The 57,671-nt window shown below is 72.1% G+C and carries 51 protein-coding genes (1 of these 51 running past the window's edge); 21 read left to right on the top strand and 30 right to left on the bottom strand.

The window, feature by feature from the left end; genetic code table 11:
- Positions 1-927: the beginning of a tetratricopeptide repeat protein gene (locus ABEA87_RS37445; RefSeq protein ID WP_345637983.1), read on the bottom strand. 951 nt of this gene lie to the left of the window's left edge; 927 of the gene's 1,878 nt are visible here — the first part of the coding sequence; the start codon lies at positions 925-927; the stop codon falls past the left edge of the window.
- Between the two features lie 282 nt (positions 928-1,209).
- Here ABEA87_RS37445 and ABEA87_RS37440 point away from each other — a divergent pair, with 282 nt between their 5' ends.
- Entirely contained in the window at positions 1,210-1,836 is a 627-nt protein-coding gene (locus ABEA87_RS37440) for a hypothetical protein (protein ID WP_345637982.1), read from the top strand.
- A gap of 136 nt (positions 1,837-1,972) precedes the next feature.
- Here the strand turns inward: ABEA87_RS37440 and ABEA87_RS37435 are convergent, their stop codons facing one another.
- The 6 genes from ABEA87_RS37435 to ABEA87_RS37410 all read right to left on the bottom strand — a co-directional run bounded on the left by ABEA87_RS37435 (position 1,973) and on the right by ABEA87_RS37410 (position 10,720).
- The gene (locus ABEA87_RS37435) at positions 1,973-4,186 is read right to left on the bottom strand and encodes an oxidoreductase (RefSeq protein ID WP_345637981.1); all 2,214 of its coding nucleotides are present in this window, start codon (positions 4,184-4,186) and stop codon (positions 1,973-1,975) included.
- A 3-nt stretch (positions 4,187-4,189) separates the two neighbouring features.
- A complete protein-coding gene (locus ABEA87_RS37430) occupies positions 4,190-4,999 on the bottom strand; it encodes an SDR family oxidoreductase (protein WP_345637979.1) in 810 nt (269 codons plus the stop codon).
- The gene (locus tag ABEA87_RS37425) at positions 4,996-6,141 is read right to left on the bottom strand and encodes an acyl-CoA dehydrogenase family protein (protein ID WP_345637978.1); all 1,146 of its coding nucleotides are present in this window, start codon (positions 6,139-6,141) and stop codon (positions 4,996-4,998) included. Before ABEA87_RS37425 ends, ABEA87_RS37430 begins: the two co-directional genes overlap by 4 nt.
- A complete protein-coding gene (aroA, locus tag ABEA87_RS37420; RefSeq protein WP_345637977.1) occupies positions 6,138-9,137 on the bottom strand; it encodes a 3-phosphoshikimate 1-carboxyvinyltransferase in 3,000 nt (999 codons plus the stop codon). The genes ABEA87_RS37425 and aroA overlap by 4 nt, the downstream gene beginning before the upstream one ends.
- A 293-nt stretch (positions 9,138-9,430) precedes the next feature.
- Positions 9,431-9,895 carry a MarR family winged helix-turn-helix transcriptional regulator gene (locus tag ABEA87_RS37415; protein WP_345637976.1) on the bottom strand — a complete coding sequence of 155 codons (465 nt, stop codon included), beginning with the start codon at positions 9,893-9,895 and terminating at the stop codon, positions 9,431-9,433.
- A 420-nt stretch (positions 9,896-10,315) separates the two neighbouring features.
- Entirely contained in the window at positions 10,316-10,720 is a 405-nt protein-coding gene (locus ABEA87_RS37410) for a cupin domain-containing protein (protein ID WP_345637974.1), read from the bottom strand.
- 187 nt (positions 10,721-10,907) lie between these two features.
- Here ABEA87_RS37410 and ABEA87_RS37405 point away from each other — a divergent pair, with 187 nt between their 5' ends.
- Together ABEA87_RS37405 and lipB are read left to right on the top strand one after the other, a co-directional pair.
- A complete protein-coding gene (locus ABEA87_RS37405) occupies positions 10,908-11,495 on the top strand; it encodes an RrF2 family transcriptional regulator (protein ID WP_345637973.1) in 588 nt (195 codons plus the stop codon).
- Complete coding sequence (gene lipB, locus ABEA87_RS37400; RefSeq protein WP_345637972.1) at positions 11,492-12,178, top strand: lipoyl(octanoyl) transferase LipB; 687 nt, start codon at positions 11,492-11,494, stop codon at positions 12,176-12,178. Before ABEA87_RS37405 ends, lipB begins: the two co-directional genes overlap by 4 nt.
- Positions 12,179-12,332: 154 nt before the next feature.
- Here lipB and ABEA87_RS37395 read toward each other — a convergent pair whose 3' ends face one another.
- Complete coding sequence (locus tag ABEA87_RS37395; protein WP_345637970.1) at positions 12,333-12,911, bottom strand: TMEM165/GDT1 family protein; 579 nt, start codon at positions 12,909-12,911, stop codon at positions 12,333-12,335.
- A gap of 659 nt (positions 12,912-13,570) precedes the next feature.
- On the opposite strand from ABEA87_RS37395, the gene ABEA87_RS37390 reads away from it, so the two are divergent.
- A complete protein-coding gene (locus ABEA87_RS37390) occupies positions 13,571-15,214 on the top strand; it encodes an MFS transporter (protein WP_345637968.1) in 1,644 nt (547 codons plus the stop codon).
- Between the two features lie 225 nt (positions 15,215-15,439).
- Here the strand turns inward: ABEA87_RS37390 and ABEA87_RS37385 are convergent, their stop codons facing one another.
- A complete protein-coding gene (locus ABEA87_RS37385; RefSeq protein ID WP_345637967.1) occupies positions 15,440-16,249 on the bottom strand; it encodes a methyltransferase domain-containing protein in 810 nt (269 codons plus the stop codon).
- Positions 16,250-16,540: 291 nt separating this feature from the next.
- Here ABEA87_RS37385 and ABEA87_RS37380 point away from each other — a divergent pair, with 291 nt between their 5' ends.
- From ABEA87_RS37380 to ABEA87_RS37370, 3 genes are all read left to right on the top strand, one after another.
- Complete coding sequence (locus ABEA87_RS37380; protein ID WP_345637966.1) at positions 16,541-16,840, top strand: hypothetical protein; 300 nt, start codon at positions 16,541-16,543, stop codon at positions 16,838-16,840.
- Between the two features lie 105 nt (positions 16,841-16,945).
- Positions 16,946-17,410 (top strand): hypothetical protein, encoded by a 465-nt coding sequence (locus tag ABEA87_RS37375; protein WP_345637964.1) that lies wholly within the window; start codon positions 16,946-16,948, stop codon positions 17,408-17,410.
- 91 nt (positions 17,411-17,501) lie between these two features.
- A complete protein-coding gene (locus ABEA87_RS37370; RefSeq protein ID WP_345637963.1) occupies positions 17,502-19,187 on the top strand; it encodes a non-homologous end-joining DNA ligase LigD in 1,686 nt (561 codons plus the stop codon).
- 9 nt (positions 19,188-19,196) lie between these two features.
- Here the strand turns inward: ABEA87_RS37370 and ABEA87_RS37365 are convergent, their stop codons facing one another.
- Positions 19,197-20,051 carry a phytanoyl-CoA dioxygenase family protein gene (locus ABEA87_RS37365; RefSeq protein WP_345637962.1) on the bottom strand — a complete coding sequence of 285 codons (855 nt, stop codon included), beginning with the start codon at positions 20,049-20,051 and terminating at the stop codon, positions 19,197-19,199.
- Positions 20,052-20,198: 147 nt separating this feature from the next.
- Between ABEA87_RS37365 and ABEA87_RS37360 the strand changes: the two genes are divergently transcribed.
- Complete coding sequence (locus ABEA87_RS37360) at positions 20,199-21,038, top strand: AraC family transcriptional regulator (protein WP_345637961.1); 840 nt, start codon at positions 20,199-20,201, stop codon at positions 21,036-21,038.
- A gap of 44 nt (positions 21,039-21,082) precedes the next feature.
- Here ABEA87_RS37360 and ABEA87_RS37355 read toward each other — a convergent pair whose 3' ends face one another.
- On the bottom strand, positions 21,083-21,205 hold the full coding sequence (locus tag ABEA87_RS37355) for a hypothetical protein (RefSeq protein WP_345637960.1): 123 nt from the start codon (positions 21,203-21,205) through the stop codon (positions 21,083-21,085).
- Positions 21,206-21,895: 690 nt separating this feature from the next.
- Between ABEA87_RS37355 and fusA the strand changes: the two genes are divergently transcribed.
- Positions 21,896-23,995, top strand: a complete 2,100-nt coding sequence (gene fusA / locus ABEA87_RS37350) for an elongation factor G (RefSeq protein ID WP_345637958.1) — start codon at positions 21,896-21,898, stop codon at positions 23,993-23,995.
- A 263-nt stretch (positions 23,996-24,258) separates the two neighbouring features.
- Entirely contained in the window at positions 24,259-25,731 is a 1,473-nt protein-coding gene (locus ABEA87_RS37345) for an FAD-dependent oxidoreductase (protein ID WP_345637957.1), read from the top strand.
- 4 nt (positions 25,732-25,735) lie between these two features.
- Here ABEA87_RS37345 and ABEA87_RS37340 read toward each other — a convergent pair whose 3' ends face one another.
- The 3 genes from ABEA87_RS37340 to ABEA87_RS37330 all read right to left on the bottom strand — a co-directional run bounded on the left by ABEA87_RS37340 (position 25,736) and on the right by ABEA87_RS37330 (position 29,168).
- On the bottom strand, positions 25,736-27,175 hold the full coding sequence (locus ABEA87_RS37340; RefSeq protein ID WP_345637956.1) for an MFS transporter: 1,440 nt from the start codon (positions 27,173-27,175) through the stop codon (positions 25,736-25,738).
- Positions 27,176-27,288: 113 nt separating this feature from the next.
- On the bottom strand, positions 27,289-28,599 hold the full coding sequence (locus ABEA87_RS37335; protein WP_345637955.1) for an alpha/beta hydrolase: 1,311 nt from the start codon (positions 28,597-28,599) through the stop codon (positions 27,289-27,291).
- Positions 28,599-29,168 carry a helix-turn-helix domain-containing protein gene (locus ABEA87_RS37330; protein WP_345637954.1) on the bottom strand — a complete coding sequence of 190 codons (570 nt, stop codon included), beginning with the start codon at positions 29,166-29,168 and terminating at the stop codon, positions 28,599-28,601. The genes ABEA87_RS37335 and ABEA87_RS37330 overlap by 1 nt, the downstream gene beginning before the upstream one ends.
- Before the next feature lie 100 nt (positions 29,169-29,268).
- Between ABEA87_RS37330 and ABEA87_RS37325 the strand changes: the two genes are divergently transcribed.
- Positions 29,269-29,913, top strand: a complete 645-nt coding sequence (locus ABEA87_RS37325; protein WP_345637952.1) for a class I SAM-dependent DNA methyltransferase — start codon at positions 29,269-29,271, stop codon at positions 29,911-29,913.
- Between the two features lie 280 nt (positions 29,914-30,193).
- A complete protein-coding gene (locus tag ABEA87_RS37320; protein ID WP_345637951.1) occupies positions 30,194-30,664 on the top strand; it encodes an ATP-binding protein in 471 nt (156 codons plus the stop codon).
- Positions 30,665-30,713: 49 nt separating this feature from the next.
- Here ABEA87_RS37320 and ctaD read toward each other — a convergent pair whose 3' ends face one another.
- From ctaD to ABEA87_RS37305, 3 genes are all read right to left on the bottom strand, one after another.
- Positions 30,714-32,525 (bottom strand): aa3-type cytochrome oxidase subunit I, encoded by a 1,812-nt coding sequence (gene ctaD, locus ABEA87_RS37315; RefSeq protein ID WP_345637950.1) that lies wholly within the window; start codon positions 32,523-32,525, stop codon positions 30,714-30,716.
- Between the two features lie 448 nt (positions 32,526-32,973).
- Positions 32,974-34,155: a low temperature requirement protein A gene (locus ABEA87_RS37310; RefSeq protein WP_345637949.1), complete on the bottom strand. Its 1,182-nt coding sequence runs from the start codon at positions 34,153-34,155 to the stop codon at positions 32,974-32,976.
- Positions 34,152-34,478, bottom strand: coding sequence for a hypothetical protein (locus tag ABEA87_RS37305; RefSeq protein WP_345637947.1), 327 nt, complete (start codon positions 34,476-34,478; stop codon positions 34,152-34,154). The genes ABEA87_RS37310 and ABEA87_RS37305 overlap by 4 nt, the downstream gene beginning before the upstream one ends.
- Positions 34,479-34,664: 186 nt before the next feature.
- Between ABEA87_RS37305 and ABEA87_RS37300 the strand changes: the two genes are divergently transcribed.
- On the top strand, positions 34,665-35,609 hold the full coding sequence (locus tag ABEA87_RS37300) for a ketopantoate reductase family protein (protein WP_345637946.1): 945 nt from the start codon (positions 34,665-34,667) through the stop codon (positions 35,607-35,609).
- 96 nt (positions 35,610-35,705) lie between these two features.
- The gene (locus ABEA87_RS37295; protein ID WP_345637945.1) at positions 35,706-36,161 is read left to right on the top strand and encodes a DUF5709 domain-containing protein; all 456 of its coding nucleotides are present in this window, start codon (positions 35,706-35,708) and stop codon (positions 36,159-36,161) included.
- Positions 36,162-36,231: 70 nt separating this feature from the next.
- Here ABEA87_RS37295 and ABEA87_RS37290 read toward each other — a convergent pair whose 3' ends face one another.
- Positions 36,232-37,065 (bottom strand): SDR family NAD(P)-dependent oxidoreductase, encoded by an 834-nt coding sequence (locus ABEA87_RS37290; RefSeq protein ID WP_345637943.1) that lies wholly within the window; start codon positions 37,063-37,065, stop codon positions 36,232-36,234.
- A 546-nt stretch (positions 37,066-37,611) separates the two neighbouring features.
- Between ABEA87_RS37290 and ABEA87_RS37285 the strand changes: the two genes are divergently transcribed.
- Positions 37,612-38,238: a winged helix-turn-helix domain-containing protein gene (locus ABEA87_RS37285; protein ID WP_345637942.1), complete on the top strand. Its 627-nt coding sequence runs from the start codon at positions 37,612-37,614 to the stop codon at positions 38,236-38,238.
- Between the two features lie 155 nt (positions 38,239-38,393).
- On the opposite strand, the gene ABEA87_RS37280 is transcribed toward ABEA87_RS37285, so the two are convergent.
- Positions 38,394-38,789 carry an FHA domain-containing protein gene (locus tag ABEA87_RS37280; RefSeq protein ID WP_345637941.1) on the bottom strand — a complete coding sequence of 132 codons (396 nt, stop codon included), beginning with the start codon at positions 38,787-38,789 and terminating at the stop codon, positions 38,394-38,396.
- A gap of 624 nt (positions 38,790-39,413) precedes the next feature.
- Here ABEA87_RS37280 and ABEA87_RS37270 point away from each other — a divergent pair.
- Both ABEA87_RS37270 and ABEA87_RS37265 read left to right on the top strand, forming a co-directional pair.
- Positions 39,414-41,549, top strand: coding sequence for a putative Ig domain-containing protein (locus ABEA87_RS37270; protein ID WP_425571025.1), 2,136 nt, complete (start codon positions 39,414-39,416; stop codon positions 41,547-41,549).
- 298 nt (positions 41,550-41,847) lie between these two features.
- Positions 41,848-42,732: an ABC transporter substrate-binding protein gene (locus ABEA87_RS37265; RefSeq protein ID WP_345637940.1), complete on the top strand. Its 885-nt coding sequence runs from the start codon at positions 41,848-41,850 to the stop codon at positions 42,730-42,732.
- 294 nt (positions 42,733-43,026) lie between these two features.
- Here the strand turns inward: ABEA87_RS37265 and ABEA87_RS37260 are convergent, their stop codons facing one another.
- Positions 43,027-44,613, bottom strand: coding sequence for a deoxyguanosinetriphosphate triphosphohydrolase family protein (locus ABEA87_RS37260; protein WP_345637938.1), 1,587 nt, complete (start codon positions 44,611-44,613; stop codon positions 43,027-43,029).
- A gap of 239 nt (positions 44,614-44,852) precedes the next feature.
- On the opposite strand from ABEA87_RS37260, the gene ABEA87_RS37255 reads away from it, so the two are divergent.
- Positions 44,853-45,749 (top strand): aminoglycoside phosphotransferase family protein, encoded by an 897-nt coding sequence (locus ABEA87_RS37255; protein ID WP_345638009.1) that lies wholly within the window; start codon positions 44,853-44,855, stop codon positions 45,747-45,749.
- A 171-nt stretch (positions 45,750-45,920) separates the two neighbouring features.
- A complete protein-coding gene (locus ABEA87_RS37250) occupies positions 45,921-49,538 on the top strand; it encodes a S8 family peptidase (RefSeq protein ID WP_345637937.1) in 3,618 nt (1,205 codons plus the stop codon).
- Positions 49,539-49,758: 220 nt separating this feature from the next.
- Here the strand turns inward: ABEA87_RS37250 and ABEA87_RS37245 are convergent, their stop codons facing one another.
- The 4 genes from ABEA87_RS37245 to ABEA87_RS37230 form a co-directional block, all read right to left on the bottom strand.
- Positions 49,759-50,445 (bottom strand): hypothetical protein, encoded by a 687-nt coding sequence (locus tag ABEA87_RS37245; RefSeq protein ID WP_345637936.1) that lies wholly within the window; start codon positions 50,443-50,445, stop codon positions 49,759-49,761.
- Positions 50,446-50,456: 11 nt separating this feature from the next.
- Positions 50,457-50,819 carry a winged helix-turn-helix domain-containing protein gene (locus tag ABEA87_RS37240; RefSeq protein ID WP_345637935.1) on the bottom strand — a complete coding sequence of 121 codons (363 nt, stop codon included), beginning with the start codon at positions 50,817-50,819 and terminating at the stop codon, positions 50,457-50,459.
- On the bottom strand, positions 50,816-51,469 hold the full coding sequence (locus ABEA87_RS37235; protein ID WP_345637933.1) for a hypothetical protein: 654 nt from the start codon (positions 51,467-51,469) through the stop codon (positions 50,816-50,818). The genes ABEA87_RS37240 and ABEA87_RS37235 overlap by 4 nt, the downstream gene beginning before the upstream one ends.
- Before the next feature lie 360 nt (positions 51,470-51,829).
- Entirely contained in the window at positions 51,830-52,204 is a 375-nt protein-coding gene (locus tag ABEA87_RS37230; RefSeq protein WP_345637932.1) for a hypothetical protein, read from the bottom strand.
- Between the two features lie 43 nt (positions 52,205-52,247).
- Between ABEA87_RS37230 and ABEA87_RS37225 the strand changes: the two genes are divergently transcribed.
- Complete coding sequence (locus ABEA87_RS37225) at positions 52,248-52,763, top strand: putative immunity protein (protein WP_345637930.1); 516 nt, start codon at positions 52,248-52,250, stop codon at positions 52,761-52,763.
- An 18-nt stretch (positions 52,764-52,781) separates the two neighbouring features.
- On the opposite strand, the gene ABEA87_RS37220 is transcribed toward ABEA87_RS37225, so the two are convergent.
- The 4 genes from ABEA87_RS37220 to ABEA87_RS37205 form a co-directional block, all read right to left on the bottom strand.
- A complete protein-coding gene (locus tag ABEA87_RS37220; RefSeq protein WP_345637929.1) occupies positions 52,782-53,243 on the bottom strand; it encodes an N-acetyltransferase in 462 nt (153 codons plus the stop codon).
- 140 nt (positions 53,244-53,383) lie between these two features.
- Entirely contained in the window at positions 53,384-54,013 is a 630-nt protein-coding gene (locus ABEA87_RS37215) for a hypothetical protein (protein ID WP_345637928.1), read from the bottom strand.
- 85 nt (positions 54,014-54,098) lie between these two features.
- On the bottom strand, positions 54,099-54,524 hold the full coding sequence (locus ABEA87_RS37210) for an SCO4848 family membrane protein (protein WP_345637927.1): 426 nt from the start codon (positions 54,522-54,524) through the stop codon (positions 54,099-54,101).
- Between the two features lie 203 nt (positions 54,525-54,727).
- Positions 54,728-55,546 carry a helix-turn-helix transcriptional regulator gene (locus ABEA87_RS37205; RefSeq protein WP_345637925.1) on the bottom strand — a complete coding sequence of 273 codons (819 nt, stop codon included), beginning with the start codon at positions 55,544-55,546 and terminating at the stop codon, positions 54,728-54,730.
- A 68-nt stretch (positions 55,547-55,614) separates the two neighbouring features.
- On the opposite strand from ABEA87_RS37205, the gene ABEA87_RS37200 reads away from it, so the two are divergent.
- Positions 55,615-56,337 carry an SDR family oxidoreductase gene (locus ABEA87_RS37200; RefSeq protein WP_345637924.1) on the top strand — a complete coding sequence of 241 codons (723 nt, stop codon included), beginning with the start codon at positions 55,615-55,617 and terminating at the stop codon, positions 56,335-56,337.
- Between the two features lie 125 nt (positions 56,338-56,462).
- Here ABEA87_RS37200 and ABEA87_RS37195 read toward each other — a convergent pair whose 3' ends face one another.
- Both ABEA87_RS37195 and ABEA87_RS37190 read right to left on the bottom strand, forming a co-directional pair.
- Positions 56,463-56,825: a nuclear transport factor 2 family protein gene (locus ABEA87_RS37195; protein WP_345637923.1), complete on the bottom strand. Its 363-nt coding sequence runs from the start codon at positions 56,823-56,825 to the stop codon at positions 56,463-56,465.
- 194 nt (positions 56,826-57,019) lie between these two features.
- Positions 57,020-57,671 (bottom strand): AbfB domain-containing protein (locus ABEA87_RS37190; RefSeq protein ID WP_345637922.1); only part of this gene is annotated, 652 nt, incomplete at its 5' end.

The following is a 57,671-nucleotide window of genomic DNA, read 5'->3' as shown; positions in this document are numbered from 1 at the left end:
CACCAGCCGCCTGGAGACGGGTGCCCGGTACAACAGGACAACCACCAGCGCCAGCAGCAGCGGCGCAAGGTACACGTACCACGGCAGGAACGCACCGGTCTTGGCCGGATAGGCGTAGGCGAAGGCGAGCGGGAACGGGACGACCAGCCGGATGACGTACCAGGCCAGCGCGGAGCAGACGAGAAAGAACCGGTCGAGGAGCGTGTAGTGATAGAGCGCGCCGGTGTCCACCCGGAAGTGCAGGGTGAGCAGACCGCCGGCCAGCGCCACTGCGCCGAACGGCAGCTTGTCCAGCACGGCCCGCAGGCTGAACCCGCGGCCCCGGCAGTAATCCAGCACCGGCAGGAACGCCGCCAGCGCGACGGCGGTGGACTTGGACAGCACCGCCAACCCGAACAGCGGCACGGCCAGCGCGAGGTAGCCCCAGCGGCCGCGGCGCAGGTACCGGATGTAGGCCAGCAGGGTGCCGAGGCTGAACGCCGTCGCCATCAGGGTGCTGCGGGTAGAGACCCACGACACGGTGTCCACATTGGACGGGTGGATGGCGAACGCGATGGTCACGAAGTGGGCGATGAACGCCTTGCGCGTCAGCGCCCGGCACAGCCGGTACACCAGCACGACGTTGACCAGGTGCAGGGCGAGGTTGGTCAGGTGGTACACCGCCGGGTGCAGCCCGCCGAGGTGGTAGTCCACGGCGTACGAGAGCGACACCAGCGGGGTGTACATGTACTGCAGCGGGGTGGTCCAGAAGTGTTCGAGGTTCGACCAGGTGAAGGCCCTGATCGAGTAGTTGTCCAGCACGTTGTCCGGGTCGTCGAACTCCAGGAAGCCGGCGGAGAACACGCCGGCATAGAGGACCACCGTGAGCGCGAGGGTACCGGCGACGATCAGCGCGTCGCGCCGCCGCTCGGTTTCCGAACCGGACACAAGCCCAAATCATAGCGAGTCATCGATATTTATGGGGCCGGTGCCGCCCACGAATAGGACCGCCTCCTCCGGGTATGGCACGGTCGCGGGGTCCGCCTCCGGGCCCGCCGGCGGGGCCGCCTTCGGGTCCGCCGCGGCACTGGGGCGGCGCTCGGCGGCACCCGGGCACCGGGGCGGAGGGGCCCTCCGCGACGGAGGATCGCCGGGAGGACGCGGCCGGGTGCCGGTGAAGGGGTGCCGGCGAAGCGGCACCGGCGACGGATGGCGAGACGGGAGCGGGACATGGGGCAACGCAACACGATGCTGCGCTCGATGCACGACGCCGGGCTGGCGGCGTGGTTCGGCGGTTCACTGATGGGCGCGGTCGGGCTCAACGGGGCCGCGTCGGGGGTGGGCAGGCGGGACGAACGGCTGAGGCTGTCGGCGGCGGGCTGGCGGCGGTGGGCCCCGGTCAACCTCGCGGCGATCGGCACCCATCTGCTGGGCGCGTCCGCCCTGCTGGCCACCGAACGGCACCGGGTGGCGGCCCAGCGGGGCGTGGCCGGAATGAGTGCCGCCAAGACCGGCCTGACCCTCGCGGCGCTGGGCGCCACCGCGTACGCCGGGGTGCTCGGCGCGAGGCTGGGCAAGGCCGGCAGGGTACCGGTGGACGGCCCGACCCGGGCGGCGGAGGACACCCCGGACGAGGTCCGCGCCGTTCAGCGCCAGCAGCGGGTGATGCAGTGGGGCGTGCCGGCGTTAACCGGGGCGCTCATCGCCATCAGCGCGCTGGCCGGCGAGCAGCAGAAGCCCGCTCCGGTGATGCGCGGGCTGGTGGGCCGGATGGGACAGTTGGGAAACGTGGGGAAGCTGGCAAGCCTGACCAAGCCCGCGGTCGCGACGACGGTCGGCCGGATGCTGGCGAAGTAGCCGTCCGCGCGCCTCCCCTACGCGTCGCCTGCCGGCGCATTCGGCACGGCAGGCGTGGGTCAGACCAACCGGGGTGGGATGGCCGCGACGTGTCCTTCGCCGAACGCGTCTCCTACCCGGGTGAACGCGAATGGTCCTAGTGGACGCTCTCGCGCTCCGGAACTGGTGGGGTGGCCACCCGCAGCCCATCGGCGAACGCCAGCACCGCGTCCAGTCCCGCCGACTGGCGGGCGCCGCCGATGACCTGGTGGTCGATGCCGGCGAGGCGTATCAGGTCGCTGACTGTCGTGTCGCGCTCCTGTCCGGCCGCGATGACGACGGTGTCGGCGGGCACCAGGTGCTCGGTGCCGTCGGCGTCCACGACGTGCACGCCCTCGGCCGTGATGCGCCGGTAGGTCAGCCGGGGAAGCACCCGCACGCCCTGGCGGCGCAGCGTGGCGAGCACGGCCCAGCGGGTGGACTTGCCGATCGTGACGCCGAGGCGCTCGCCGCGCTGCAGGATGGTGACGTCACGCCGGCCGGTCACCGGTACCGGGCCCGGCTCGACGCCGTGCTCGCGGAGGAACCGCACGGCCGGGGCCATCGCGGCGCTGCCGTGGCTGGCCAGGTGTGCGAGGTCCACGGCGATGCCACCGCCGCCGATGATGGCGACCCGCTGCCCGAGCGCGCCGTCGGCGAACGCAGCCGGGTACGGGACGACGTGCGGCAGGTCGGCGCCGGGGATGTCCACCCGCCGGGGCCGTACCCCGGTGGCCACGACCAGCCGGTCGTAGGAGCGCAGCAGGTCCAGGTCGTCGACGGTGATTGCCCGACCGAGCCGGATCTGGACGCCGAGCCGGGCCAGTTCGGTCGCGAAATAGTCCACTGTGGACGCGTAGTCGGCCTTGCCGGGGACCCGGCAGGCGAGGTTGAACTGGCCGCCCAGGGCGCCGGACGCCTCGTAGAGGTCCACCCGGTGGCCGTCGGCGGCCAGTTGCCGGGCCGCGGCCAGACCCGCCGGCCCGCCGCCGATCACGGCCACCCGCGACGCCCCGCCCCACCGGCCCGCCACCACAGAGCCAGCCACCGCAGACCCAGCCACCGCGGAGCCAGCCACCGCGGACCCCGCCACCGCAGACCCAGCTAGCACAGCTTCCGCCACCGCGGACTCCGCCGCCACCGACTCCGGATCGGCCGGGGTCGTGGTCGTGGTCGTGGGTGTCGCCGTGCGCTGGCGGGCCGGAAGCTCCGCCGCCGGGCGCACCCGCGGGAACTCCAGCTCGTGCGCGGCGCGCGGGTTGACCATGCAGGAGACGTGCTCGTCCGACAGCGAACGGTCGATGCACGCCTGGTTGCAGGCGATGCACAGGTTGATCCGCTCGCCGGCCCGGGCCTTGCTCATCAGCTCCGGGTCGGCCAGGAACGGCCGCGCCATGGAGACGTAGTCCGCCTGCCCGGAGGCGATGACCGGCTCGGCCGACTCCAGCCGGTTGATGCGGTTGCTGGCGATGACCGGCAGGTCGCCGACCGCCTGCTTGACCGCGGCGGCGACTGGGGCCCAGGTGCCCGGCGGGACCAGGGTCTGCACCGTCGGCACCGGGGACTCGTGCCAGCCGATGCCGATATTGAGTGCGTCGGCTCCGGCCTGCGCCAGCAACTTGGCGAAGCCGAGCACGTCCGGCTGGCTGGTGCCGCCGTCCATCAGGTCGGCGCCGGAGAAGCGCACGATCACCGGGAACGAGGAGCCGGCCGCGTCCCGGACCCGGCGCAGCGCCTCGACCCCGAACCGTGCCCGGCGCTGCGGGTCACCGCCCCAGTCGTCGTCCCGCCGATTGGTGAACGGCGAGAGGAACTGGTCGACGAGGTACCCCTCCGAGCCCATGATTTCCACGGCGTCGAAGCCGAGCTGGCTGGCGTACCCGCCGGCCCGCCCGAAGTCCTCCAGGGTCGCCTCGATGTCGGCGCCGCTCAGCTCGGCGGGCTCGGCCCCCGATACCCGGCTGAACACGGCGGACGGCGCGACGGGCTGGAGCCCGAACGCCTTGGGCGAGGCGTACCGGCCGGCGTGGAACAGCTGCAGCGCGATCAGGCCGCCAGCGGCGTGCACATCGCCGGTGACCCGCCGCAGCCGGTCCCGGAACGCGGGATCGTCGAGCACGCCGTAGTGCGCGCCGCCGGCTCCGACCCGGCTCACGGCGGCGCCCCCGGTGACGATGAGCCCGGCGCCGCCGCGTACCCGCTCGACGTAGAACGCCGACAGCGCGCGGCCGCCGTCGTCCAGGCTCTCCAGGCCAAGGTGCATGGCACCCATCACGATGCGGTGCGGCAGCGACAGCGGCCCTATCCGGCCGGGCCGGAACACCTCGCGCACGGCCTACTCGCCGAACGCGAGGGGCCTGGCCAGGGGCGGGGTGAGGTCCTCCCCGAACGGCGGCGCCACAATGGACAGACCGCCGTCGACCACGATGGTCTGACCGGTGATGTACTCCGAGCCCGGAGACAGCAGGAACGCGATGGTGTCGGCGACCTCCTGCAGCGTGCCCGGCCGGCCCTTGGGGATCTTTCTCAGCACCGTGTCCATGGGCGCCATGCCGGGCACGTTGTAGAAGTACTCCAGCGAATCGCTGTCGATCAGACCACCGTTGACGCCGTTGACGTTGATGCCCAGCGGGGCGAACTCGACCGCCATGTAACGGATCCAGGCCTCCACCGCGGCCTTGGCCGCGCCGAGGTTGGCGTACGTGGGATAGGCACGGATGCTGCCGTAGCTGGACAGCGCCACGATCCGGCCGCCGCCGGTCATCAGCTTGACCGCCCGCTGCGTGCCGAGCACGAAGGCGCGCACGTTCATCGCGTACGAGCGGTCGAGGTTGTGCACGCCGAGATCCATGATGTTCTTGAACGAGCTGGCCGCCGCGTTGCAGATGAAGTAGTCCAGCCGGCCGTACTCGTCCCGGGCCGCGTCGAACAGCCGGTCGATCTCCTCGGGCTGCTCGACGTCGGCGGCCACCGTGATGGCCTGCCCGCCGGCCTGCTCGACCTCCTTGCGCACCTCGTCGGCCAGGTCGGCGTTCTTCTTGTAGTTGATGACGATGGCCGCGCCGTCGGCGGCCAGGGTGACCGCCAGCCGCCGACCGATGCCCCGGGACGCGCCCGTGATGAGGGCAACCTTACGATCGGTCACCGCGCCCCTCCCAGGACCTCGCGCGCGATCACGGTCTTCTGGATCTCGTTGGTGCCCTCTTCGAAGCGCTGCGCCCGGGCGTCGCGGTATACCCGCTCGATCGGGCTGGACTCCCAGTACCCGATGCCGCCGTGCGCCTGCAGCGCCTTGTCGGTGACCCGGGTCAGCATGTCCACCGCGTTGAGCTTGGCCATCGACGACAGCGACGAGGCCGCGGGGTCGCCGGCCTCCCACTGGCGGGCCGCGTACAGCGTCAGCTGCCGGGCCGCCTCGATGTCGGTGGCGTTCTCGGCCAGGGCGAACGCGATGGCCTGCCGCGCGGCCAGGGGCTTGCCGAAGGTGACCCGCTTCTGCGCGTGCTCCACCGCCAGCTCCTGGGCCCGCCGGGCCAGCCCGACGCAGGTCATCGCGACCGAGATCCGGCTCGGCGTGAGGAACCCGCCCAGGGCCACGTCCAGGCCCCGGCCGACCTCGCCGAGCTGGTTGGCCACCGGCACCGGCGCCCGGTCGAAGAAGAGGTGGGCGTGGTCGGTGCCGCGCACGCCCATGGTCTCCGCCATGGATTCCACCCGCACCCCGGTGGTGTTCCGGTCGACCATCAGCGCGACGGTGCCGTCCTTGCCGGTGGTGCCGGCCATCCGGGCGAACAGCAGCCAGTAGTCGCAGTTCACCCCGAAGGTGATCAGGTGCTTCTCGCCGGACAGGTAGTAGGTGTCACCCTCCCGCTCGACGCTGCACCGCAGGTCGGCGCCGGTGCCGGCGGTCGGCTCGGTGAGGGTGAACGCCACGGTGATGTCGGCGGCGATCTGCGGCACCACGAAGGATTTGCGCTGCTCGTCGGTGGCGAACTGGTCCATCGCCCGCCACACGCCGTTGTGCACGTGCACGATCATGCGCAGCGAGGCGTGCGACATGGAGAACAGCTCCATGAGCTCCAGGTACCGCGAGAACGGAATGCCCTGGCCGCCGTACTCCTCCGGCGCGGCCAGCCGCAGGTAGCCCCGGTCGCGCAGCTCGGCCTTCAGCTCGGGCGGAACCTGGTGAGTCCGCTCGATCTCGGCGGCATACCGCTCCCCTGGACCCCGGACAAATGCCTCGATCTCGGTGGCTAGTGCCTTGAACGCCGTCTCGTCGATGCTCACTTGTGTCCCTCACCGTCAATCAACCGTTGAACCTGCTGCCGCAGCAGGAACTTCTGCACCTTACCGGTCGGGTTCCGGGGCAGCTCAGAGGCGATCTCCAACCGCTCGGGCCAGTACTGCTTGGCGACCTGGCGCTCGTCCAGGAACCGCTGCAGTTCGGCCATGTCGAACGAGGCGCCCTCCTCGATCACGGCGAAGGCGCAGGCCCGCTCGCCGAGCCGCGGGTCCGGCATGGCCACGATCGCCACGTCCCGTACCGCCGGGTGGTTGTAGAGAAGCTGCTCGATCTCGGCGACCGGCACCTTCTCGCCGCCCCGGTTGACGACGTCCTTGACCCGCCCGCTGATGTGCACGAACCCGGACTCGTCGATGATGGCCAGATCGCCACTGCGGTACCAGCCGTCCGGGGTCAGCGCCTCCGCCGTCCACTCCGGGTGATCCAGGTAACCCTCGAACAGACAGCGGCTGCTGACCTCGAAGTTGCCCTCCTGCCCCGGCGCCAGCACGTTGCCGTCGTCGTCGGTGATGCGCAGGCGCACGTCCACCAGGGCCCGCCCGTCGGTGCCCCACACCTTGGCCGGCTCGTCGCCGGGCGCCGACAGCGAGCCAAGGCAGGTCTCGGTGCTGCCCCAGGCGCCGCAGACCGCCGCGCCCAGGGTCCGGGTGGCCCGCTCGGCCAGCCCGCGCGGCACGGCCGTGCCGGTGGCCACGAAGATGCGCAGCGCCTCGGTGGTCTCGCCGGTCTGCTCCACGGCTTCCACCAGGTCGCCGAGGAACGGGGTGGCCGCCTGCACGAACGTGCCCCGGTGCCGGCGCAGCGCCGACAGCGCGGTGTGCCCGCTCCAGATGGGCTGCAGGATCTGCGGCACCCCGAGCACCACGGCCAGCCACATGCCGTACAAGAAGCCGGTCTGGTGGGCCAGCGGGGACGGGATGAAGATCCGGTCGTCGGACCCCAGCCCGAGATGGCGGACCTCCATGGCCGCGGCGCGGGTCAGCGCGTCCATCCGGTGCAGCACACCCTTGGGCTCGCCCGAGGTCCCCGAGGTGAACAGCAGCTGGGCCAGCGCGGTGGGCTCCGGCCGCCGCGCGTCCAGCGCCTCGTGGTCGGGCACCTGGCGGGCCACCGCCTCGGCGTAGTCGTGCCAGCTCGGGCCGGTGCCGGCCGGCACCGGGCCGTCGGCGTCCAGCACCAGGACGTGCGCGAGCGCCGGGGGCCGGTCGTCGGAGGCGAGCAGCGCGGCCACCTCGGCCGGATAGTCACGACCGCGGAATCCGGCCGGTACCACGAACACCCGGGCACGCGAGCGGCGCAGCATGAAGGCCATCTCGCGCTGCCGGAAGATCGGCATCAGCGGGCAGGACACCGCGCCGATGCGCGCGATCGCCATCGACAGCACCACGAACTCGACGCGGTTGGGCAGCTGGAACGCGACGGGCTCGCCGGGCGCCACGCCGAGCTCGAGCAGCATCGTGGCCACGGCGTCGACCCGCTCGTCGAGCTGCTTCCAGGTCAGCGTCTGGTCCTGGCCCTCGCCCGCGCCGACGTCGATGATCGCCTCGTCGGTCGGGCGCTGCCGGGCCCACCGCCGCACCAGGTCGCCGATCGGGGTGCTCGCCGCACGGCTGGGCGAGACGGAGCCGGGCGAGACGGAGGAGACCTGGGTGGTCCTCGACTCCCGGCCACCCGGGGCCGTCGACAGGTCCAGCCCGATGGCGTTCATCTCGTCGAGGAACCGCGGGTAGGAGATGCGATAGGCGTTCGGATAGGTGAGCCGGGTCTCGCCCTCGGCCCGCGTCCCGGCGATGGCCAGCGCCATCAGCACCCGATGATCGTTGAACGAGGACAGGTCGGCCCCGGCGAGCTTGTCGATGCCGACGCCGTGGACCAGCAGTTGGTCGTCGCGCGCCTCCAGCCGGCCGCCCATCCGGTTGAGCTGCAGCATGGCCGAGACCCGGTCGGACTCCTTGAGCCGCACGTGGGCCACGTTGTCCAGCACGGTCGTGCCGCGGGCCCCGAACGCGCTGAGTACCGACAGCACGGGCAGCATGTCCGGCACCGAACGGCAGTCGACCTCGATCGGGGACAGCTCGACGCCGTCGTGGCGCACCCGGACCAGGCCGGTCTCGGGGTCAGGGGTCATCGGCAGGCCCATCTCGGCGACCAGCCGCAGCAGGTCCGACTCCGGGTGGTCGACCTGCTCCCACGGCACCGCCGGCAGCCCGCGGAACAGCACGTCGCTGGGGTGCAGGGCGGTGGCCGCAAGGCCGAACGCGGCCGCGCCGATGTCCGGCGGCAGGGTCAGCGAGGCCGGGCGGGCCTCCTGGTTGCCGGCGATCTCATACCGCCGGCCGTCCTCTGAGACATCGACGTGCAGACCGAACTGGGCCATCATCCGGATGGTCAGGTCGATGTAGGAGCGCTCGTTGAACTCGCCCTCGACCGTGACCGTGCTCGGCCCGGTCGCGAACGGCGCCAGCAACAGCAGGCCGGAGATCCACTGCGACAGCGTGCCCGGGATCCGGACGTGGCCTCCGGTCGGTCGCTTCGGCTGGACCTCGATCGGCGGGCAGTTGGTCGGCGAGTCGAGCCGCACGCCCAGGGTGCTCAGCGCCTCCAACAGCGGACCGATGGGGCGGCGCTGGAAGTACTTCTGCCCGACGACCGTGACCGGCGCGTCGGCCAGCGACACCAGGCCGGTCATGAAGTACAGCGTGGTGCCGGAACTGCCGACCGACACCTGCTGCTGGCGCGGCGAGTACTGCCCGCCGTGAACCACGAACTCGTCGCCGCGGACCTCGATGCGGGTGCCCAGCTTCCGGAGGGCCCCGATTGTGTGACGCACGTGACCGGCGTCGGACAATCCCTTGATATAGCTGGTACCCGGTGCCAGCGAGGCCAGGATGAGCGCCCGGTGCGCGTGGTACTTAGAACAGGGAATGACCAACTGCCCCTCAAGAGGGCGGACCGCTTGCTTGACCAGCAGTCGCATCATGTCTTTCCCAACTCCTTTCTGGCGCACGTCACGGTCGAGATCCGAGCCGGGCGTGCGGGTGATGATCAGCTGCCGCCGGACCGCTCCCTCCCCCAGTGGGGAGCGGTCCTTCCGCAGCGGTGAGGCCGCGGTACGTCATTGAGGGACAGGTCGTGGCGGCCTTCAGGCGGCGGGAGCGGCCGAGAGCGCCAAGGGCCGTCACCGCCACCGGGCCCGCCATCGATGATGCCGGTTGGCAGCATCGTAGACCCCGCAACGGCGTCTCGCCTTACAGACGCGCATTGGCGAGCCGCTCAGCCCTGTCCGGCCGGGTGGGGCAGGAGGGCCTCGGTGGCGGCCAGCGGATCCGGCGGGTCGCTGCGGGCGGGGACGAGGCAGCGCTCGGCGACGGCCCGGTTGTACCGGGTGAACATCTCCCCCAGCGTGCGCAGGTCCGCCTCGCTCCAGCCGTCGAGCAGCTCGGCGGTGGCGACCCGCCGGCGCTCTCGTTCGCCGTTCATGCGGTCGAGACCCTGTCGCGTCGGCGAGATGATGCTGCGGCGCCGATCGGTGGCCGATGAGCACCGCTCCACCAGCCCCTTGCCGGCCATCACCGCCACCTGGCGCCCCGCCGTCGACGGGTCGAGGCCGAGGCCGGCCGCGAGGGTGCAGATGTCGGACGGGCCGATCGCGGCCAGCGTACGCAGCAGCAGGTACTCCGCCCGGTCGAGATTGTCCGCGTCGCCACTGCGACGACGGAGTAACTCAAGGTTACGCATCAGCACTGCGGAGGCGACCTCGATAACGTCGACCGGACCCCCGGATGACGGCCGCTCTTGGCCTTCGACCGGAGGCGACGCAGAATCAGTAGACAGCATCTACCCCCCAACGACGTCGGTATGTTACCTGCGAATGGCGGTATCGTACCTGGTCAACGGGTCGCCCGATAGATAGGGGCGCGAGCGGGAGCTTCGTCACAGCAACGCGATCCGCCGCGATCTCGGCGCCGTCGCCCGCCACTCCCATCGCCGCTGGCCGCGGCCTCGCACACCAATCTCCGGCGCCCCGCACACCGGCCGTCGGGGGCATCGGGTACCGCTTGCCGAAGATCGGTTGCCGGCGCCACCGCCCGGTCATCGGGCAGCCGCACAACGGTTACCGGCGCGCGTCGCACCGGTCACCGGCCCGCCGCACGTCGGCTACCGGGATGCCGCGCAACGGTTACCGCGCCGCCGTTTCGGTGCGGCCAGGCCCAGGGCTTCGTAGACCGGCTCGTCGCTGAACCCGAAGGCGTCGAGGTCGGTTCCGGCGTGGATGCTCACCCGGGCCCAGGACTCCACCGCGAACAGGTCGCCGATGCCGACCTCGTACCGCTGGTCGCCGACGCCGACCGTGCCGCTGCCGGAGAACACCTGCCACACCGAGGAGCCGACGTGCCGCACCCCGGCGGTACGCGTGCCCGCGGCGCAGCGGTGCATCTCGGTACGGATGGTGCTCAGCGCGTCGGCGCCGGTCAGCGGATTGGTGAAGCGCACGCCCGCGTGGCCGGGCTCCAGCGTGGCGTCGTACCCCTCGGCCGCGCAGGCCAGCTGCGCCGCGCCCACGATAGTGGCGAACGCCAGACTCGGTAGGTGAGCAGATTGGCCGCGGCGAAGGCGACCAGCGCACAGGTCAGCACCCGCCGGTGACCGATCCGGTCGGCCAGCGCGCCGAGGCTCGGGCCGCCCAGCGCTCTGGTAATCACGGACCCACGATATCCGTGATTCCGGCCACCGAGCTAGCATGGGCCACATGGAGCTACCGCAGACCGTCGAGTGGGCGCTGCACTGCTGCTGGCTGCTCGCCCTGCTGCCCGAGGACGCGGCGCTGCCCACCCGCCGGCTGGCGGAGTACCACGGCATTCCCGAGGCGTACCTGGCGAAGTTGCTCAAGACGCTGACCCGCGACGGCCTGCTGGCGGCGAGCCCCGGCCCGCGCGGCGGCTACCGGCTGGCCCGCCCGGCGGAGCAGATCACGGTGCTCGACGTCGTCCGAGCGGTCGAGGGCCAGCACCAGATGTTCCGCTGTGCGGAGATCCGCCAGCGCGGCCCGGTGCCGCTGCCGAGCGCGCAGTGCCGCCGCCCGTGCGGCATCGCGTCGGTGATGCACCAGGCCGAACGGGCGTGGCGCGACGCGCTCGCCGCGCGCACCGTCGCCGAACTGGTCACCGAGGCCGGCACCGGCTCGCACGCCCGCGCGGCCCGATGGCTGGGTGAGGTCACCGGCCGCCGGCCGGGCACGGCCAGACCCTCGGCGGGTCGCGGATCCCCCAGGACGGACGCGAAGACCGCGCCACCGAAGGTGTCCGGGTCGGACCGAGACCGGGTGCGTGCTCGGTGAACGCGCCGCTGGAGCGGGTCGACCTGGGCGAGGTCGACTACCAGCAGGCGCTGGAGGACATGCGCGGCTGGGTGGCGCAGCGCCGCGAGGGGCGCGCCGGTGACCGGCTGTTCCTGCTGAGCCATCCGCCGGTGGTCACCTACGGTCCGCGGACGTCGCTCGATGACCTGCCGGCGGCCACGGCCGCGCTGCCCACCGTCGAGGTGGACCGCGGCGGGTTCGCCACCTACCACGGCCCGGGCCAACTCGTCGGGTACCTGGTGGTCAACGTCCGCGAGCGGGGTCCGGTGGACATCGTGCGCTGGCTGGAGCACGGGCTGATCGAGGCGTTCGCGGCGCTCGGCTACGACACCGTGCGCCGCGACACTCCGGCGGGGGCCTCAAGCCTGGTCGGGGTGTGGACCCCGGACCACCGTAAGCTGGCTTCGATCGGCATGCGCATCGCGCACGGCATCACCAGCCACGGCTTCGCCGTCAACGTCGACCCGGACCTGAGCCCGTTCCATGACTTCACCGTGTGCGGCCTGCACGACGTCACGATGACCTCGCTCGGCGAGCTGGCGCGAAAGCGGCACGGGCAACCACCCACCGACGGGCAGGTTCGCGACGCGATAGCCACGGCCCTCGGCGCGCGCGTCGACCCGGCCGAGCCAGCGGATTACCGGGCCACCCGCTGGACGTAGAACCGGTTGGTCCCGGCCACGACATCGTCGAGGCTGTCCTCGGCGACGAAGTGCCCGGAGTCCAGGCGGATCAGCTCCGCGCGCCCCGGCGCCCCCCGCCAACGATTCGGGCGCTGGGGACGCCGGGGTGTGGATCGCGCGGATCGGGGCGCGGTCAGCCGCGGATCGCACCGACCAGGCTCACCACGGACAGCACCAGCATGACCGTGGCCGCGGCCCGGATGACCCACTTCATCGGCACCACTCGCAGCAGCCCCTGGCCGCCGAGAATCGCCAGGCCGGCCACCGCCCACAGGCCGATGACCGAGCCGAGTCCGACGGAAAACGGGTCACGGTACTTCGCCGCGAGGTTGGCGGTGAGGATCTGGGTCAGGTCGCCGAACTCGGCCACCAGGATGATCACGAAGGACATCGCGGAGACCCGCCAGAATCCCGCCGCGTCGCGCTGCTTGCCGTGCGACTCGTCGTCGTCGCGGCCGCGCAGCAGCAGCACCGCGCCAAACAGGAACAGCGCGCCGACGACGGCCTCCAGGGCCCGGTGTGGCAGCAGGCCCAGCAGGGCGCCGACCGCCACGGCCAGCACGACGTGCAGCGTGAAGGCCGCCGCCGCTCCACTGAACACATAGGACGCCCGGTATCGCGTGCCCAGTACGAGACTGGCCAGGGCGGTCTTGTCGGGCAGTTCGGCGAGGAAGATAAGTGGTGCGACGGTGGCGATGACGGCCAGGTTCACGTCCGGTCCTTCGGGGCGGGCGGCCGCGGCGACCGAACCGGCTTCCCGATCACAGGGGCCCCTTCGGTCCGCGACTCGGGTGCGGTCAGCGGATACCGAAGGTCTCGTCCGGCCCGAGCGGACTCGGACCCCGGCCGCCGGGCGCATGCACGCCAGTATGTCGACGGACCGACGAAGGACTACTCCCCTTCGTCAGCGATCTTAACGGACGCGGCCGAGTGGGTGCCCCGTGGGGCATGAGGGGTGGGTCACAGCCGCCGCGCCGGTGCCAGCGCGGCGGTGCCCGCACGGCGGTGCCGGCGCGGCGGTGCCGGCGCGGCGGTGCCCGCACGGCCTCGCGGCCCGCGCGCGGAGGGCTGCGATGCGGAGACCGTCGCCCCCTGCGGTAACCACATCGTCGCGGCTGGATCTCCGCCCGCGGCTGCCGTGTCGCGTGCGACGATGAAATCGGCGATGCGCGGTCCGCCCGTTCCCGTACGAGGTGCGCCCGCGTCCCGGGGTGGTCGCCCCGCCGACCGCCAGCCGGCCGCATCCCGCCTGCGACGGCACGGCCGTGGAGACCCCGCCACCCTCCGCCTCTCCGGCGCGTCACCGCCGCGTATCCCGACGGGCGGGTGGCCCTGGACAGGGTGTTCGGCCGGCGACAGGCAGGAGTGACCATGGCGACGGATCCCAGCCCGGCGGGCGGGGCTGGCGGCAGTGCCGGCGGCGGGGCGGACGGTGAGGCGCCGCTCGCGGCACCGGCCCCCGCGAACGGACCGGCGGCCTACCCCGGCAACAGGTGGTGGACGCTCGTCGCCGTGTGCCTGGGCACCTTCATGCTGCTGCTCGACATTACCGTCATCAATGTGGCGCTGCCCGACATCCAGACGGCGCTCGGATCCAGCTTCTCCGGCCTGCAATGGGTGGTGGACGCGTACGCGCTGACCCTCGCGGCCCTGCTGCTGCCCGCCGGCAGCCTCGCCGACCTGTACGGCCGGCGGCTGCTCTACGTCGTCGGGCTGTCGGTGTTCACCATCGCGTCGCTGCTGTGCGGCGTGGCCGTCTCGACGCTCATGCTGCAACTGTCCCGAGGCTTCCAGGGCATCGGCGGCGCGGTCATGTTCTCGGTCTCGCTGGCGCTGCTGGCGGACGCCTTTCGCGGGAAGGACCGCGGCATCGCGTTCAGCATCTGGGGCGCGATCACCGGTCTGGCGGTGGCGATCGGCCCGCTGCTCGGCGGCGCGCTCACCTCCGGGCTGTCGTGGCGCTGGATCTTCTTCATCAACCTGCCGATCGGCATCGTGGCGGTCGCTCTCACGTTCCTGCGCGTGTCCGAGTCCCGCGTCGCCCACGCCCGGCGGCCGGACCTACCCGGCTTCATCGTGTTCACCCTCGCGCTGAGCAGCCTCGTGTACGCGCTGATCCAGTCGAACGAAAGCTCCTTCACCGACGCCCGGGTCCTCGGCTGCCTGGCCGGCACCGCGGTGCTGCTGGTCGTCTTCATCGCGCTCGAATCCCGGGTGCGGCACCCGATGTTCGACCTGAAACTGTTCCGGCTGCCCACGTTCAGCGGTGGGGCGGTCGCCGCGCTGGGCATCAGCGCGTCCATCTTCTCCATCCTGCTGTACCTTGTGCTGTACCTGCAGGACGTGCTCGGCTACAACGCCTTCGGCACCGGCCTGCGGCTGCTCATCATCTCGGCCGGAATCATGGCCACCACGCCAATCTCCGGGCGGCTGAGCGCCCACATACCGGTGCGGTTACTCATCGGGCCGGGACTGCTGATCATCGGGATCGGCCTGCTGCTGATGCGCGGGCTCAACGCGGGCTCGTCCTGGACCCACCTGATCCCCGGGATGATCCTGACCGGGTGCGGTACCGGACTGGTCAACCCACCGCTGGCCTCGACCGCGGTCGGGGTCGTCACCCCCGAGCGCGCCGGCATGGCCTCGGGCATCAACTCGACCTTCCGCCAGGTCGGCATCGCGACCGGCATCGCGCTGCTCGGCACGCTGTTCACCGGCAAGGTGACGTCCGACGTGACCGCGCAGGTGCGCGGCGTCCCGTCGCTCGCCGGCCGGGGCCCGCAAATCGCCGCCTCGGTGCAGGCCGGCAACAGCCAGCGGGCCGTCGCGCAGGTTCCGCCCGCCGACCGGGGCACCGTCGAGCACATCATCCGCGGCTCCTTCACCGCCGGCCTGGACCGGATACTGCTCATCGCCGCGATCATCGCGCTCGGCGCGGCGGTCATCGCGTTCTTCACCATCCGCAGCAAGGACTTCGCCACGCAACGGCAGCAGCATCCCGGGGCCGGCCACTGAGCCGCGGCCGGATCGCCACGGGCGCGGCCGCCAGCGCGACCCGCAAGGGCTCACGCCGGCACGGCCGCAAGGGCTCACGCCGGCACGGCCGGAGGGCTCACGCCGGCACGGCCGGAGGGCTCACGCCAGCGCGGCCGCTCGTCGCCTCGGGATAGGCCGTGGCGGCCGGACCGGTCGGTCCGGCCGCCGGCCCGTCCCATGGACCCGACGCGGGGCGGTGCCGGATCAGGCCCGGCAGAGGATCTCGCTGTGCAGCACCGAGAACCAGCCCTCGTCGCTGGCGGCCCACGCGCGCCAGCCGCCGGCCAGCCGCTCCAGGTCCTCCGCCGTGGCCACGCCGGACGCGAGGGCCTGCCGGGCGGTGTCGGACCGCACCGTCCGCTCCGCCCAGGTCTGCCCCCACAGCTCTCGGTCCTCCGCCGTCGACATGCACCACGTCGAGGACGTGGCGGTGAGGTCGGTGAATCCGGCCGCGCGGGCCCAGGACAGCAGCCGGCGCCCGGCGTCCGGCTCGCCGCCGTTGTCCCGCGCCAGCCGCCGGTACAGCGCCAGCCATTCGTCGAGCTCGGGGATCAGCGGGAACCACACGAAGCCCGCGTAGTCGCCGTCGCGCGCGGCGACGAGGCCACCCGGCCGGCACACCCGGCGCATCTCGCGCAGTGCCGCGACCGGGTCGCCGACGTGCTGCAGGACCTGGTGGGCGTGCACCACATCGAACGTGTCGTCCGGGAAGTCGAGCGCGAACACGTCGCCGACCCGGAAGTCGATGTTCGCCTGTCCCCGCGAGGAAGCCTCGGCGCGGGCGGCGGTCAGCGCGTCGGCGCTGATCTCGATCGCGGTCACGGTGGCCGGTGCGACGAGGACGGCCAGGTCGGCGGTGATGGTGCCGGGTCCGCAGCCGACGTCCAGCACGGTGAGGCCGGGTCGCAGGTGCGGCAGCAGGTAGGCCGCGGAGTTCTGGGCGGTGCGCCACCGGTGCGAGCGCAGGACCGACTCGTGATGGCCGTGGGTGTAGACGGCGTCTCTTTCGGTCATGGGGGTTCCCCTCGTTGAGGTTTCCGATCATCACGACCGTACGTCGCATCCCGGATATCAGGAATTGATTCCCAAAATGTGGTCATCGGGATCACGGGCGAGGCCCGCGTACCAGTCCGATTCATCGATAGGTGCCGGCGTACTACCGGTCGTCGCGCGCCCGATTCGGCCGCGGCCACAAAGCCGCCGTAAGACTCCAAATCTGAATTATCGAAAATAGCCTCCTTTACCGCCGTAATATCGACCCCGCCTTGCTCTCACGAATCGATGACTCAACGGGGGTGAACTGTCGTGATCGGAGCCGGAGAGGCCGCCGCCCATGGGTCGGGCCGCCGCCCCGGTAGGCGCCTGCGCGCGGCGCGCCGCGGCGCGGCAGTCGCCGCCGTGGTGACCGCGATGGTGGCGGCCGCCGGCCTGCTGGCGGCGGGCGTGTCCGAACCGGCGCGGGCCGCCGTCACGATCGGCTCGGGCGTCCTCCCGATGACCGGGATCGATCTGACGGCGCAGCTGACCGTCGCCGGGCTGCTGGTGGCCGCCGGCGGGGTGCTGCTGCTCGCCGCGATCGCCGTCGCTCGCCGCCGCTCCGAGTGACGACCGGGTCCGAGTGACGACCCGGTCCGAGTGACGACCCGGTCCGAGTGGTGACCCGGTCCGAGTGGTGACCCGGTCCGAGTGATGACGGGGCGAGGAGGAGCCGTGCGCATACGATCGAGGAGCCGGGCGGTACCGCTCGCCGTGCTGGCCGTGGCCGTGCTCGCCGTGGCCGGGGGCCTGGCCGGCTGCGGCCACCCGGACCACCGGGCCGGCGCGTCACCCACGCCCGGGATCTCCCCGTCCGCGGCGCTGCCGCCGGGCGTCGTCAACGCCACCGCGGTGCCGACCTTCGTGCCGAACGCCGCCACGCTCCGCGAGAACGTGAGGCTCTCGTCGTGCGGATCCACCCACGGCGGCTGGCGGGCGGCGGGCAGCGCGAGCAACCCCGGCGCCAAGGACAGCAGGAACTACACCATCACCGTCTTCTTCACCACCTCGCGGGGCACCGTCATCGGCACGGGCCAGACCCAGGTGGCGGTGGAGCCGGACGCCGACCAGCAGTGGACCGTCACGGGCGCCTTCCACCCCGCACCGGACACCCGGTGCGTGCTGCGCGGCGTGGGCTGACCCGACGCGGGTCGCCCACTGCGGCGCTCCTTTCGAGTCGTCCCCGCCCGCAGCGGTTGCCGGTGCCGGCGGCCGGGGTTTGACTGGAGCCGTGCCCTCGTCGCGTGCCCGGTCCTCGTCAGGGGACCAGCTCGCACCCTACCGCCACAAGCGGGACTTCTCCCGGACCCCGGAGCCCGCGGGCCGGACGGCTGCGGGTTCCGGGACCGGCCCGGGCTCCCGCCGGTTCGTCGTGCAGCGGCACCGCGCCCGCAGGCTCCACTACGACCTGCGGTTGGAGATCGACGGCGTGCTCGTCAGTTGGGCCGTGCCCAAGGGGCCGACCCTGGACGCGGGTGTGCGCCGGGCCGCGTTCCACGTCGAGGATCATCCGCTGGAGTACTTCGACTTCGAGGGGGTGATTCCGTCCGGCGAGTACGGCGGCGGTGACGTCATCGTCTGGGACGCCGGGACGTGGCAGCCACACGACGCCGGAGACCCACCCGATCCCGGTGGGGCAGTGGCGCACGGCGAACTGCACGTCGACCTGTACGGCGAGAAGCTGCGCGGCCGCTTCGTCCTGGTGCGTACCCGCACCGGCACGTCCGGCAGGGACGAATGGCTGCTGCTGCACAAGCACGACGAGTTCGCGGTCGAGGGCTGGAATCCCGAGGACCATCCGCGCTCGGTGCGCTCCGGCCGCACCAACGAACAGGTACGGGCCGACCCGGATCGGTTGTGGCGTTCGGAGCTGCCCGCCGCCCGGGCCGCCCTGGCCCTCAAACCCACCGCGACGCCCGCCCCGGATCCGGAGGCGCTGAGCCAACTCGACGCCTTCGGCGCGACCGGATCGTGGCACATCTTCGGCCGCGAGCTACGGCTGACCAACCTGGACAGGGTGCTGTTCGCCCCGCGCCCGGGCGAAGCGCCGGTCACCAAGCGGGACCTGCTGCGCTACGCGGCGCGGATAGCGCCGGTCCTGCTGCCGTACCTCACCCGGCGCGCGCTGAACCTGCGCCGGTTTCCGAACGGTGCGCACGCCAAGGGTTTCTGGCAGAAGGAGCTGCCGGCGCACGCCCCGGACTGGCTGCCGCGCTGGGACAACCCCGACCCCGGGCCGGCCCGCGGCTACCTGGTCGTCGATGAGCCCGCCGCCCTGGTCTGGGCGGCCAACTTCGGCGCGCTGGAGTGGCATGCCTGGACCTCGCGGGTCGACCGGCCGGACCGGCCGACGTACGCGCTGATCGACCTCGATCCGGGCGGCGCGACCAGCTGGGCGGACCTGCTCACCCTGGCCCGGCTGCACCGGACCGCCTTCGAGCATCTCGGGCTCATGGCCCGGCCGAAGGTCACCGGTCGGCGCGGCATCCAGATCTGGGTACCGATCGCCCGCGGCCCCGACTTCGACAGCACCCGGGAGTGGGTGCGGCGGCTGTCCGAGACGGTCGGCGCGATAGCGCCCGAGCTGGTCAGCTGGGAGTGGCAGGAGGGCGAGCCCGGTGACCCCCGGGGGGACGAGGCCGGGGCCGGGTTGTCGCGGAGGCGAGCACCCGCGGCGTCACGGGCTCGGCTGGGCTACGCCCAGAACGCGGCCAACCGGGCCCTCGTCGCGCCGTACAGCCCGCGCCCGGCTCCGGGCGCACCGGTGTCGGCGCCGATCTCCTGGGAGGAGCTGGACGATCCCGCGCTGTCCCCGGACGGGTTCACCATCCGTACCGTGTTGCCGAGGCTGGCCGAGAGGGGCGACCTGTTCGGCGAGGTGCTACGCGGCGACCAGCACCTGCCGCCACTGACGTAGCGCGGCGGGTCAGTCCGACTCCCACAGCACCGGGTTGAGCGGCCCGTCGGCGGGCGCACCGGCCGGCCGGCCGCCCAGGAACGTCACCCGGTCGGACTCCTGGAAGTCGTTGCCCGGCTCGGTCACCCGGATGTCCGCGTCCATGTAGATGACGGTCATCACCCGGCGCGGAGTGTCCACGGTGTTGGCGGGCGCGCGGTGGATGGTCCAGCCGGCGTGGAAGCTGACATCGCCGAGGGCGTACGGGGTGGCGTCGACCGGGTACCCCCGCCGGGCGACGAACTCCTCGAGCCGCGCCTCGGACTCATCGCCGATGCCCAGCGCGTGCCCGTACCCGGACCGGTGGCTGCCGGCGGCGAAGGTGAGCGGTCCGGCCTGCGGACCGACGTCCTGCAGCGGTACCCACGCCGTCACCGTGCGGTCGGTGGACAACGGCCAGTAGTACTGGTCGACGTGCCACGGCGTGAACCCGCCGCCGGCCTCCTTGTACAGCGCCTGGTCGTGGTACAGCCGCACGGCCCGCACCCCGAGCAGGCGCGCGGCGATGCCGGCCAGCCGCCGGGAGAACACGAACTCGCGGACCGTGTCGCTGTGCCGCCACAGGTTCTCCACCTGAAGGAACGCGCGGTTGTAGGTGTCCCGTTCGGACAGCGGAAGGTGCTGGGTGTTCAGCGCTATCACCCGCTCGGTGATCTCCGGCTGGTAGCGGGCCACGGTCGGCGGGTCACACACCTGGCGTAGCTTGACGTAGCCGTCGCGCTCGTACCGGGCGACCTCCTCCGGCCCGATCGCGTAGGGCCGATCCAGCTCGCCGCGCTCGCTGATCCCGCCGTGCCCGCTGACTCGCCCGCGGTGCGCGCTCATCGCGACCCTCCTTCGATCCGGTGGACCTGCCCAGTCTCCGGCCGCCGGCACCGGATCCACCACGCCCGCGCCGGCCGGTACCGGTACTGTGCTACCCGTCCGCGACGGATCTCGCGGTGCCGGTGGCCGGATGGGTATCGTGGCGGCGTGCGACCGTCGCTCCAGCAGGTGCCGTCCTCGCCGCACGCGTCCTGGCGCCTGTCGGTGCGAGCGGAGCCACGCTTCGGCTTCGACTGGCACTACCACCCCGAGTACGAGCTGACGCTCATCGTCAGAGGTGGCGGTCGCCGGTATGTCGGCGACGCGGTGCACCCGTACGGGCCCGGCGATCTGGTGTTGGTGGGGGCCGACACCCCACACACCTGGGAGTCCGGCGGCCTCGACAACGAGGCGGTCATCCTCCAGTTCCGGCGCGAGGGTCTGGGCCCCGGCCTGTTCGAGCTACCGGAGTTGCACGGGGTGGACCGGCTGCTCGCCGGCTCCGCGCTCGGTCTGCGCTTCAGTGGCGGCGACGCGACCGGCGTCGCCGAGCTGATGACCGCCATGCCCGGCCTCGACCCGGCCCGCCGCACGGTGCGCCTGCTGGACATCCTGGTCGCGCTGTCCGAGCTGCCGCGGGAGCCGCTGGCCACCCGTACCCTCGTCACCGCGCTGGACACCACGGCCCGGCGGCGGGTCGAGCGGGTCATCGGGTACGTGAGCCGCGGGTACCCCGGCCAGGTGAGCGTGCGGGAGGCCGCGCGGCTGGCCGCCATGACCCCCAACGCGTTCAGCCGGTTCTTCCGCCGCAGCACCGGGCGCACCTTCTCGGACTACGTCAACGCGGTGAGGCTGGCGCACGCGTGCCGGCGGCTCATCTCCGACGACGCGGCGGTCAGCCGGATCGCGGCCGAATCGGGCTACGCCAACCTGTCCCACTTCAACCGGAGGTTCCGGGTCGCGACGGGGATGAGCCCGCGCGAGTACCGGCGCCAGTTCCGGTCCTGACCGCACGCCGGGTTCCGCTCCGGCGGCGACCGCCGCGCGAACGCTCAGCGCACCAGGAGGTTGAGCCCGATGGTGAGGATGGCGGAGAGCACGAGCGAGGCGAGAATCATCAGCAGGCAGCCGGGGAAACCTCCGAGCGGCCGGATCTCGACGTTCCCGATGCGCACCACCCACCACTACCCGCCAACGCACCGGTAAACACCGGAGCGGTCCTCCCCCGTGGCGTCGCCCCCCGTCCGGCCCCAACCGAAAATCCCTTGCCCCACGCACGCGCGGGCCGTACCGTCGTGGCGAACCGATCGCGCCTCGACGCGCATGCCGTGACAAACAGGGGGGGTGTGGCCGTGCTTTACCGCACCGCCGTCGTGATTCCCCAGTCACAGCACGAGGTGATTCTGGTGTCCTCGTTGGTGTCCGGCACCGGCCGTGCGGCCGTCGCCGGACGTCCGTGACGAATCCGTGAGGCAGCCCGCCTGTCCGTGAGGCAGCCCGTCTGTCCGTGAGGCAGCTCGCCCGGCTGTAACGCAGCCCGCTCGGCTGTGGGGCAGCCCGCCCGTCCGTGAGACCGGCCGCTGCCGCGCATCGCCGCGTCCATCCCCGCGCCGCACTCGCACATCGCCTCGTCGCGGTGGCATACCCGCGCCGCGGGACACGCCGCCGCGCCACGGGCATGCGGCTGCGCCGCGGGCATGCGGCTGCGCCGCGGGGCATGCGACTGCGCCGCGGAGGCGGGTTGCCGCGCGCCGGTGGGTTGTCTTGCCGGTGGGTTGCCGCGCCGGGCTTCCGCGCGTGCCGCCACGGGTCCTCGTCCGGGCACGTCCCTTCGAATCCAGACCATCGCGAGAGGCCGAAAGACCATGCACGCTCAGACCCGGCACCAGTTCACCGACACGCTGGCCCTCACCCGCAACCTGGGCATCCTGGCGCACGTGGACGCCGGCAAGACCACCACCACCGAACGGATCCTGTACGCCACCGGCGCCACCTACAAGCGCGGCGAGGTGCACGACGGGACCACCGTGACTGACTTCGATCCCCAGGAGCGCGACCGCGGCATCACCATCTTCTCCGCGGCCGTCAGCTGCACCTGGGACGGCCACCGCATCAACCTGATCGACACCCCGGGCCACGTCGACTTCTCCGACGAGGTGGAGCGTTCGCTGCGGGTACTCGACGGCGCGATAGCGGTCTTCGACGGGGTCGCCGGGGTGGAGCCGCAGAGCGAATCGGTGTGGCGGCAGGCCGACCGGTACGGGGTGCCTCGCATCGCGTTCGTCAACAAGCTGGACCGTGCCGGCGCCGACCTCGACGCGGCGGTCGCGTCCATCCGCGACCGGCTGGGCGTCACACCGCTGGTGGTCCAGCTGCCCATCGGGCGCGAGAGCGGCTTCACCGGCGTGGTGGACCTGCTGCGGATGCGATCGCTGACCTGGGTCGAGGGGCGGGACGGCTATACCGATGGCCCGGTCCCTGACGAGCTGCGGGAGGAGGCCGAGCGGCGCCGAAGGGCGCTGGACGAGGCGGTGGCCGAGCTGCATCCGGGCGCGCTGGACGAGTTCTGCCTGCGGGCGTCGGTCGACGAGGCCACCCTCGCCGCCGCGCTACGCGACCTGACCCGTACCGGGGCGGGGCTGGTGGTGCTATGCGGATCGGCGTATCACAACCGAGGGATCGAACCGCTGCTGGACGCCGCCGTCGCGTACCTGCCCTCACCGCTGGACGTACCGGCGGTCGAGGGCATCCGGGACGGCGAGCCGGAAAGCCGGCCGGCCGATCCGGCCGCACCGCTGGCCGCGTTGGTGTTCAAGGTGAACGTCACCGCGACCGGACGGCTGACCTTCCTGCGGGTGTACTCGGGGACCATCGAGAAGTCAGGCATCGTGCTGGACTCGGGCACCGGGCGCACCGAACGGATCGCCCGGATCCTTCGGGTACAGGCGGACCGGCACACCGAGGTGGCGCGGGCCGTCGCCGGCGACATCGTCGCGGTGGTCGGGCCGAAGGCCGCGCGTACCGGGGCCACCCTGTGCGCGCCGGACGCCGCGCTGGTGCTGGAGCCGCCGAACGCGACGGAACCGGTGGTGTCCGTGGCGGTCGAGGCCGCCCGGTGCACCGACACCGAGCGGCTGGCCACGGCCCTGGCCCGGCTGGTCGAGGAGGACCCGTCGCTGGCCGTGCGGACCAATCCCGAGACCGGTCAGACGGTGCTGTCGGGCATGGGAGAGCTACATCTGGAGGTGGCGGTGGAGAAGCTGCGCAGTGGCCACGGCCTGGAGCTGCGGGCCGGACGGCCACGGGTGTCGTACCGGGAGACGCTGGTGCGCGGGGTCTCCGGGCTGCTGTACCGGCATGTCAAGCAGGACGGCGGCGCGGGCCAGTTCGCCCACGTCGTGCTCGACGTGCGACCGCTGGCCGACGACCCGGCCGCGTTCGCCGGCGCCGGGCTCAGCCTTCCGGCCGAGTTCGCGTTCGACTCGACGGTCGTCGGCGGGCGCGTGCCGAGGGAGTACCTCCGCGCGGTGGAGGCCGGTTGCCGGGACGCCCTGTCCGACGGCCCGCTCGGCGGCAACCCGGTGATCGGGGTGCACGTCACGCTGACCGACGGCGCCACCCACTCGAAGGACTCCTCGGAGCTCGCCTTCCGCACGGCCGGCCGGCTGGCCCTACGGGAGGCGCTGCGCGCCAGCGAGATGCTCCTGCTGGAGCCGGTGGTCGAGGTGACCGTGACGGTGCCCGAGGACGCGGTCGGCACGGTGCTCGGCGACCTCGCCGCGCGCCGTGGTCGGGTGTCGGGCTCGACCGCCCGTGCCGGCGCGGTCGTCATCACGGCAACCGTGCCGCTGGCCGAGCTGTTCGGATACGCGACCCGGCTGCGCAGCCGCACCCAGGGCCGGGGCACGTTCAGCACCCGCCCCACCGGCTACGCCCCGGCTCCCGACTCGACGGCCCGGCGGTAGCCTCCGGCGGCGGCCGGCCGGCCCTTCGGTCGGCGGCCGGCCGGCCCTTTGGTCGGCCGCCGCCGGAAACGGCGGCGGATCGGGAACTGCCACGGATCGGGAACTGCCACGGATCGGGAACTGCCACGGCCGGCCGGCCGGCTGTTTCGGCCGGCCGCCGCCGGACACGAGAGCTGTCGCAAACGCGCCCGGCCGGTCCCGCCGGGTAGCGGCCCGGCCCGGTAAGGTGGGCACCGGGGTCGATTCGACGGGAGCAGATGCCGATGCCCGCTGTCCAGCCTCGTCACGCCGTCGTGGTCGGTGGGAGCCTCGCCGGGATGTGCGTCGCGCGCGCCCTGGCCGACCATGTCGAGCGGGTCACCGTGGTCGACCGCGACCGGTTCCCGGACGGTCCCGAGGTGCGCGGCGGGGTGCCGCAGGCCCATCATCTGCATGTGCTCGTCACCGCCGGGCAGCGCGCGCTCGATCGGCTGTTCCCCGGCATCCTCGATGAGTTGCACAAGGCCGGCGCGGTCCCGGTCGAGGTGCCGACCGACGTGCTGTACCTGACCGCTACCGGGTGGCGGCAACGGTTCCCGGCCACGCACCGGCTGATCGGCGCCAGCCGCGAGCTGATCGACTGGACGGTGTACCAGCGCCTGAGCACGGACGAGCGGATCCGGTTCCTGCCGGCACACGAGGTCGTCGGGCTACTCCCGGCCGCGCCCCGCGCCGCCGATGCCGCCCGGATCGACGACTCCACCCCGAACGACGACTCAGGAGGCAGTGGCTCAGGAGGCAGTGGCTCAGGAGGCGGTGGGCCGGCGGTCGGCGGGGTCCGGCTCCGGCCGCGCGGCGACGCCGCCGGCGCCGAGACCGAACTGGTCGCGGACCTCGTGGTGGACGCGAGTGGACGCGGCTCCCGCGCCGGGGAGTGGCTGACGACTCTCGGGTACCCGGCACCGGAGGAGACGCGCATCGACTCCCGGTTGGGGTACGCCAGCCGCCGCTACGTGCTGCCCGACTCCGCCGTCGGGGACTGGAAGAACATTCTGATCATGCCGGACCCGCCGCGCTCGGGCCGGGGCGCGGTGCTGTACCCGATCGAGAACGACCGGTGGATGCTCACCCTGGGCGGGTTGGGCGAGGACCGGCCGCCGACCGACGCGGAGGAGTTCCTCGACTACACCCGGGGACTGCGCAGCACGATCATCTACGACGTGATCAGTCAGGGCCGGCCGGATTCGGCGATCCACGGGTACCTGCGCACCAGCAATCACCGGCGGCACTTCGAGACGATGCGGTCGTGGCCGCTCGGGTTCCTCGTCGTCGGGGACGCCGCGTGCTGCTTCAATCCCGTGTACGGGCAGGGCATGAGTGTGGCCGCGCAGACCGCGGTGGCACTGGACGAGCACCTGCGCGCCCGCCCGGCCGGCGCGCCGCCGCTGGACCACACCGCACAGGTGGTGGCGGCCCGGTGCGCCTCGGTCGCCTGGCTGATCGCGACCGGTGCCGACTCGCGGCTGCCGACCGCCACTACCAGTACCCGGCCCGGACTGCGCGACCGGTTGTCGCACCAGTATCTGAGCCGGGCCTCCGACGTCGCGAACCGTGACCCGTACGTCTGCGAGGTGCTCACCGACGTGATGCATCTGGTCGCGCCGCCGACCGTGCTGACGCGGCCGAAGGTGATGGCACGCGTGCTGCGCGGGCGGCCCGGGCCGCGGCTGTGGACGCCTCCGGAGCGGCCCGCCTGATCGATCAGCTCACGCCCGCGCGACGGCTCTGGTCGGACAGGGCGAACACCATCGCGCCGAGCGCGAACACCACGGCGATGCCGATGCTGCTCGCGTACGCGTGGCCGAACACCACCCGGTGCGCCGCCCCGGCGGCCGGCGCGTGCGAGGTGAGCGCGTAGAACACCGTGCTGACCCCGGCCACTCCCAGCGCGGAGCCCAGCCGCTGCGAGGTCTGCAACATGCCGCCGGCGGTCGAGCCGCGGCCGACGTTGACCTCGGCCAGCGTCATGGCCTGGTTGGGGTTGGACACGCAGCCGCCGCCGAGGCCGGCGAGCACCAGCGGACCGATCAGCAGCAGCCCGATGGTGTGTGGGGCGGTGGCGCGCGTGGCCACCGCGACCGTGGTGGCCAACAGCAGCATGCCCAGCCCGAACAGGCACAGGCCGAACACGCTCAGCCGGCGGCCGTGACGCTGGACCAGCCGCCCGGCCAGCGGCGCGGACAGCACGGAGCCGGCGGCGTACCCGGCCGCGACCAGACCGGAGCGGCCTGCGGTGAACCCCAGTCCGTCCTGCAGGTACAGCGCGAGGACCAAGGGCGCCGCGCCGAAGGCGCCGAAGAAGAACAGCGCCACGCCCAGCCCGGAGACGAATGAGCGCACCCGGAACAGTTGCAGGTCGATCAGTGGGCGACGGGCGGAGTTGGCCATGCGCCGTTCCCACCGCGCGAACGACACGCCCAGCACCGCCGCCGGAATCAGCAGGGCCAGCAGCAGCGGGTCGTGGTCGTTGTCGTACTGCACCGCCGGGAACAGGGTGCAGAACAGGGCTCCGGCAAGCAGGAGGACCCCGACGATGTCCAGCGGTCGCCGTGCCGGCGGCCCGTCGGGCGGCAGGAGCCGGCGGCACACCGTGAACGCCAGCACCCCGATCGGCACGTTGATGTAGAACAGCAGGCGCCAGCCCACGCCGGGCCCCGCGAGCAGGATGACCACACCGGCAAGCGCGGGGCCGCAGGCCGTCGCGATGGAGTTGGACACGCCAGCCGCGCTGAACGCGGCGCCGCGCTCCGCCGGTGCGAACAGCCGCTGCACGAGCCCGGAGATCTGTGGGTTGATGATGCCGGCGGCCAGACCCTGCACCACCCGGGCGAGGTCCAGCCAGCCCGGACTCGGCGACAACCCCACCATGGCGCTGGTCGCCACGAACGACGCGATGCCGATGAGCAGCATCCGCCGCCGGCCGAGGTCGTCACCCAGCCGGCCGCCGAGGATGGGTATGACGCCGAACGCCAGCGCGTACCCGGAGACCACCCACTGCAGCGATGAGGTGCTGGCGCCGATTCCCCGGCCGATGGACGGCAGCGCGACGACGACGATGGTGCTGTCCAGCGTCGTCATGAACGACGCGAACAGGCAGAAGATGAGGACCAGCCAACGGTGCGGATAAGTGGTCTCCGTCACCCGGTCTTCGAGGTCCGGGCGGACCTGGCTGACGGTCACCGGCGCGTTGCCGGCGAGTCGTCCGATTCACCGTGCCCGCATCCCATAACGGATCGAGCATACCGTAGGACCATTTAGCCCTTCCGGTCGGCCACCCGGCCCGCCTCGACCGGACGCGTCAACCAGGTCGCGAGGTCGGCCACGACGGCCGGGTCCAGATGCTGCGCCGGCTCGTACTCGGTCGGGGAGGACGGGCCCTCGCCCGGAAAGAACAGGTGGTTGTCGGCGTCGTAGACGCGGATCGTCACGTTCTCGTGGCCCATCAGGCCGGCGCGCCAGCGGGCGAGGTCGTCGGCGACCGTCGTCTGGTAATCGCGGCCGCCCTGAAGGATGAGGATCGGCTTGTCGAGTGCCGCGGCCGCCGCGACCGGGTCGTACCCGCGCACGTCCAGCCAGTACGGCGCGGGCACGCCGAACGGCAGTTCGCTGGCCGGCGTGGCCGGGTCGAGGTCGGGGCGTTCGACCGTCGTCGCCTGCCGGGTCATCGCGTCGATCGCGGGCTGCGACGCGGCGGAGGCACCCGGTTCGAGGGTGGCGAGGTAGCGCAGTTGCCGCACGGCGGCCCAGTGCATCGGCTGCGCTCCCCCGGCCAGCAGCACCAGCCCGGCCACCGACGGCTCGGCCGCCGCCACCCGCGGCGCGACCGTGCCGCCCAGGCTGTGGCCGAGCACGAAGACCGGCGCCTCGCCGACCGCGGGGTGCCCGCGCAGCAGCGTGACGGCCGCCACGGCGTGCGGCACGTACTCGTCGACCATGGTGAAGTCGGCGACACCCGCCAGCCGCGCGCCGTGCACGTGAGTGACCTTGTCGAAGCGCAGCACCGCGATCCCCCGGCTGGCCAGGCCCCACGCGAGGTCCTTGAGCGGCTTGTTGCGCCCGATCGTCTCGTCCCGGTCGAGCGGTCCCGACCCGGGCAGCAGCACGATGGCGGGTCGCGGTCCGGGTCGGCGGGGCAGGCTCAGCGTGCCCGGTACGGCGAGCGGGCCGGTGCCGATCGTCACCTCCTGCTCCTCGAACGCCTCCGGATCGGCGTACTCCGGCGGCTGCCACGGCTCGACCGGGCTGGCCGCACCAGCCGGCGCGAACTGGATGCCGGTCAGCCAGCCGCCCTCGACGACGGACACGAGGAGGGTCAACCGCTCGCGGGCGAACGCGAGCGGGACCTTCACCAGGACGCCCTGCGGTCCGGCCGGATCGCTGACCGGCGTGCCGACCGAGGAGACCGGGCCGTGCCGGTCGAGCTGCGCCGCCCAGGCGGCCTGGATCGATTCGGCGGTCACCATCGCGCGCAGCGACGGCGCGAACAGGTCGCGGATCTGCTCGAAGCGCCCGGCCCGCGCCAGGTCGAGGGCGGTGAGCGCGGCGAGTACGGGATCGGTGGGCATCATGAACTCCTTCGCTTCGACTTCCGGACGCCGGTGGTGGGCGCCTCGTCGCTCGGCAGCAGCACCGTGGCGAGGAGGCGTCGCTTGCGGCCCGGCGCCGGCGGCTTGGCCAGCGCCGGCTGCAGCACCCGGGTGAGCTCGCGCAGCAGCTCGGCGAACTCGGCGTCGTCGAGCCACAGCCCGGCCATGCGATAACTGGCCCCGTCCCGGATCGGGTCGACCGCTCCCCGGGCGAGGTACCGGTCGAGGTCGCCGAGCAGCCCGGCCACGAACACCATGAAGGCGCGGCGGTGCTCGTCCGGGCTCATGGTGGTCAGCTCGTCCGGGGCGATCGCGGCGGCGGCCTGCCGCAGGACGTACGTGCGCTCCAGGGCGCCGCGTACCCGCCGCTCGGCGACGACGTGCAGCACCCCGGCGTCGACCAGCCGGGCGACGTGCCGGTACAGGCTGGCGGCGGGGACGTCGGCGAGTTCGGCGGCCAGCGCGCTGGTGGTCAGCGCCCGGTCGCCGAGGAACGCCCGCACGATGCGCAGCCGGACCGGGTGCAGGAGCAGGTCGGCCGAGGTCATGGGGCAACCGTAGCACTGCATTATCGAAAGTGATAACGTTCGCAACTATGAGGTTAGTGATCCGACCCATGGCCGACCCGGTGACGTAGGGTCTCCCCACATGGACGCCGAGGGCTGGTTGCGTGACACGCGTTCCTCCTACGACACGGTCGCGGAAAGCTACGCCGACCAGCTGCGCGACCTGCTGGCCGGGGCACCCTACGAAAGGGCGGCGCTGGCGCTGTTCGCCGAGCTGGTCGACACCGCGGGCGGGGGGCCGGTGGCGGACGTGGGCTGCGGGACGGGCCGGATCACCGCCCACCTGAGCGGGCTCGGTGTCGACGCGTTCGGGATCGACCTCTCGCCGGGGATGATCGAGGTGGCCCGGCGCGACCACCCCGGCCTGCGGTTCGAGGTCGGCTCCATGACGGACCTCGACCTGCCCGACGGCCACGTCGCCGGCCTGGTCGCCTGGTACTCGCTGATCCACGTTCCGGACGACGGGCTCGGCACGGTCCTCGCGCACTTCCGGCGGGTGCTGCGCCCCGCCGGCCCGCTGCTGGTCAGCTTCCACGTGGGCGACGAGTCGCGGCTCAAGACGCAGGGCTACGGAGGCCACCCGATGAACGTCTACGTGCACCGCCGCCAGCCCGCCCGAATGGCGCAGTGGCTGAACGAGGCCGGGTTCACGGTCGAGGCGCAGCTGTCGCTCACCTCGCCGGAGAGCGCGCTCGGGGCGATCCTGTTCGCCCGCCGCGAGCCCTGAGCCACGACCGCCCGCTCAGGCGGCACCGGCGACGGTGGGAACCGGTGCGAGATGATCACGGTGATCGCACCGGTACGGGCGGCCGGGCTCCCGGCCCGGCGCATGTCGCACGCCGACCGAGACGGCTCGGCCTGATCCACCCGACCAATCCGGCCCGGCCGGACGGGCCGCGCGGGCGGGGCGGATTACCGGGCCGAGGCATCGGGTATTGAATCGCCATGGTTGTTCTTTCATCCGTGGCCACAGGCGCCCCCGGCCGGCCGAGCCGCCCCGGATAGCGATGCGTACGGTCACGCCTACGGGCGGTCATGGCGGGACGGCGAGGAGGCTGGTCAGCGTGGGGACGGCGGGCGTGAACGAATACGCCTCGGCTCCGGCGGAGCCGCGAAGGCTGAACGCGACCGACCTTGTGCGGTTGCGTCAACACATCGCCGACGTCACGACGCGGGCCGGGCTCGATCCCGGTCGCGCGGCGGAGTTGGCCCTGGCGGTGAACGAGGTCGCCAGCAACGCGATCGAGCACGGCGACGGCATGGTCAGCGTGACCGTCCGCCTCGCCGGCACGCGCGTGGTGGTCGAGGTACGGGACGGCGGCCCCGGCATCCCGGCGGGCACCACCGCCGACCGGCCGGAGCCGGACGCGGAGCGCGGTCGGGGGCTGTGGCTGGTCGGCCAGCTGTGCGACGAGGTGGACGTCGAAAGCGACGCGGGCGGCACCCGGGTCCGCCTCGCCATGGCCCTCCCCGCCTGAGGATCGCGGCGGTTCGGGCTCGGTCGGTTCGGGCTCAGTCGGTTCGGGCTCAGTCGGTCTCCATGGTCACGGCCGGCGTCGCATCCTGCCCCGGCGTTCTCGGCGCCGGCGGTGCCGTCGGCGACGCGGCCGGTGTCGCGCCCGGCGCCTGTGCGGCCTCGAGACCGACCCGGGCGGCCAGGGTCGCCGGCGGGAACTTCAGGTCGAAGGCGGGGCGCTCGGACCGGATCCGCGGCATCTGATCGAAGTTGCGCAGCGGCGGCGGGCACGTCGTGGCCCACTCCAACCCGTTGCCGTACCCCCAAGGATCGTCCACCTCCACGATCCGGCCGGCCTTGTACGACTTGTACACGTTCCACAGGAACGGCAGCACCGACGCGCCGAGGATGAACGACCCCACCGTGGAGATCATGTTCAACGTGGTGAACCCATCGCTGGGCAGATAGTCGCCGTACCGGCGCGGCATGCCCTCCGACCCCAACCAGTGCTGCACCAGGAACGTCGTGTGGAACCCCACGAACGTCAACCAGAAGTGCACCTGACCCAACCGCTCATCCAACATCCGCCCGGTCATCTTCGGGAACCAGAAGTACACCCCCGCGAACACCGCGAACACGATCGTCCCGAACAGCACGTAATGGAAGTGCGCCACCACGAAATACGTGTCCGTGACATGGAAGTCGATCGGCGGACTGGCCAACAACACCCCGGACAGCCCACCCAGCAGGAACGTCAGCAGGAACCCGATCGCGAACAGCATCGGCGACTCGAACGTCAACTGCCCCTTCCACATCGTCCCGATCCAGTTGAAGAACTTGATCCCGGTCGGGATCGCGATCAGATACGACAGGAACGAGAAGAACGGCAACAGCACCTGCCCGGTGGCGAACATGTGGTGCGCCCACACCGCCATCGACAACCCCGCGATGCCCAGGGTCGCACCCACCATGCCCTTGTATCCGAACAACGGGCGACGGGAGAACACCGGAATCACCTCGGTGATGATGCCGAAGAACGGCAACGCCACGATATAAACCTCGGGATGCCCGAAGAACCAGAACAGATGCTGCCACAACAACGGCCCACCGGTCGCCGAGTCATACACATGCGCGCCGAGCACCCGATCCGCCATCGCGACCAACAGCGCCGCCGCCAGGATCGGGAACACCATCAGAATCAGCACGGCGGTAATCAGAATGTTCCACGTGAAGACCGGCATCCGGAACATCGTCATCCCCGGTGCCCGCAGCGTGATAATCGTGGTCGTCATGTTGACCGCACCCAGGATCGTGCCCAACCCCGAAATCACCAATCCCACGAACCACATGTTCGGCCCGGGCCCCGGACTGCCACTGTCACCCGCCAACGGCTGATACGCCGTCCACCCGAAATCCGCCGCCCCACCCGGCGCCAGAAACCCACCCACGACCAACAACCCACCGAACAGGTACAACCAGTAAGCGAACGCGTTGAGCCGAGGGAACGACACGTCCGGCGCACCGATCTGCAGCGGCACTATGTAATTCGCGAACGCGAACAATACCGGCGTCGCGAACAGCAGCAACATGATCGTGCCATGCTCGGTGAACAACTGGTTGTACTGCTCCAACGACAAGAACTGCATCCCCGGCCGCGCCAGCTCCGCCCGCATGATCAACGCCAGGGCCCCACCGACCAGGAAGAAACCGAACGCCGTGACCAGATACATCAACCCGATCTGCTTGGCGTCGGTGGTCCGGATGGTGCGCGTGAACCAGGAACCCTTCGGCGCCTGACGCACCGGCCACGGCCGAGTAACGACCGGTCGTGGCTCAATCGGTCGTGGTGGAAGCTGCTGTTCCGCTGGCGACGTCACGGTCATCGTGAATGCCCCTTGGCCTGGTGTTGGCGGACAGAACGCGGCCGAATTACCCGGGATGGATCGTACGCCAATCCCACGCGATTGGTGCCCGCCAATTTCCCCGTACCGCCCGGCGCGTCGCGCCGACACCGCGGGCCCGCCGCGACCGGGCCGGCGCCGGGACGACCGAGGGTGGCCCCATCAGCCTCGCGGGCTCGTCACCCGCCAGGCTCGTCAGCGGCGGCGGAAGCTTCGGCGCGGCGGACCCGACGACAGATCCCGGCGCGAACGGGGACGCCGCCGATCCCGTGCCCGGCGCTGCTTCATCCGCGTGCCCCTCCCTGCGAACCCGACGAGGCCTCACGATGGGTAACGCAGGGTGGCGGCACGGCGGTTCATCGGATCGGCGGACGGTACCCGCTTGGATCACGCCCGCCCGCCGGGCACCCACGCCGACGGGAGTCGGTGCTCACGGATCGCGGGACAGGGCCCTGGTCGTTCCGCGATTGACCAGGTGGGTGCGTACCGCGTCACTGATCGCGACGCACAGCAGCACCGCCGTGGCCGTGGCCTGGACCAGCACCGGGGACCCACCCACCATCACCGGCGCCAGGGCGACCAGCACGAGCATGAAGGCGACCCGGGACCACGAGACGCGCTTGAACACCTCGAACTCGAAGGCCGCCCGGCCGATCAGAAACAGCAACGGACCGGCGAAGAACACCATGACCGACGGACCGGGTGCGGGACCGGCGGGCGCCCTGATGATCATCTCGGCGGCGGCGGCCATGGTGACGATCCCGGCGATCATCAGCAGGTGCGTGTAGAGCGCCCACCGCACCAGCCGCGCGGGCCTGTGCTCGTTCAGCATCGGGATGACCGCGCCGGCCCGGGAGACGTAGATCTGCCACAGGATCGCCGTCTGGACGAAGGTCACCAGGAAGGCGATGACGCGCGGGGCGCTGAACTGGTCGCGACTGACCTCCAGGGTGGGTACCAGCACCAGGTCACCGAGCCCGACGATCATGATCTGTTGGAACCGCTCGCTGAGGTGGATGCCCCTGCGTTCGTAGGTGTTCTTCGGCAACCGGCCGTACCGAGGCACGGGGTGCCGGATCGCATACCCGAGATAGTCGATGAACAGCCCCAGCCCCCACAGGACGTATCGGGCCGTGCCGTGTACCAGGCCGCCGATGATCCATGCCGGAGCCGCCCCGGCGAACCAGAACAGGTACCGGCCGGCCCGCTGCCTCGCGGCCCCTCCGCGCAGGGCGCCGAGCAGGATCACCTGACGTCCATTGTGGATAGTAACGTAGACGCTGGCGAAGATGAGCGCCTGCGGGCCCACCGCCCCGGGCATGATGGCGGCCATCAGCACGGTGCCGACCATGCTGAGGACCAGCGCCGCCTGCACCGGTATCCGATCCGGATCGAAAACGTCGGTCATCATCGCGGTGACGCACCAGATCCACCAGACGGCCAGCAACGGCAGCACCGTTCCGATCACGCCGGTCACGGTGACGTTGCTGGCCAGATGCCTGGACATCTGGGCGAGCGCGGCGACGATCGCCAGATCGAAGAACAGTTCCTGGAGGCTCGCCCGCGCGGCCTCACCGCGTTTCCGGATGATGCTGGGAGCCTGGTCGGTCATCGGCCGACCGCCCCGCACCGGGCCGCGCCGTCGCCGCTGGCATTGGCACTGCCGCTGGCATTGGCACTGCCGGTGGCGTTGCCGCTTCCGGTGGCGTTGCCATTGGCACTGCCGTCGGCAATGGCATTGCCGGCGGCGTTGGTGTTGGCGGCGGCGTTGGTGTTGGTGTTGGTGTTGCCGCCAGCGTTCGTGTTGGCGGCGGCGTTGGTGCGGGCGGCGGCCTCCGGGAGCGCGGGGGAACCGGTGGCGGCGGAGCCGGGAAGCCGCGTCGGGGCTCGGCCGTGTCGCCGGCGGCCTCCGCTTCGGCGGCCCTGTTCGCGCATCACCTCACCGGCCCGGCCTCACCCTCTCTCCAGCCAGATCAGCGTATCGGAACCGAAGTCCTCTCCCCGGTGATTGCATCCTTTGCCGTTGACGGGCACCCAGGCCCCGCACCGCCCGTACCGGGTCCGCCTCACCGGATCGGCGGCTGCCGCCGGTACTGTGAGGCCCGGAGGCGGGAGGCGGAGATGGAACAGCGCTACGGCGTCGCTATCGTCGGGCCCGGTGGGATCGGTGGCCTCGTCGGCGGGGTTCTGGCCCGGGCCGGACACCCGGTGACCTTCGTGGCCAGGCCGGAGAGCGCGGCACGGCTCAACTCGGACGGGCTGAGCGTGCGCAGTGCGGTGTTCGGCGACTTCCACGTGGCGGTGAGGGCCGTGACGCGGTTGGATGAACGAGTCGACGTGTGCGTGCTGACGGTCAAGGCGACGAGCCTGCGACAGGCCCTGGCCGGCGTGCCGCTCTCCGCGCTGGCCGATGGCCTGGTGCTGCCACTGCTCAACGGTGTCGAGCACCTGGCCGGCCTGCGTGACCGCTTTCCCCCCGCCCAGGTCGTCGCCGGTGCGATCCGGGTGGAGTCGACCCGGGTCGGGCCCGGGCGCATCGAGCACACCAGTCCGTTCTGCCGGATCGACGTCGGCAGCGAGACGGCGCCGCGCGAGCGCGTCGAGGCACTGGCCGCCCAGCTGAGCCGGGCCGGCCTGGATACCAGGGTTCGCGACGACGAGGCCAACCTGCTCTGGGACAAGCTCGCGTTCCTGGCGCCGATGGCGCTGCTCACCACGCACGATGGCGCACCGGCCGGCGTGGTCCGCACCCGGCGCCGGGCCGACCTGGAGGCGGTGATCGGCGAGGTCGCCGCCGTCGCCCGGTCCGCCGGGGCGCAGGCCGATCCGGTCGCCATCCTGGCCATGGTCGACGCCGTACCGGAGGGCATGAAGTCCTCGATGCAGCGCGACGCGGAGGCGGGCCGGCCGATCGAACTGGACGCGATCGGCGGCGTCGTGCTGCGCACGGCGAGGCGCCACGGCGTCGAGGCGCCGGTGACCGCGCGGCTGGTCGAAGATCTTCGGGTCCGTGCGGACCAACCGCCCATACCCCAACAGAGTCGGGCGAATCGCATCGAACGATAGGGCGCCTCCGGCGGCTCGCCGCGCGGCCCGGCCGCCGGATACGCTGGCCGAGCACTGTTTTGACGGGAAGCCGAGCACGGGAGCACGGGAGCACGGATGAGCGAGCCCGACGTGGTTGATGACGACTGGGACGACATCGAGGACGACGGGGTGCTCGACGCCTCGGACACGCTCGACGACGACGCGGCCGACGACCCGCTGGACGTCGGCATCGAGCCCGCCGACCGGTGGTCGGGCGCCAACCGGTTCGGCACCACGCTGGCCGAGCAGCGGGCCGGCGAGTCGCTGGACCAGTTGCTGGCCGAGGAGGAGCCGGACACCGACCTCGGCGGCTACAACGACGAGGACGAGGACGAGCTGATCCGCCGGGGCGACGAAGAGGAGCCGCGGGCCGGGCGTCTGGTCGCACCCGACGAGGGGTTCGGCCTGGACGACGAGCCCGACGCGGTGGGCTACGACGCCGGGATCTCCGGCGGCGGTGCCAGCGCCGAGGAGGCCGCCATCCATCTGGTGGACGACCCCGACGGCCAGGGAGACGGCCCGCTGCGGTAGCGGGGCCCAGCCGAACAGTCCGGTCGAGCCGCCGGCGTCAAGCGCGCCGGGCGGCTCGGCCAGGGCGGGATCAGGCCGCCCGCTGGGCCACCGTGCGGTGCTGACCCAGCAGCTGGTGGGTCAGCTTCCACAGCTGCTCCACCGCGCTGTCGGTCTCCACCAGGGGCGCCGGGCTCGCCGGGAGCAGCCCCTCGTAGTACGCGCCGTTGACAACCTCGACATCCGGCCAGCTCAGCCGCGCCAGGACGGCGGCGGCCTCGTCGATCGGGCCGCCGACCCGGCTGTAGATGGGCAGCAGGTCGGTCTTCACGATGCCGGGGTGCACGCTCAACGCGGTCACATCGTCCTGGTTCCAGGCATACGCGCGGGCGAACATGGTGAGCGTGAGCTTCGACTGCGTGTAAGCGGCCATCGGCACGTAGAACCGGATGCGCTGCGGGTCCGACCAGTTGATGTTCCCGGTGCGGTGCAGGCCCGAGGAGACCGCCACCATCCGGCCCTGCGCGGCGGCCAGCCGCGGGGTCAGCAGTCGCGTCAGCAGGCACGGCGCGAGGTAGTTGACCTGGAAGGTCAGCTCGTTGCCGTCGACGGTCACGATCCGACGCTTCGGCCCCACCAGGCCCGCGTTGTTGACCAGCACGTCGAGGTAGTCAAACTTGGCGGACACCTCACGCGCCAGGGCCGCGACGTCGGCGAGCCGGCTGAAGTCCGCGGCGATGGGGTAGATCTGTGCGGGATCGGCGCCGTCTGCCACCAGCCGCGCGGCGGCCTGCGCGACGCTGCCGGAGTCCGGGCCGTGCAGGATGACCATCGCGCCGGCGTCCAGCAGGTTCCGGGCGGTCGCGTACCCGATGCCGCTCGTGGCGCCCGTGACGAGGATGGTGGGTGGGACAAATTCAGACATGGTTTCTTCCAAGGGGAGTGATGCCGTGCCGTCCGGGCCCGGGGATTGATGCGAGGCGAACGGGTCGGTCCGGCGCGACCGCGGCGGCGACGGACCCGGATGAGTCCTGGACCCGGCAGTGCCGGGGATCCGGCACTGCCGGGTATCCGGCCGGCGAGGGGGTCGGGTCGGCCGGAGTCTTGGTCAGGCGCGCTATGCCGGGCCGGGCGACCGGTCGCGATGCTCTGAATGCGCGACCACCGGCATGCCCCACGGCACGACCTGCCGCTCCACGGTGGCGGACGACGGCTGAACACTCCTGGTCACGATCACGATTAAAGACCCGTACCGGCGGCAGCGTCCAGTTCCCCACGCAGTCTTGACGTATTTACAACGGCAGTGACCCGCCTTACCCGCGACCGCAAGCGATGCCCGCTAAAACCACAGGGATTTGACGGCCCCGCGCCTTGCCGTTCGCGCCAGAATCCCTATTCACTGGACGGGGATGCAGCGTATGCGTGCGCGCGCACCTTTGTTGTACGCACCTTGTTCGTAGGGAGTCCGACGATGTCCTTCCCGACCGCGTTGCCGGCACCCGGCGACGGCTGCGCCGGTCCGGTGGACGGTGGTTGGACCCTCGAAGACAGCGAGCCACTGGTCGAGGTCTCGATAGCGATCCACGCCGGGCCGGCCGCCATGCACCGGGCCCGCGCCCTGGCCGACTGGCTGTCGTCGATCGCGGCGGAGGCTGGCTACGAAACCCGCACGGGCCGATCGCGCGCTCACGCCGGCACCGCACCCATCCGCACCGGCGGGGTCGGCGCCTGGACGGGCGTCGCCGGCACGCTCACCAGCGTGGACGGGCGCCGCCTCGATCCCGGATCCACGCCACCCGAACTGATCCTGAGCCCCGACCGGCGCACCGCGTCGCTGGACGGGCTCGCCATCGCGCTCACCCGACGCGAGTTCGACCTGCTGGTGTTCCTTGCCCGCCATCCGCATCAGGTCTTCTCCCGGACGCAGTTGCTGGAACGGGTGTGGCTGTGCGACACCGGTTGCGGGGAGCGCACGATCGACGTTCACGTCCGCCGGCTACGCCAGAAGCTCGCCGGACGCGGCCCGGCCATCACCACCATCCGTGGCGTCGGGTACCGGTTGGACGGCCCCGACCGGCTGGGCCTGCGGCACGGCTGAGCGGCGGCACCGCGCCAAGGCGCGGCACGGCCGAGGCGTAGCGGCACGGTCAAGGCGTAGCGGCAGGGCTGAGAGTTGGCCGGCCGAGAGTTGGCCGGCCGAGGGTTGGCCCGGTGCGGGCCGTGCGCTACCGGGCTGCCGCCGGCGGTTCACCGTTACGGGCCTACCCACTGCAACGCGATGGTGGTCCACGCGCCCAGGTGGATGCGGTCACCCGCACCGACCGGCACCAGCGCGTCGACCGGAATCGGGGTGGGCGCGTCGTTCACCGTGGTGCCCGTCGCCGAACCCGGGTCCATCAGCGCCCAGCCGCCGGCGGGAAGGGCCAGCAGCAGGGCATGCAGCCGGGAGACTCCAGGATCCGACGGCGACCCGCCCAGGTCGATCTCGGGCCGGTGGCTACGGCTCTTGCCGCGCCGGCCAATCCAGGCCCGGTCGCCGTCGAGGGCGAAGTAGCGCGGCGTCCAGTCGCGAGGGAACGGCACCCTGGGTGCCTCCAGGTCGCCCGTGGCGGTAACGGTCTCGTAGTAGTCCGGGTCGGACTGCGCCACCGCCACCCAGCCCAGACCGGTGAGACCGGCGCGGGGGTGCGGTGCGGTGGGTTTGCCGGAGAGCAGATCGTGGTCGCAGCCCGGACAGGACCGTCCAGTGCAGGGCCTGCCGCATACGGGGCACGGCACGCTCACCCGATCCGCTTCCTGGGACCGGGACAACCGTTCGTCGGGCAATGCCTGACCCACAAAGCCGAACCGGGACTCAGACATCAGTGTCACAGCTACCGATTCTGCCTCGTGGCGCGACGGGCGCCGAGTTCGCTGACGAAAAAACCATGCCGCTCCCCCAGATCCTGACATCTTTCTCACGCCCGCCCGGCCTGCGCGGGTGCGATTCGTCCGAGATTTCGGGCGCTAAAGCCGCCATTCCGGCGGACCGGCCGGCAGTGCCCGGAACGGACGGCTCGCGCGCGGGACCACCGTCCGGCCGGACAGGTCTGGTTGTTTGCGCAGGTGCGCCAGTGGTTTCGGGTCCCTCGCGCCACCGAGTTTGGCACTAGGCCGGGCGAAACACATCGATTACTATCGCTGCAATCTACGGGACCGCCCGCGTCGACCACACGACGGCGGGGCGGGCGGCGTGCCCGCGATGCCCCCCGTAAACCGGTTGGAGGCCAACACATGCCCCGGAAACCCCTCTCGATCGTCGCCGTCGGCGCCCTGGCCGCGCTGGCGGCCAGCGTGCTCGGCGCCTCACCCGCCCACGCCTCACCCGCCCACACCGCACCCGCTCAGGCCGCACCCGCTCAGGCCGCGGCGTGCACACCGGCACAGCTGATCGGCAACCCCGGCTTCGAGTCCGGCTCCACACCGTGGACCGCGTCCTCCGGTGTGATCGGCACGTTCAGCGGCGAGAGCCCGCACGGCGGCACCAGGTTCGCGTGGCTCGACGGGTACGGCTCGGCGCGCAGCGACACGCTGTCGCAGTCGGTGACGCTGCCGGCGGACTGCACCACCGCCACCCTCACCTACTGGCTGCACATCGACACGGCGGAGACGACCACCACCACCGCGTTCGACACGCTCACCGTGGCGCTGGGCACCACGACGCTGGCCACCTACTCCAACCTCAACAAGGCCGCCGGCTACCAGCAGCGCACCGTGGACGTGTCCGGGTTCGCCGGGCAGACGGTCACGCTCAAGTACACCGGCACCGAGGATTCCGGGCTGCAGACCAGCTTCGTCCTCGACGACATCGCGCTGTCCGTGTCCGGAGGCACGGCAAGCCAGAACCCGGCGGTCACCAATCCGGGGTCGCAGACCTCCACCGTGGGTACGGCGGCGAGCCTGCAGATCGTCGCCACCGACCCGCAGGGCGAATCGCTGCACTACTCCGCCACCGGGCTGCCGGCCGGCCTGTCCATCAACGGCACGACCGGACTGATCAGCGGTACGCCGACCACCGCCGGGGCGGCCAACGTCACGGTCACCGCCACCGACCCCGGCGGTCACACCGGCACGGCGACCTTCGGCTGGACGGTGAACCAGGCCGGGGCGGACGCCACCCGTACGCCCGGCAACGCCTCCTACACGCTCAGCCTGACCAGCAACGCCTCCGGCGGCACCTGGACCGGCCACGAGAGCATCAGCTTCGCCAACCTGTCCGCGAGCCCGCTGCCCGAGGTGTACCTGCGGCTGTGGGACAACTACCACGGCACCTGCCCGAGCAACCAGCCGATCCAGATCAGCGGCGTGACCGGGGGCAGCCTGGGCGCGCTCGAGGTCAACTGCACCGCGGTCAAGGTCACGCTGCCGGCACCGCTGGCGCACAACCAGTCCGGCTCCATCGGGTTCACCGTGTCCATCGCCGTACCGGCCGGCAGCGACCGGTTCGGCAGCGACGGTGCGTACAACTTCATCGGCAACGCGATCCCGGTGTTGGCCGTGCGCGACGGGGCCGGCTGGCACCTGAGCCCGTACACCAACAACGGCGAATCGTTCTACCAACTGGCCAGCAACTACTCCGTGACGCTCGACCACCCGACCTCGGTGCTGACCCCCACCACCGGTACCGCGACCGAGGCCCCGGGCGCGTCGGGGCGCACCATCACCACCGCGACCGCCACCAACGTGCGCGAGTTCGCCTGGTGCGCCGGCCCGTTCGTCAAGACGACGACCACCACGTCCAGCGGCGTGGTGTTCAACACGTGGCGCACCTCCAGCATCAGCGCGTCGACCGCGGCGAGCATGCAGAGCACCGGTGCCGCCGCGATGGTCGGCCACGCGAGCCGGTTCGGTGCCTATCCGTACGGCGAGATAGACCTGATTCTGCACAACAACTTCTGGTTCGGCGGCATGGAGTACCCGGGACTGGTGCTGTCTCAACCGTCGGCCACCCCGGTCATCCACGAGCTGGGGCACCAGTGGTTCTACGGGATCGTCGGCGACGACGAGTACACCATGCCGTGGCTGGATGAGGGCTTCACCGACTACGCCACCGACCTGCAGCAGGGCATCACCGGCACCAACTGCTGGAACAGCGTCAGCTTCTCCAGTGGCGAGAACATCACCAACTCGATGGCGTGGTGGGACGCGCACGCCTCGCGCTACTCGACGGTGGTCTACACGTACGGCAAGTGCGCGCTGCACGACCTGCAGCGGCTCATTGGTAATACCGCGATGTCCACATTGTTGTTGAACTACGCGGCCAGCCACTGGTATGGCATCTCCACGGTCGCCGACTTCAAGGCGGCGGCCCAGGCCGCCACGTCGATCAACCTGACCTCGTTCTGGTCGACCCACCACATCGTCGGCTAGGCAGTGGGTCGCCCGCCGTGCCGAAACTGGCGCGGCGGGCGGCTCCCACGGCGCCGCCGGCATCGCTACGCTGCCGCTGGCGCCCACCCCTCAGGCGCGGGGCTGGCGCTCTCGCGTCCGGCGCGGCTTGGCGCTCTCGCCCGAGCCGCCGGGCTGGCGCCCGCGCCCGCGGCGCAGGGCTGGTGCTCGCGCCCGCGGCGCAGGGCTGGCGTTCGCGCCCGCGGCGCAGGGCTGGTGCTCGCGCCCGCGGCGCAGGGCTGGCGTTCGCGCCCGCGGCGCGGCGAGGCAGGATGGAGGCATGCGCCTGGTATCCATGCTGCCGTCCGCGACCGAGATCGTCTATGCCCTCGGGCTCGGTGACAACCTCGTCGGGGTGACGTTCGAGTGCGACGAGCCGCCGTCGGCCAGGACGGACAAGACCGTCGTGGTCGGCGGTAGGGACACCCGGGGAATGAGCCCGGGCGAGATCGACGCGTACGTCAAGGAACAGCTCGCGGCCGGTACCGACCTGTACACGTTGCACGCCAACGCCCTCGCCGGACTGGACCCGGAGCTGATCCTGACCCAGGACCTGTGCCGGGTCTGCGCGCTGCCCTCCGACCACGTCTCCAGCGCGCTGGACTACCTCGGGTGCCGCGCCGATGTGCTGTCCCTCGACCCGTACACGCTGGACGAGGTGCTCGACACCATTATCGCCGTCGGCGACCGCACGGGCGTACCGGATCGGGCCGAGGCGCTGGTCGCCGGGCTGAGGGCCCGGCTCGCCGCGGTGGCCGGGGCCGTCGAGGGGCGCCCCAGGCCCCGGGTGGCGGTGGTGGAGTGGGTCGACCCGCCGTTCACCGCCGGGCACTGGGTGCCCGACCTGGTACGGGCCGCCGGCGGCGAGCCGGTGGTCGCGCGCCCCGGCGCCCGTTCGGTGCAGACCACCTGGGAGGAGTTCACCGGCGCCGCGCCGGACGTGGTGCTCGTCACCCCGTGCGGCTTCCACCTCGACGGCGCGGTGAGTCAGGCGCAGGCGGTCGTGCCGAGGTTCCCCGGCGCGCAGGTGTGGGCGCTGGACGCGGACGGGATCGTCGTACGCCCCGGTCCGCGCCTCGTGGACGGCGTGGCGGCGATCGCCGCTGTCCTGCACCCCGGCGCCGTACCGGACGCACCCACCGCCGCGGTCGCCCGGGTCGCGTGATCCTCGATACCCCGACGATGTCCCGTATATGACTTTGCGAACGGCATGTGCGCCTCGGCCGGTAAGTTGATTCCCGGGCTTGGGCTGGGAGGGGCCGGTGCAGGGTATTGGCCTGCTCGGGCCGGTCGACGTTTTGCTGGGGGGCCAGGCGTCGGTCGGCGGGAGGGCTCCGGGGGATCGGTCGGGTCCGGCCGGGCGGGATGACCGCACGGCCGGGCCCGATCAACAATTCCGGCTAGACCGGCGGCCGAAGCCCCGATCGCCCGGCGTCTCCGTGCGGGCGCACGGATCGGGTCACAGTCCGCCGCCGGCGTCCCACAGGCGCTCCGCGTTGCCGGTCATGAAGTCGGCGGTGGCGACCGCGCGGGCGTCGGACAGCGAGGCGATGTAGTCGATCAGCCCGCGGCCCATGGCACGGCGGCGCTGGGCGGCCGGGTCGGTGTCGGGCAGCAGGTCCGGCCAGGTCTGCGCGATCCGGTGGTAGCCGGCGGTGGCCAGGTCGATGAACTCGAGCAGGCGGCGCGGGGCCCGTGGCGCGTCGGCCGGATCGGCGAGCCAGGCGTCGAAGCCGTCAACCAGGCGGGTGAGGATGCGGGCCTGACCGCGCTGGTACAGCGTGAGGTCGGGTCGCTGGAGCACGAAGCGCTGGTGGACGAACTTGAGGATGGCCACCTCGTGCCATGCCTGCGGCAGCAGGCTGACGTAACCGGAGCGCGGGTTGGGGTCGAGGGTGACCGTGACGGCGTCCTGCAGGCGGGCCAGCCACTGGCCGGTGAAGCTGCCGAGGGCGCGCTCCGCGGCCCGCGAGCCGTCGTACGGCACGGCCAGCAACCCGTCGATGAGGTCGGTGAGTACGTGGTCGACGGCGGCGCGGAACGCGTCATCGTCGGCGATCCAGGGGTCCTTGGCGTCGATGCGGCGGCGCAGCGCCTCCAGCGACTGGCCGGGGACATCCGGGGTGAGCGTGTCGGGGTCCTCCCGGGCCAGCCGGGCGGAGTTGGCCAGCCACTGGCGGAACTCCGTGGCGACCGTGGCGTACTGCAGCACACCGGCTCGGTGGAAGTCGTCAAGGTCGTGCAGCGAGTAGGCGATGTCGTCGGCGACGTCCATGACCGAGCACTCGACGGTCTGTCGCAGCGGCGGCAGCCACGGATAGGCGGCGCGGGCGTCGACCATCTCCGCGGCGTCCAGGAAATAGGCGGAGAACTTGGTGGAACCGGGGTCGCGGCCGTTGTCGCCGGCGCCGCGGGGCGGGTGCGCGAGTTCGGACGGGTGCGGTTGCGGGAACCCGATCCGGCACCACGGGTACTTCAGCACGGCGGCGCGCACGGCCGCGGTGAGGTTCAGCCCGCCGGCCGGGTGGAGCGCGTCGAGCGTGGTGAGGATGCGGAAGGTCTGCGCGTTGCCGTCGAAGCCGTCCGCGAGTCCGTAGCGCTGACGGGCGATGCGGTCCAGTACGGACTCGCCGAGGTGTCCGAACGGTGGGTGGCCGAGGTCGTGGGCCGACGCCGCCGCCTGCACCACCACCGGGTCGCAGCCACCGAGCCGGTCGAGCAGGGCGCGCCGGGGGTCACCCGGCCGGGTGATGGCGGTGGCGATGGCCCGGGCCACCGAGGTCACCTTGATGGTGTGCGTGAGCCGGTTGTGCACACCCTGCCCGGCGCCGTTCTGGGAGATCACCTGCGTGACCGCGGTCAGCCGCGAGTAGTACGGCGAGAACCGGAGGCGCTCCAGGTCGTCCCGGAACGCCTCGTCGGCGCCCAGGGCCCGCTCGGTCGTCTCGCCGCCGCCGTCCGCGCCCCGACCCGGTGCCGCCGGGCGGGCGGGGTGGTGCTGCCGGGCGGTGCGCGGCTCGGTCGACGTCGATGCGGGTACCGTCATCGCCGCCCCCACCCGTTGGGGCCCGCCGCGCCACCGGTCGTTGTGTGCCCGCGGCTCCCGTTCGTCACCGCTGCCCCGGAATATCCACCGGCGTGCCTGCGCGATCTTGTCACGTCAGAACTCTAACCTCGACCCCGATCCACCGCCGGGCAAGGTCCGCGACAGAGGCGTGCGACGGCGGCCACGGCCGAAAGCGGTTGCGGGCAGGGAACGAGGCACGCGACACTCCCGGGGTGCCGATGCATCCCGACCAGTTGCCGGTGCCGGTGGAGGCGGTGCGCGCGCTGGTCGACGCGCAGTTCCCCGAGTGGCGGGGACTGCCCGTCCGGGGCGTCGACTCGCAGGGGACCGTCAACGCCATCTTCCGCGTCGGCGACCGTCTCGCGGCCCGGTTCCCGCTGCGCGGCGGCGACGTCGAGGCGACGAGGCGGCGGCTTGCGGCCGAGGCGGACGCGGCCCGTGAGCTGGCGGGCCGGACGCGGTTCCCCACCCCCGAACCGGTCGCGCTGGGCGGGCCCGGGGCGGGGTACCCGCTCCCCTGGTCCGTGCAGACCTGGCTGCCCGGTGTGGTGGCCACCGACGACGATCCGGGCACCTCGTTGGCCTTCGCCCACGACCTGGCCGAGTTCGTCGCCGGCGTGCGCGCCCTGGACACGCGCGGCCGGACATTCCGCGGCAGTGGGCGCGGCGGCGAGTTGCGGTCCCACGACGCGTGGGTGGCGACCTGCCTCGACCGCAGCGAGGGATTGCTGGACGTCGCCCAACTGCGCCGGCTCTGGGCCGTCATGCGCGACCTGCCGCGCCGCGCGGCCGACGTGATGGCCCACGGCGACCTCATCCCCGGCAACGTGCTGGTGTCCGGCGGCCGCCTGGCCGGAGTGCTCGACGTCGGCGACCTCGGCCCGGCCGACCCGGCGCTGGACCTGGTGAGCGCCTGGCACCTGCTCGAGGCCGGGCCGCGCCGGGCGCTGCGCGACAACCTCGGCTGCGACGACCTCGAATGGCAGCGCGGAAAGGCGTGGGCGTTCGTGCAGGCGATCGGCGCGGTCTGGTACTACGTCGAGACCAACCCGGCGATGAGCCGGATGGGGCGGCGCACCCTGGCACGCATCCTGGCGGACCAGTCGCCGGCCTGAATCGGCGCTCGCTCGAGGGAACGCGCAGGCGAGGGCCGGGGCGGTGAGTTTCGCCGGTTTTCTTCGCCCGGCACAGGCAACCGGCGAGACCCTTACGTCCGTCCTCTAGAGGGGGCGGTGAATATCGACCGCTCCCTTCGCCCGACGGATTCTCCCGGAGAGGAGCCCGCGTTGCCTCGACAACGCCGTCGTTTGTTCGCCGCCGTGCTCGTGCCGCTGGCGGTCGCCGCCGCCAGCGGTATCGCACCACCGGCCGGTGCCGCACCACCGTCCGGTACCACGACAGCGACCGGTACCACGACACCCGCGCGCCCAGCAGTGACGCCGCTGCCGGCCGGCAAGACCTACACCGTCACGCTGCTGACCGGCGACGTGGTCACGGTGCGCACCGCCGCCAGCGGCTGCCCCCAGGTCACCGTCGCGCCGGCCGAACCGGGCCGGGTGGTCAGCCGCAGTTGCGGGCCGGATGGGCACGTGCGGGTGATACCGGCGGACGCCGCCGGGCTGATCGGTAAGACCCTTGACCCGCGGCTGTTCGACGTGACCACGCTGATCCAGCAGGGGTACGACGACGCGCACATGGCGAGCCTGCCGGTCATCGTGCAGCAGGCGTCCGGCCAGGCGGCCGCGCCGCTCGCGACGTCGCTCGGGGAGCGTCGCGCGCTGCCCAGCATCCGCGCCACCGCCGGCCGGGAGCCCAAGCGCTCCCCTGCGACGCGCACCGGGTCAGGCGCATCCCCCTCGGCCGCGTCCTCTTCGGCGGCGGGCGGATCGGTCTCGGCTGGCTCGGCCGCGTCCCGGTCGACGCTGTCGGCGCGGTTGGCCGGCGCCAGCCACGTGTGGCTCGACGAACGGGTGCGCGCCAGCGGGATGACCGGTGCGTGGACCTCCCCGGCGACGCCGCCGGCGTCCACCAAGCCGACTGCGCCGGTCGCCGCCACTCCGGTCGCAGCGGCGTCTCTCAGGCCGGCCGCCACGGCCACCGGCCCAAAGGCGCCAAGCTCGCCGGTGGCCGCCGATCTGACCCAGGTCGGCGCGCCGAAGGCGTGGCAGGCCGGGTACACCGGGCGCGGGCAGACGGTCGCCGTCCTGGACACGGGGATTGACGCCACTCACCCCGACCTGACCGGCAAGGTGGTCGCCAGCGAGGACTTCACCGGCTCCGGAGACACCGTGGACCGGATGGGCCACGGTACCCACGTCGCGGCGACCATCGCCGGTAGCGGGGCGGCCTCCGGCGGTCTGCACCGGGGCGTGGCGCCCGACGCCAGCCTGGTCATCGGCAAGGTGCTCGACGACACCGGATTCGGCACCGACTCCGGCATCATCGCCGGCATGCAGTGGGCCGCACCGCTGGCCTCGGTGGTGAGCATGAGCCTCGGCGGCGACTACAGCGACGGCACCGACCCGCTGTCGCAGGCGCTGGACGCGCTGAGCGCCCAGTACGGCACCCTGTTCGTGGTCGCGGCGGGCAACGACGGGCTGTACGGCGACGGCACCATCGAGACGCCCGGCTCCGCCGCCGCCGCGCTGACCGTCGGCGCCGTGGACGGCACGGACACCCTGGCCGACTTCTCCAGCCTCGGCCCGGACACCGGCAGCGAGGCCCCGAAGCCGGACATCATGGCGCCGGGCGTCGACATCGTGTCGGCCCGGGCCGCCGGCACGTCGATCGGCACTCTCATCGATGCCAACTACACGGCCGACTCGGGTACCTCGATGGCCACCCCGCACGTCGCCGGCGCCGCCGCGCTGCTGCACCAGGAGCACCCGGACTGGTCGGCGGACCAACTCAAGGCGGCCCTGATGGACACCGCCGCACCGGTGCACGGGGGCGACCTGTACGGCCACGGTGCCGGCCGGGTCGACATCGGCGCGGCGATCGGCACCCCGATGGTCGGCGCGGCGACGGTGAATCTGGGTACCCTGAGCTACCCGCAGACCGGGACCGCGTCCGCCCGAGTGACCTGGGCCAACCACGGGTCCCGTGCCGCCACCCTGAAGCTCGGCCTGACCGTCACCGACCGGACCGGCAAGGCCGCACCGAGCGGCGCGGTCGCCCTGTCCACCGGGTCGGTACCGGTGCCGGCCGGCGGGCACGCGTCCGCCACGGTCAGCCTCGACGAGGCCAGGCTGGCCGACCGGCCGGGGCTCTACGAGGGCGTGCTGACGGCCCGCGACGGCGCCACGGTGCTGCACACGCCCGTGGCGTTCTTTGTCGAGCCGCCGAGCTACGACCTGACCATCACGACGACCGCTCTGCCCGGCACGCCGGACGGGGCGCTCGCCAGCGACGCGCTGGTGATCAACCTGGACGAGCCGTCCCTGTTCACCAACTCCGTCTACACCTCGGGCGAGCCCGAGACGCTGCGGGTACCGGCGGGCGACTACAGCGTGATCGGCGATGTCTGGGACACGTCGGCGTCCCGGGACGCGCTGGCCGGCGCCTCCGAGGTGCGGGTGTCCGGCCCGACCACGGTGGCGCTCGACGGCGCTCGCGCCAAGCAGGTGACGGCCACCATCGCGGGCGTGGCGACCCAGCCGCAGGAGGTGGGCATCGCCGCCGTGCAGTACGGCCGCACCGGACCGGGGTTCTGGACCGAGCCGGGGGCGTGGGGAACCGCCGCGGCCAGCCCCCCGGTGTTCAGCACCGCGCTGTCCGCTGTCGACGTGGGCACCCTGCACACGTACGAGGTGTTCGGGCTGCGGGCGCCGGGCACCGGGCCGAGTCCGTTCCTCTACGACGTGGCACGTGACCTCAACGGTACCGTCCCGGCCGATCCGTCCTATGTGCTCAGTGCGGCGGAACGGGCCCGGATGGCCCGCATCGACCTGACCGTTCACCGGCCCAACATTCCGGACAGCGGCGTGAGCCACCAGCGGTACCTGGAGGCGGCGCCGGACGGTGTGCTCATCGGTCAGGACGGCACCGACGACGTGCCGGCGAGCCGGGTGGACTACGTCACGCCCGGGTGGCCCACGGTGGACGAGGCGTATCTGACGGGTACCTCACCGGCGGCGGCGGCGAGTCTGCTGACGGAGACGGGCAGGATCACCTACCGGCCGGGAGTCCGGGCCTCCGTCGACCTGTTCGGCCAGCCGCTGCACCCGGACTGGTACGACAGCACCGATCCCGCCCCGACGAGCGAATGCGTGACTTCGGCGCCCAGCCGCACCCGCGGCAACCTGCACGTGGAGTTGCAGTCGCTGACCGATTCGCACGAACGATTCAACTGTATGTCCTCGTTCTGGCCGGTTCCGGCGTCGGACGCGCCGACGCTGAGCCTGTCGCGCGACGGGCAGCGGCTCGGCTCGGTCAACGGCTTCCTGGGCGACTTCACGGTGCCGGCAGCGGCAGGCAGCTATGCCCTCACGCTCAACGAAGACGCCAGCTCGCTGATGCCGGTCTCGACCCGGTCCACCACGACGTGGACATTCCGGTCCGCCGGGCCGTCGGGCGACGGCTCGATTCCGTTGCCGCTGCTGTCCGTGGACTATGGCCTGCCGATGGACGCGAATAACCATCCGACCGGCAGCCAGGCCACGTTCAGCGTATCGCAGGCGAGTGGACTGTCCACACAGGACATTACCGGCATGAGCGTGTGGACCTCTACCGACGACGGCACGACGTGGCAGCCGGCCACGGTCCACCGGGCCGCGGCGGCCCGGTTCGCGGTGACCCTGCCGGCGGCCTCGTCGGGGCAGGCGGTGTCGCTGCGCGTCTCGGCGACGGGTAGCGCGGGTAGCGGGATCGACCAGACCATCATCCGGGCGTACATCGCGTCCTGATCCCAGGACCCCGCCGGCCGACGGGCACCGGAATCAGATCCCAGTGCCCGCCGGCCGGTACCGTCCCGTGGCCGCCGTGGCCTCGCACCGCCGTGGCCTCGCACCGCCGTGGCCTCGCACCGCCGTGGCCTCGCACCGCCGTGGCCTCGCACCGCCGTGGCCTCGCACCGCCGTGGCCTCGCACCGCCGTGGCCTCGCGCCGCCGTGGTCGAAGGATGGGTCAGCGTGCCCAGGCCACCAGCTCGCGCAGCAGCTGAACGCAGGTGGCGTAGAGCACGACCGCCGCGCCGAGGCCGGGCAGCGCCGTCCACAGGGTCGGCGTCGAGGTCAGCGGGGCGAGCACGAGCGTCGCGAGGCCGAGGACGCACAGGGCGGCACCGCTCAGCCAGTAGATCCGCACGGCGAACAGCCGCGCGAGCGGGAAGAAATGGATTCCCACGCCGATGGTGATCACCGCCGGGATCGCATTCGGGTGGCCGGTGGCGCCGAGTATCGCCGCGATGACCCCGAGCCCGGCGAACTCGACGGCGACGATCCAGCCGAACCGGCGCTCCACGGCGCGGTCGCGATCCGGCCGCGCCGGCCCGGATACGTCCCCGCCGCCGGAGGCGCCTTCGGCGCCGTCGGGCCGCTGGGTGGCCGTGCTGCCCACGGCGGCCGCCCGCCGGTAGCGGCGCCAGCCGAACGAGGCCAGCGACACGGAGACGAGCGCGGCGGCCACCACCACGGCGACCTGTGGCGCGCCGCCCAGCAGATCGGAGCTGCCCCATCCCGTCCAGGCCAGCCCGAAGAACCCCAGTACGGTCAGGCCGGACGCCCGCCCGCGAACCTCCGCGAGCGACCAGGCACTGCCCCCCGATCCGGCACCGGCCCGTTCGCCGCCGACCTGGCCGACGATGCTCGTCATGACACTTTCTCCTAACCGTCGTTTCTGGGAGCGTGCGATGGTGCGGTGCCGATCAGCGACTGGAGCGCGGCGACGTAGCGGTCGAAGGCCGACCGGCCGTCCGGCGTGAGGGCCACGAAGGTGACCGGGGTGCGCCGCTGGTGCGTCTTGACTATCTCGACGTACCCGGCGTCCTCCAGCTTGCGCAGGTGGATGGAGAGGTTGCCGGCCGTCATCTCGAGCAGCTGGCGCAGCCTGGGGAAGGTGACCCGCTCGTCCGGCCCGAGCGCGGCGAGCGCGACCGTGACCCGCAGCCGGGCCTGCGCGTGAATGACGGGGTCGAGCTCCGGGGGGCTGTCCCGCTCCGGGGCGCTGTCCCCTGTGGACGCGGTCACCGGCGCGCCCGCCGGGGACGCACCCATCCGGTATAGACGGCCAGCGCGGCGAATCCGCCGCCACCGGCGAACGCCAGCACCAGGAAGTTGCCCGGCACCCCGGCGACCACCGCGACCGCCGCGCAGACCATCGTCCACACGCCGACCGCGTAGAGCGCGGGATCCCGGAACAGCGTGCCGCCGGTCAGGTGCAACACGCCGGCGAGCAGCAGCGACGAGCCGGACCACAGCAGCGTCACGTCCGGGCCGGACAGTCCCCGATGGGTCAGCGCGACATTGAGCACGGTCAGGCAGACGTAGCCGAGCGTCCAACTCCAGCCGTACATGGCGGCCGAGGTCCGCGAGGGGCCGGCGATGCCGCTGCCCACCCGCATGCCGTACGCGAAGGAGGCCACCTCCGCGGCCACCAGCAGCGCGGCGGCCACGGCCGGGCCGAGCCACCCCGGGATCAGCCGATCCGGCCCGTACGCCAGGAAGGCGCAGCCGAAGCCCACGAACCAGGCGACCGCCCACATGGCGTTGACGATCGCCGGGTTGAACCGCACCAGCCGGCCCACCCGACGGCCCTCGGCCTGGATCACCGCCAGCGAACCGATCGCCGACAGCGGAGCGTCGCCCTCCGGAGCGTCGCCCTCTGGTCCGTCGTCCACGCCGATCACCTCCCCGTCAACGTCACCAACTGGTTTGTATCATAAACTCGTTAGCGACCACAACTCGTCGCCCGCGGGCTACGCCACGCGATCTCGGCCAGGGCAGGCACGAGCACCGAGCGCCCGTCCCGGCGACCGGTGATCCGTCACGCCGGCCAAGGCCCAACGACCCCAGCCCTACCCTGTGGAGCGTGAGCCCGGCAGCGAGGACCTCCGTGAGCGCGGCCAAGGAGTTTCGCGCTGACGGCCAGGTCGACACCGCACCCACGGTTCGCCAGCATCGCCACGGCGCCCAATGGCTGTGGGCCTAGTCAATGGATTAGGAAGCGGCCGGCCGTGGATCGAGGCGGGCCTCGCCGTTCAGCCGAGCCCGAGGTGCCTGGCCAGGACGGCTACCTGGCCGGCGAACCGGTCGAGGAATTCGGGCGAGCGCGGGTCGACGCCGCAGGTGCCCTCGATGATGTGCGGCAGCGTGGTGGGCGCCATGGTCATCGCCATCAGCATGACGACCAGGCAGGCCGGATCGAGATCGGCGGGCAGTTCACCGGCCTCTTGCCGTTTGTCGCGGCGGTTGCGGCTTACCAGGCAATCATGCTGCCGCGTGGCTTCGCGGCCATCGACAACTCGCGGCGCCTGGCGGCTCAGATGTTCGCGGCGACCTGACCAGCCGCTGGTCAGCCCGTCCCTGGTCAGGGTGCACGACGCCCGAAGGCCCGCTCTGGTGCTCGACAACATTACGGTTGAGGATGCGGCAACCCCTCAGAAGGAGTGTTCGACCATGATCCTCCCGAAGGTTCGGGACCCTCGCTTCGTCACGCTTCGCCGCGGTGGGAGCCTCACCGATTCGGATCATCGTCTCCTCGCTCTCTGGGCGGCCTCCTGCGCGGACCACGTCCTTGCCCTGTTCGAGTCGGTTCAGCCTGAGGACCCACGACCGCGTGAAGCGATCGAGCACGTCCGCGCCTGGGCGGGTGGTGAGGTCAAGATGATGCGGGCTCGCGCGGCGGGCGGCCACGCGATGGGCGCGGCCAGAGACCTGCGTGGGGCGGCTCGACATGCTGCCTACGCTGCCGGCCAGGCGGGGGTCGTCGCCCACGTCGCCGCGCACGAACTGGGTGCGGCCGCCTACGCGATCAAGGCCGTACGTGCTGCCGCGCCGGCGGGCGAGGGCGATGCCGCCGGACGGATCGAGTGCCGATGGCAGCGTGACCAACTCCCGGAGGCGATTCGCGAGCTGGTACTTGATGACCAACGGTTGCGGAACGACATCTGCTGGTCGGTGTTTGACTGCTGAGCGACGATGCGGGGCGTTCTACGGTCGGGGTGCGTAGCGCACCTTTGGGAAAGGCCAGTCGGCGGAGAGCCATCCGGACACGGCCTCGTACAGTGACTTGTCCAGGTCGGCCCGATCGACGCGCGTCCAAGAACGCGCCTCCACAATCGTGTCGTCGTCTCGCGCCAGGTAGATGTAGACGCAGCCAATCACCTCGTTGCCCGGCACCTCGATCACTGAGTATGTGAAGCCGGATCGCTGTGTGAAATCGTCTGCGTGTCTGCGCAGGTCAGCGAGGTTGCGCTCCATGGGCATCCCGGCTATCGGCGGCCAACCCCCGCCCTCAAAACCCGGCGTCGACCGGATGTGCTCGATGCTGCTCGTCCATGCCGCGTGATCTCGCTCATTGTGCTGCGGGCCAAGAGGCTCCAGGCGAAATCGCTTGGCCACCAGCTCACGGGGAACGGCGAAGTCATCAGGGACCAGCGTAGACCGGGACACCTCAGTAACCTATCGCCGAGCCCCGAGCGTCCTCAACTGCCGCCGCCAACGTGGCGCCCAGGGTCGCGATAGCGGACCCATCCAGTGTCCCGTCGTTCCGATGAGCGAGCATGTTCTGCCCAGGGCTTCGAGTACCGTGATCAGATTTTGATCCAGCCGCGGCCAAGGGCCAGGCGGCCACTGGCGGATTCGGCTCGCGCATCGCCCACCCATCGCCGGAGCGTGGCCGTGGTGTGCTCAACGGACTGTCCGGTGGTGTCGACGACCGTCACGGCCCATCGTGGGTCACCACTCGTCCAGGCGTTCCACCGACCCCATTCCATCTGCTCCCAAGCGCCGGTAGTAAGCGCCTCCGGCTGATGCCCAGGGTCGGCGGCGTGGCCGCGATGCCACCTCGCCCACCCGATGAACGACCGCTTGGCATCGCGATCCCACCGACCGGGGTCCCGGTGCTCGAGCCGGCGCCATCGTACGTCGTCCGCGACGTCCAGCAGACACGCCGCGATGCCGTCAAGGTGTATCGCCGACGGGCTTGCCAGTACCTCTCCCAGGGGCGACTGCCCGGTCAGCAGTACGTCCAGACCCCTGTCCTGGTAGTCCAGGACCCGTCGCAGCCAGGTCTCCGTGCCGCGTTGACGCCAACGGGTGTCGGCCGTGCTGGGTACGCCGATCTCGTCGAAGTCGTGCACGATCAGGTGATCCAGATCGGCGCACGCCCGGGCCGCGGTCGTCTTCCCGGAACAACTGGAGCCGGCGATGGTGAACAGCATGGGGCCCACTCTGCCGGGGAACGCAGCGGCGCACGAGCCATTTGCGGCCCGCCGTCCATCGGTTGGATCGGGCCGGGCTGGACGGTCAGGCGCCGCTTCCGCGCCTGCGCAGCCGCAGCAGCGCCCGGATGCCGAGCACGCCGACGATCGTGCCGAACGCCACGGAGACCACGATGAGGAACGCGTGGATCCACAGGAACCCGGTCGGGGTGCCGTGCCCCACCACCCGCGTGGACCAGGCGCGCGGATCGTCCCAGATGGCCAGGGAGAACCGGGGCCAGATCACCCAGTTCCACACCCCGACCGCGAGCAGGAACAGCGCCCAGCCGCGGGTCAGCGCCAGACCGCGCCGCGGCCCGTCCGGCGACCCGGCGCGGGAGCCCGGCACGTCCGCGCCCGGCACGTCCGCGCCCGTGGGGCCCGCGCCCAGAGCGCCCGCCGGCGCGTCTCCGGCGAGCGCGGAGCCTGGGCCGCGACCCGAGGGGTCGGCGGTGACATCGTCCTGCGGCACGAGCACCAATCTACCGCCGCCCGCCAGGTCAGCCGGCAGCGGCCGGGCCGGCCGGCAGCGGCGGAGGTCAGCGGGCGCCGTCCAGGTCGGCCGGCAGCGACGGAGGTCAGCCGGCAGCGGCGGAGGTCAGCCGGCGCCGTCCGGGTCAGCGGGCGCCGTCCAGGTCGGCCGGCAGCGACGGAGGTCAGCCGGCGCCGTCCGGGTCAGCGGGCGGTGGCCAGGCCGCGCAGGGCGCGGGCGCTGGGGGAACCGGGATCGGCGGTGACGAAGACCACCTGCTGATCGTCCTCCGGAATGGTGAGCACGTCGCAGTTGACGCGCACCGGTCCCAACCGCGGATTGGTGATGGTCTTGACCCGGTGGCCGGGGGCGCGCACCGGATTGGTGTCCCAGATCGCGGTGAACTCGTCGCTGCCGGCGCGCAGTTGCGCCAGGAGGCGGGTGAGGGGCTCGTCGCCGGGGTAACGGGCGACGGCGGCGCGCAGCCGGGCCACCACGATCTCCCCGAACTCCCCGGCGCTGGAGTTCTCGTCGTAACCGGAGTTCCCGTCGCCGAGGGCGCCCAGAAACCGGCGGCGGGCCAGGTTGGGCTCCCGCGCCAGGTCGCCCAGCAGGGCGTCGGCGAGCGGGTTGAAGGCGATGACGTTGTAGCTGGCGTCGGTCACCACGGCGGCCGTTTCCGGGAGGCGGTGCAGCAGATCGACCACGTACGGGCGGACCTGGCGCACCGGGCCGCCGGGCGGGGTCGGGTTCGCGCCGGCCAGCCGGAACAGGTGGCTCCGCTCGGCCGGCGACAGCCGCAGTGCGTCGGTGAGGGCGTCCAGGATCCGGGGCGACGGGCGGGGGCCGCGGGCCTGTTCGAGCCGGGCGTAGTACTCGACGGACATATGGGCCAGCCGAGCCACCTCCTCGCGGCGCAGGCCGGGCGTGCGGCGACCCGGGCCCGCGGGCAGCCCGACTTCGGCGGGGCTCCTGCGCTCCCGCCGATCGCGCAGGAACCGGGCCAACTCCTGTCTGGCCACGGGCGACACCCCTTCCTGGTACCGTTTGTGCCTGGATCGACCGGTACGACGGCGGCAAAGTCGATGACATGAACAATTCCACGGCACTGGTCACCGGCGCCAACAAGGGCATCGGAGAACACATCGCCCGGCAGCTGGCCGCCGCCGGGCTCACCGTCTACGTCGGCTCCCGCGATCCCGAGCGGGGCCGGCGCGTGGTCGAAGAGATCGGCGGCAACGCCCGGCTGCTGATCCTCGACGTCACCGACGCCAAGAGTATCGCGGAGGCGGCTCGCCGGATCGAGACGCTGGACGTCCTGGTCAACAACGCCGGGATCGGCACCGAGCTGGCCCCGGCCAGCGGAACCGACCTCGACAGCTTCCGCCGTACCTATGAGACGAACGTGTTCGGGGTCGTCGCGGTCACCAACGCGCTCCTGCCCGCGCTGCGCCGCTCTCCCGGGCCCCGGATCGTGAACGTCTCCAGCGGAACGGGGTCGCTGGGCTGGAGCGACGGCCAGCGGCCAGAGATTTCCGGCCCCGCCGCCGCGGGCAGCGGCGCCGCGTACCGGTCGTCGAAGGCGGCGTTGAACGCCCTGACGGTCTTCTACGCCCAGGAGCTCGCCGCCGACGGTTTCAAGGTCAACGCCCTCGCCCCCGGGCTGCGCCGCACCGACCTGAACCCGCGCGCCGCGGCCAGCGGCGGGGACCCGGCGGAGGCCGCGGCCGGCGCCGTCCGGCTGGCGCTGCTGCCCGACGACGGCCCGACCGGCCAGTTCCTGTCCTGGGACGGCGCCACCGTGCCGTGGTGACGCCCCGGCCCGCGACGCCGGACCGGTAACCCGGTCCGGCGTCGCGGGTTTCCTCCGGCGGCTCCGGGGTCGCGCACGGCGGCGGGTCGGATCAGGCCGGGTCGCGCACGGCGGCCGGGGCGGGGTCAGGACGGGTCGAGCGAGCTGAACTGGATGCCGGCGAGCCGCCACCCCTCGGGCAGTTCGATCCACGTCTGGCTCAGCCGGACCGTGAGCGTCATCTCCTCGCCACGCCACGACGCCCGGCCGTGCCGGACGCCGCGCACGATCGCGGCCCGGTCGTACCGGCGCACGTCCAGCTCCGAGGTGTCCAGCGACAGGTAGGTGAAGTCGCCGTGCGTGTCGAGCCACCGCCGCTTGTCGAGCAGGAAACCGCGGTCGCCGATGGACATGAAGTCGTCGGTGAGTAAATCCTTGAGGCGGTCCGTGTCGCCGCGCAGCTCGGCGTCGTCAAAGTCTCGCACGAGGGCGAGGAGTTCGGTGGTCACGTGACGATCCCGTCGGGTGAGGGTCTGTCTGACCGTCACATTGTGACGAGCCCTCCCCCGGCCCCCGGCGGTGGGCGTGCGCGCCGCCGGTTCGGGTGCCCGCTCGAAGCGGCGGGCACCCGAAGCCGCCGATCACGTCCGGTACGGCGGGGTCCGCGCGACGCGGCGCCACGGCACCGCATCGGCGGCGTGGGTCAGCTCCACGGCGCGGCGACCAGCCAGCTCGTGTCGTCTGCCCACAGGTTGGTGGAGTCCCAGACGTTCGAGCCACCGTTGCTGGCGAGGTACACGGTGTAGCTGTAGTGGCGGAGGTACCTGTTCGTATAGTTCACCGACTGCAACGAGTATCCCTGACCGCTGTTGCCGGGTGTCGGGCAGAAGGTCGCGTCCTGGGCGAACAGCGAACTGCCATCGTTGGCCTGCAGGTGGAGCTGGAAGTTCTGGTGCCTCAGGTAGCTGCCGGACGCGTTGGCCGACTCGAACGAGACGCAGGAACTGTTGGCCAGGCCGGCCCTGACCACCCAGGTGGCGTCCGCCTTGTTCGTGGCCGAACTACTCGAGGTCACCGCGGCGATGACGACGTTGCTGTCCGACGCGTCGTGCTGGATGTAGTCGCCGGTGCAGCACGAGGTGGTGGCTTGCAGGGAGATCCGGGCTCCCGGGGTGAAGGGGGTGCTGCCGCCGCCACCGGTGGACGTCGTGTACCCGGCGGCGACAATGTTGGCCTGTACCGAGTTCTCGGTGGCGTCCGACGGGTAGCCGGAGGTCATCACTCCCTCGTAGAAGGTGCCGGCGGAGCCCTTGCTGTTGTCGCCGCCGATCCCGAGGATGATCGCCCCCTCCTTG

Origin of the sequence: Rugosimonospora acidiphila (genome assembly GCF_039543385.1) — a bacterium.
Lineage (GTDB): Bacteria > Actinomycetota > Actinomycetes > Mycobacteriales > Micromonosporaceae > Rugosimonospora > Rugosimonospora acidiphila.
The sequence above is the reverse complement of the archived record's forward strand: the minus strand, read 5'-3'. Positions and strand labels throughout refer to the sequence as shown.

Bases quoted from the DNA above. Each gene is read 5' to 3' on its own strand.
- ABEA87_RS37440 (WP_345637982.1), top strand. From the start codon at position 1,210: ATGGGGCAACGCAACACGATGCTGCGCTCGATGCACGACGCCGGGCTG.
- aroA (WP_345637977.1), bottom strand. From the start codon at position 9,137: ATGATGCGACTGCTGGTCAAGCAAGCGGTCCGCCCTCTTGAGGGGCAG.
- ABEA87_RS37415 (WP_345637976.1), bottom strand. From the start codon at position 9,895: ATGCGTAACCTTGAGTTACTCCGTCGTCGCAGTGGCGACGCGGACAAT.
- ABEA87_RS37405 (WP_345637973.1), top strand. From the start codon at position 10,908: ATGGAGCTACCGCAGACCGTCGAGTGGGCGCTGCACTGCTGCTGGCTG.
- ABEA87_RS37390 (WP_345637968.1), top strand. From the start codon at position 13,571: ATGGCGACGGATCCCAGCCCGGCGGGCGGGGCTGGCGGCAGTGCCGGC.
- ABEA87_RS37385 (WP_345637967.1), bottom strand. From the start codon at position 16,249: ATGACCGAAAGAGACGCCGTCTACACCCACGGCCATCACGAGTCGGTC.
- ABEA87_RS37365 (WP_345637962.1), bottom strand. From the start codon at position 20,051: ATGAGCGCGCACCGCGGGCGAGTCAGCGGGCACGGCGGGATCAGCGAG.
- fusA (WP_345637958.1), top strand. From the start codon at position 21,896: ATGCACGCTCAGACCCGGCACCAGTTCACCGACACGCTGGCCCTCACC.
- ABEA87_RS37345 (WP_345637957.1), top strand. From the start codon at position 24,259: ATGCCCGCTGTCCAGCCTCGTCACGCCGTCGTGGTCGGTGGGAGCCTC.
- ABEA87_RS37335 (WP_345637955.1), bottom strand. From the start codon at position 28,599: ATGCCCACCGATCCCGTACTCGCCGCGCTCACCGCCCTCGACCTGGCG.
- ABEA87_RS37330 (WP_345637954.1), bottom strand. From the start codon at position 29,168: ATGACCTCGGCCGACCTGCTCCTGCACCCGGTCCGGCTGCGCATCGTG.
- ABEA87_RS37325 (WP_345637952.1), top strand. From the start codon at position 29,269: ATGGACGCCGAGGGCTGGTTGCGTGACACGCGTTCCTCCTACGACACG.
- ABEA87_RS37320 (WP_345637951.1), top strand. From the start codon at position 30,194: ATGCGTACGGTCACGCCTACGGGCGGTCATGGCGGGACGGCGAGGAGG.
- ctaD (WP_345637950.1), bottom strand. From the start codon at position 32,525: ATGACCGTGACGTCGCCAGCGGAACAGCAGCTTCCACCACGACCGATT.
- ABEA87_RS37310 (WP_345637949.1), bottom strand. From the start codon at position 34,155: ATGACCGACCAGGCTCCCAGCATCATCCGGAAACGCGGTGAGGCCGCG.
- ABEA87_RS37305 (WP_345637947.1), bottom strand. From the start codon at position 34,478: ATGCGCGAACAGGGCCGCCGAAGCGGAGGCCGCCGGCGACACGGCCGA.
- ABEA87_RS37300 (WP_345637946.1), top strand. From the start codon at position 34,665: ATGGAACAGCGCTACGGCGTCGCTATCGTCGGGCCCGGTGGGATCGGT.
- ABEA87_RS37295 (WP_345637945.1), top strand. From the start codon at position 35,706: ATGAGCGAGCCCGACGTGGTTGATGACGACTGGGACGACATCGAGGAC.
- ABEA87_RS37290 (WP_345637943.1), bottom strand. From the start codon at position 37,065: ATGTCTGAATTTGTCCCACCCACCATCCTCGTCACGGGCGCCACGAGC.
- ABEA87_RS37285 (WP_345637942.1), top strand. From the start codon at position 37,612: ATGTCCTTCCCGACCGCGTTGCCGGCACCCGGCGACGGCTGCGCCGGT.
- ABEA87_RS37270 (WP_425571025.1), top strand. From the start codon at position 39,414: ATGCCCCGGAAACCCCTCTCGATCGTCGCCGTCGGCGCCCTGGCCGCG.
- ABEA87_RS37265 (WP_345637940.1), top strand. From the start codon at position 41,848: ATGCGCCTGGTATCCATGCTGCCGTCCGCGACCGAGATCGTCTATGCC.
- ABEA87_RS37260 (WP_345637938.1), bottom strand. From the start codon at position 44,613: ATGACGGTACCCGCATCGACGTCGACCGAGCCGCGCACCGCCCGGCAG.
- ABEA87_RS37255 (WP_345638009.1), top strand. From the start codon at position 44,853: ATGCATCCCGACCAGTTGCCGGTGCCGGTGGAGGCGGTGCGCGCGCTG.
- ABEA87_RS37245 (WP_345637936.1), bottom strand. From the start codon at position 50,445: ATGACGAGCATCGTCGGCCAGGTCGGCGGCGAACGGGCCGGTGCCGGA.
- ABEA87_RS37230 (WP_345637932.1), bottom strand. From the start codon at position 52,204: ATGTTGTCGAGCACCAGAGCGGGCCTTCGGGCGTCGTGCACCCTGACC.
- ABEA87_RS37225 (WP_345637930.1), top strand. From the start codon at position 52,248: ATGATCCTCCCGAAGGTTCGGGACCCTCGCTTCGTCACGCTTCGCCGC.
- ABEA87_RS37215 (WP_345637928.1), bottom strand. From the start codon at position 54,013: ATGCTGTTCACCATCGCCGGCTCCAGTTGTTCCGGGAAGACGACCGCG.
- ABEA87_RS37200 (WP_345637924.1), top strand. From the start codon at position 55,615: ATGAACAATTCCACGGCACTGGTCACCGGCGCCAACAAGGGCATCGGA.